This is a genomic window from Opitutus sp. sgz309028 (assembly GCF_059821195.1).
The window spans coordinates 1-57,671 of sequence record NZ_JCAMRR010000008.1 but is presented as its reverse complement, the minus strand read 5'-3'; the positions used below and the strand labels follow the sequence as shown (position 1 = coordinate 57,671).

The 57,671-nt window shown below is 65.5% G+C and carries 43 protein-coding genes and 1 CRISPR repeat array (1 of these 44 running past the window's edge); of the genes, 18 read left to right on the top strand and 25 right to left on the bottom strand.

Annotated features, from left to right (window positions below):
- The 9 genes from AC6RV7_RS20805 to AC6RV7_RS20765 form a co-directional block, all read right to left on the bottom strand.
- Positions 1 to 14: the 5' portion of an MFS transporter gene (locus AC6RV7_RS20805; RefSeq protein ID WP_500096132.1), read on the bottom strand. The gene continues 1,237 nt to the left of window position 1, outside the view; only the first 14 of its 1,251 coding nucleotides appear in the window; the start codon lies at positions 12 to 14; the stop codon falls past the left edge of the window.
- A 110-nt stretch (positions 15 to 124) separates the two neighbouring features.
- Positions 125 to 1,063 carry a dihydrodipicolinate synthase family protein gene (locus tag AC6RV7_RS20800; protein WP_500096131.1) on the bottom strand — a complete coding sequence of 313 codons (939 nt, stop codon included), beginning with the start codon at positions 1,061 to 1,063 and terminating at the stop codon, positions 125 to 127.
- Positions 1,064 to 1,315: 252 nt separating this feature from the next.
- Positions 1,316 to 3,610: a TonB-dependent siderophore receptor gene (locus AC6RV7_RS20795; RefSeq protein WP_500096130.1), complete on the bottom strand. Its 2,295-nt coding sequence runs from the start codon at positions 3,608 to 3,610 to the stop codon at positions 1,316 to 1,318.
- A 167-nt stretch (positions 3,611 to 3,777) separates the two neighbouring features.
- Positions 3,778 to 5,829: an FG-GAP repeat domain-containing protein gene (locus AC6RV7_RS20790; protein ID WP_500096129.1), complete on the bottom strand. Its 2,052-nt coding sequence runs from the start codon at positions 5,827 to 5,829 to the stop codon at positions 3,778 to 3,780.
- Between the two features lie 95 nt (positions 5,830 to 5,924).
- The gene (locus AC6RV7_RS20785; RefSeq protein ID WP_500096128.1) at positions 5,925 to 8,837 is read right to left on the bottom strand and encodes a TonB-dependent receptor; all 2,913 of its coding nucleotides are present in this window, start codon (positions 8,835 to 8,837) and stop codon (positions 5,925 to 5,927) included.
- A gap of 333 nt (positions 8,838 to 9,170) precedes the next feature.
- On the bottom strand, positions 9,171 to 11,201 hold the full coding sequence (locus AC6RV7_RS20780) for a TonB-dependent receptor (protein WP_500096127.1): 2,031 nt from the start codon (positions 11,199 to 11,201) through the stop codon (positions 9,171 to 9,173).
- A 30-nt stretch (positions 11,202 to 11,231) separates the two neighbouring features.
- A complete protein-coding gene (locus AC6RV7_RS20775; RefSeq protein ID WP_500096126.1) occupies positions 11,232 to 12,014 on the bottom strand; it encodes a cytochrome c3 family protein in 783 nt (260 codons plus the stop codon).
- A 321-nt stretch (positions 12,015 to 12,335) separates the two neighbouring features.
- A complete protein-coding gene (locus AC6RV7_RS20770) occupies positions 12,336 to 13,802 on the bottom strand; it encodes a cytochrome c3 family protein (RefSeq protein WP_500096125.1) in 1,467 nt (488 codons plus the stop codon).
- Between the two features lie 110 nt (positions 13,803 to 13,912).
- On the bottom strand, positions 13,913 to 14,251 hold the full coding sequence (locus AC6RV7_RS20765; RefSeq protein WP_500096124.1) for a c-type cytochrome: 339 nt from the start codon (positions 14,249 to 14,251) through the stop codon (positions 13,913 to 13,915).
- Between the two features lie 263 nt (positions 14,252 to 14,514).
- On the opposite strand from AC6RV7_RS20765, the gene AC6RV7_RS20760 reads away from it, so the two are divergent.
- From AC6RV7_RS20760 to AC6RV7_RS20750, 3 genes are read left to right on the top strand one after another with little or no spacing between them, the layout of a single operon-like run.
- Positions 14,515 to 15,087: a hypothetical protein gene (locus AC6RV7_RS20760; protein WP_500096123.1), complete on the top strand. Its 573-nt coding sequence runs from the start codon at positions 14,515 to 14,517 to the stop codon at positions 15,085 to 15,087.
- Between the two features lie 31 nt (positions 15,088 to 15,118).
- The gene (locus tag AC6RV7_RS20755; RefSeq protein WP_500096122.1) at positions 15,119 to 16,348 is read left to right on the top strand and encodes a cytochrome c biogenesis ResB family protein; all 1,230 of its coding nucleotides are present in this window, start codon (positions 15,119 to 15,121) and stop codon (positions 16,346 to 16,348) included.
- 4 nt (positions 16,349 to 16,352) lie between these two features.
- A complete protein-coding gene (locus AC6RV7_RS20750) occupies positions 16,353 to 18,200 on the top strand; it encodes a cytochrome c biogenesis protein (RefSeq protein WP_500096121.1) in 1,848 nt (615 codons plus the stop codon).
- A 22-nt stretch (positions 18,201 to 18,222) separates the two neighbouring features.
- On the opposite strand, the gene AC6RV7_RS20745 is transcribed toward AC6RV7_RS20750, so the two are convergent.
- The 4 genes from AC6RV7_RS20745 to AC6RV7_RS20730 form a co-directional block, all read right to left on the bottom strand.
- Positions 18,223 to 19,473, bottom strand: a complete 1,251-nt coding sequence (locus AC6RV7_RS20745; protein ID WP_500096120.1) for a hypothetical protein — start codon at positions 19,471 to 19,473, stop codon at positions 18,223 to 18,225.
- A gap of 166 nt (positions 19,474 to 19,639) precedes the next feature.
- Positions 19,640 to 21,055, bottom strand: coding sequence for a protoporphyrinogen oxidase (gene hemG / locus AC6RV7_RS20740; protein ID WP_500096119.1), 1,416 nt, complete (start codon positions 21,053 to 21,055; stop codon positions 19,640 to 19,642).
- Positions 21,056 to 21,058: 3 nt separating this feature from the next.
- Positions 21,059 to 21,199, bottom strand: coding sequence for a hypothetical protein (locus tag AC6RV7_RS20735; protein WP_500096118.1), 141 nt, complete (start codon positions 21,197 to 21,199; stop codon positions 21,059 to 21,061).
- Positions 21,200 to 21,299: 100 nt separating this feature from the next.
- Complete coding sequence (locus AC6RV7_RS20730) at positions 21,300 to 21,755, bottom strand: hypothetical protein (RefSeq protein ID WP_500096117.1); 456 nt, start codon at positions 21,753 to 21,755, stop codon at positions 21,300 to 21,302.
- A 217-nt stretch (positions 21,756 to 21,972) separates the two neighbouring features.
- On the opposite strand from AC6RV7_RS20730, the gene AC6RV7_RS20725 reads away from it, so the two are divergent.
- Together AC6RV7_RS20725 and AC6RV7_RS20720 are read left to right on the top strand one after the other, a co-directional pair.
- Positions 21,973 to 24,414 carry a TonB-dependent siderophore receptor gene (locus AC6RV7_RS20725; protein WP_500096116.1) on the top strand — a complete coding sequence of 814 codons (2,442 nt, stop codon included), beginning with the start codon at positions 21,973 to 21,975 and terminating at the stop codon, positions 24,412 to 24,414.
- 93 nt (positions 24,415 to 24,507) lie between these two features.
- Entirely contained in the window at positions 24,508 to 26,520 is a 2,013-nt protein-coding gene (locus AC6RV7_RS20720; protein WP_500096115.1) for an amidase, read from the top strand.
- Positions 26,521 to 26,601: 81 nt separating this feature from the next.
- Here AC6RV7_RS20720 and AC6RV7_RS20715 read toward each other — a convergent pair whose 3' ends face one another.
- Genes AC6RV7_RS20715 through AC6RV7_RS20690 form a run of 6 tightly spaced genes read right to left on the bottom strand, consistent with a single transcriptional unit; the run spans position 26,602 to position 31,934 of the window.
- A complete protein-coding gene (locus tag AC6RV7_RS20715) occupies positions 26,602 to 27,090 on the bottom strand; it encodes a hypothetical protein (protein WP_500096114.1) in 489 nt (162 codons plus the stop codon).
- A gap of 27 nt (positions 27,091 to 27,117) precedes the next feature.
- Positions 27,118 to 27,666 (bottom strand): DUF3299 domain-containing protein, encoded by a 549-nt coding sequence (locus AC6RV7_RS20710; protein ID WP_500096113.1) that lies wholly within the window; start codon positions 27,664 to 27,666, stop codon positions 27,118 to 27,120.
- Between the two features lie 4 nt (positions 27,667 to 27,670).
- Positions 27,671 to 28,882 (bottom strand): ABC transporter permease, encoded by a 1,212-nt coding sequence (locus tag AC6RV7_RS20705; RefSeq protein ID WP_500096112.1) that lies wholly within the window; start codon positions 28,880 to 28,882, stop codon positions 27,671 to 27,673.
- Between the two features lie 3 nt (positions 28,883 to 28,885).
- Positions 28,886 to 29,596, bottom strand: a complete 711-nt coding sequence (locus AC6RV7_RS20700; protein WP_500096111.1) for an ABC transporter ATP-binding protein — start codon at positions 29,594 to 29,596, stop codon at positions 28,886 to 28,888.
- Between the two features lie 8 nt (positions 29,597 to 29,604).
- Positions 29,605 to 30,750 carry an acetamidase/formamidase family protein gene (locus tag AC6RV7_RS20695; protein WP_500096110.1) on the bottom strand — a complete coding sequence of 382 codons (1,146 nt, stop codon included), beginning with the start codon at positions 30,748 to 30,750 and terminating at the stop codon, positions 29,605 to 29,607.
- A gap of 17 nt (positions 30,751 to 30,767) precedes the next feature.
- A complete protein-coding gene (locus tag AC6RV7_RS20690) occupies positions 30,768 to 31,934 on the bottom strand; it encodes an acetamidase/formamidase family protein (protein WP_500096109.1) in 1,167 nt (388 codons plus the stop codon).
- 299 nt (positions 31,935 to 32,233) lie between these two features.
- Here AC6RV7_RS20690 and AC6RV7_RS20685 point away from each other — a divergent pair, with 299 nt between their 5' ends.
- Together AC6RV7_RS20685 and AC6RV7_RS20680 are read left to right on the top strand one after the other, a co-directional pair.
- Positions 32,234 to 32,950, top strand: a complete 717-nt coding sequence (locus tag AC6RV7_RS20685; RefSeq protein ID WP_500096108.1) for a hypothetical protein — start codon at positions 32,234 to 32,236, stop codon at positions 32,948 to 32,950.
- 55 nt (positions 32,951 to 33,005) lie between these two features.
- Complete coding sequence (locus AC6RV7_RS20680; RefSeq protein WP_500096107.1) at positions 33,006 to 33,617, top strand: hypothetical protein; 612 nt, start codon at positions 33,006 to 33,008, stop codon at positions 33,615 to 33,617.
- On the opposite strand, the gene AC6RV7_RS20675 is transcribed toward AC6RV7_RS20680, so the two are convergent.
- Together AC6RV7_RS20675 and AC6RV7_RS20670 are read right to left on the bottom strand one after the other, a co-directional pair.
- Positions 33,580 to 34,575, bottom strand: coding sequence for a LysR family transcriptional regulator (locus AC6RV7_RS20675; protein ID WP_500096106.1), 996 nt, complete (start codon positions 34,573 to 34,575; stop codon positions 33,580 to 33,582). The genes AC6RV7_RS20680 and AC6RV7_RS20675 overlap by 38 nt on opposite strands.
- Positions 34,576 to 34,683: 108 nt before the next feature.
- Entirely contained in the window at positions 34,684 to 36,063 is a 1,380-nt protein-coding gene (locus AC6RV7_RS20670) for a Gfo/Idh/MocA family protein (protein WP_500096105.1), read from the bottom strand.
- Between the two features lie 129 nt (positions 36,064 to 36,192).
- Here AC6RV7_RS20670 and AC6RV7_RS20665 point away from each other — a divergent pair, with 129 nt between their 5' ends.
- The 3 genes from AC6RV7_RS20665 to AC6RV7_RS20655 are packed head-to-tail and all read left to right on the top strand — an operon-like array spanning position 36,193 to position 39,874.
- The gene (locus AC6RV7_RS20665; RefSeq protein ID WP_500096104.1) at positions 36,193 to 37,431 is read left to right on the top strand and encodes an MFS transporter; all 1,239 of its coding nucleotides are present in this window, start codon (positions 36,193 to 36,195) and stop codon (positions 37,429 to 37,431) included.
- A gap of 15 nt (positions 37,432 to 37,446) precedes the next feature.
- Positions 37,447 to 38,526: a Gfo/Idh/MocA family protein gene (locus tag AC6RV7_RS20660; protein WP_500096103.1), complete on the top strand. Its 1,080-nt coding sequence runs from the start codon at positions 37,447 to 37,449 to the stop codon at positions 38,524 to 38,526.
- A gap of 22 nt (positions 38,527 to 38,548) precedes the next feature.
- Entirely contained in the window at positions 38,549 to 39,874 is a 1,326-nt protein-coding gene (locus tag AC6RV7_RS20655) for a 3-keto-disaccharide hydrolase (protein ID WP_500096102.1), read from the top strand.
- Between the two features lie 4 nt (positions 39,875 to 39,878).
- Here AC6RV7_RS20655 and AC6RV7_RS20650 read toward each other — a convergent pair whose 3' ends face one another.
- Positions 39,879 to 40,757 (bottom strand): helix-turn-helix transcriptional regulator, encoded by an 879-nt coding sequence (locus AC6RV7_RS20650; RefSeq protein WP_500096101.1) that lies wholly within the window; start codon positions 40,755 to 40,757, stop codon positions 39,879 to 39,881.
- A gap of 95 nt (positions 40,758 to 40,852) precedes the next feature.
- Here AC6RV7_RS20650 and nagB point away from each other — a divergent pair, with 95 nt between their 5' ends.
- Genes nagB through AC6RV7_RS20620 form a run of 6 tightly spaced genes read left to right on the top strand, consistent with a single transcriptional unit; the run spans position 40,853 to position 50,378 of the window.
- Entirely contained in the window at positions 40,853 to 42,820 is a 1,968-nt protein-coding gene (gene nagB, locus AC6RV7_RS20645) for a glucosamine-6-phosphate deaminase (RefSeq protein ID WP_500096100.1), read from the top strand.
- Between the two features lie 23 nt (positions 42,821 to 42,843).
- Positions 42,844 to 44,943 (top strand): beta-N-acetylhexosaminidase, encoded by a 2,100-nt coding sequence (locus AC6RV7_RS20640; RefSeq protein WP_500096099.1) that lies wholly within the window; start codon positions 42,844 to 42,846, stop codon positions 44,941 to 44,943.
- A 46-nt stretch (positions 44,944 to 44,989) separates the two neighbouring features.
- Entirely contained in the window at positions 44,990 to 46,795 is a 1,806-nt protein-coding gene (locus AC6RV7_RS20635; protein WP_500096098.1) for an MFS transporter, read from the top strand.
- Between the two features lie 29 nt (positions 46,796 to 46,824).
- On the top strand, positions 46,825 to 48,210 hold the full coding sequence (locus tag AC6RV7_RS20630; RefSeq protein WP_500096097.1) for an ROK family protein: 1,386 nt from the start codon (positions 46,825 to 46,827) through the stop codon (positions 48,208 to 48,210).
- 41 nt (positions 48,211 to 48,251) lie between these two features.
- The gene (locus AC6RV7_RS20625; RefSeq protein WP_500096096.1) at positions 48,252 to 49,103 is read left to right on the top strand and encodes a PIG-L deacetylase family protein; all 852 of its coding nucleotides are present in this window, start codon (positions 48,252 to 48,254) and stop codon (positions 49,101 to 49,103) included.
- A gap of 57 nt (positions 49,104 to 49,160) precedes the next feature.
- Positions 49,161 to 50,378 carry an acyltransferase family protein gene (locus AC6RV7_RS20620; RefSeq protein WP_500096095.1) on the top strand — a complete coding sequence of 406 codons (1,218 nt, stop codon included), beginning with the start codon at positions 49,161 to 49,163 and terminating at the stop codon, positions 50,376 to 50,378.
- A gap of 118 nt (positions 50,379 to 50,496) precedes the next feature.
- On the opposite strand, the gene AC6RV7_RS20615 is transcribed toward AC6RV7_RS20620, so the two are convergent.
- The 3 genes from AC6RV7_RS20615 to AC6RV7_RS20605 form a co-directional block, all read right to left on the bottom strand.
- Entirely contained in the window at positions 50,497 to 51,243 is a 747-nt protein-coding gene (locus AC6RV7_RS20615) for an energy transducer TonB (protein WP_500096094.1), read from the bottom strand.
- Between the two features lie 172 nt (positions 51,244 to 51,415).
- On the bottom strand, positions 51,416 to 51,880 hold the full coding sequence (locus tag AC6RV7_RS20610; protein ID WP_500096093.1) for a PA2169 family four-helix-bundle protein: 465 nt from the start codon (positions 51,878 to 51,880) through the stop codon (positions 51,416 to 51,418).
- 248 nt (positions 51,881 to 52,128) lie between these two features.
- Positions 52,129 to 53,253 carry a TonB family protein gene (locus AC6RV7_RS20605; RefSeq protein ID WP_500096092.1) on the bottom strand — a complete coding sequence of 375 codons (1,125 nt, stop codon included), beginning with the start codon at positions 53,251 to 53,253 and terminating at the stop codon, positions 52,129 to 52,131.
- 193 nt (positions 53,254 to 53,446) lie between these two features.
- Between AC6RV7_RS20605 and AC6RV7_RS20600 the strand changes: the two genes are divergently transcribed.
- Complete coding sequence (locus AC6RV7_RS20600) at positions 53,447 to 54,973, top strand: glycine--tRNA ligase (protein WP_500096091.1); 1,527 nt, start codon at positions 53,447 to 53,449, stop codon at positions 54,971 to 54,973.
- A 274-nt stretch (positions 54,974 to 55,247) separates the two neighbouring features.
- A complete protein-coding gene (locus AC6RV7_RS20595) occupies positions 55,248 to 55,472 on the top strand; it encodes a winged helix-turn-helix domain-containing protein (RefSeq protein WP_500096090.1) in 225 nt (74 codons plus the stop codon).
- Positions 55,473 to 55,800: 328 nt separating this feature from the next.
- A CRISPR array of direct repeats spans positions 55,801 to 57,550; the repeat unit is 36 nt; unit sequence GCTGTGGCTTGCAGGGAATCGTCGAAGGGCCACGCT.
- Positions 57,551 to 57,671 lie beyond the last annotated feature (121 nt).

Below are 57,671 nucleotides of genomic sequence, written 5' to 3'. Positions count from 1 at the left end.
GAGGAGGACTCCATGATGGGCAAAAAGGTGGGGACGGGCGGCGGTTTCTACGCGACGCGGAGCCAATGCCATGGCCCCCGCGACGCGAGCCCGCAATAACGCGAACGCCAGGTTCGCGGGTTCGTCACGACGACGCGGCCACCTGGCCCGCCGGTTCGAGCTTCCATTCGGCGAAACGGTCGCGCAGTTCGCGAACGATCTCCGCATACAACGCGCGCGATTCCGGCGAGACCACCGCCTTCGGCGTGCCGGTGGGGAATCCGCGGGCTTCCATGCCGGCGGCGACATTCAGCGGGAACGTCAGCCGGTCGATGATTTTGCCGATCTCGCGCAAGCGCTCGACCGCCGGGCTGACGTCACCCGGCGCGCCGTCGTGGCAAACTCGATACAGATGCAGCATCAATTCCGGAGCGATGTTGACCAGGCCGCCGATGCAGCCATCGGCGCCGAGCGCGAACACCTCCGGCAGGCGCGTGTCGGCGCCGGAGAAGACGGAGAAATTCTTCTCGCGCGCGAGCTGGATGAGCTCGCGGTGATACTCGAACTCGCCGCCGCTTTGCTTGATGCCGGCCATGCGAGCGCGGGCCGAGAAGGCGGCCACCGTTTCGAGATGGATGCGCGTGCCGGTGAGCTCGGGGAAATTGTAGAGAAACGTCGGCAACTGCGAGGCATCCGCGGCGTGGAGAAAATGCGCGAGCGCATCGGCCTGCGTCGACGGGTAGAATCCCGGAGTCATGATCGCGATCGCCGGCAGGCCGAGCTGGCGGGCGAAGCGTCCGAGCTCGGCGACAACCCCCGGCCGGATGTCGCTGACATTGGCGATCACCGGCAGCGGCGCGGCGAGCTCGGCGACGAGCGCGAGCGCGCGCTTGCGCTGCTCGAGATCGAGCTGCGGGAACTCGCCGGTGCTGCCGAGCGCGAGGACGCCGTGGACGCCTTGCCGCTTGAGGAACGCGAGATTCGCGCCCAGTTCGCGGGTCAGCAGATTGCCTTCGGCGTCGGCCGGCAGCCAGAGCGCGGCGAGAATGCCTTTGCGGGGATAAGTTTCAGAGGACGTTGCCATGGAAAAAAGCGCCGGGAGGCGCGAAAAGAAACGGAAAGCGGAAAGGCGGCGGGGAGCGGCGGCGGCTCCGGCGCGATGTGCTGAATTTTAGGATACGCGACGCCGGCCCCCGTCGCGCCGGCGACCGGCGCCGGAAGAAATCCGGCGGGAGGATCGCAGGCGCGGAGGAGAGACATGGGAGCAAGCGAGGCAGGAGAAGAATCCGCCGGGCCGGACCATGATGCCCACCGGCCCGGCGGATGAACTATCCCCCTAGAATTGGGTGGAGGCGCTGAACCGGTAGGTGCGCGGCGGCTGGTCGCGCGTGACGAGGAAGGGATCGTTGCCGATGTTCGTCACCATCAGGTCGAAGTTGTAGTTACGCCAACGATACGAGACGCCGGCGTCATAGCTCTGCTGCGACTCCGGGAGCGCGGTGAGGCCGAGGCCGGTGAGCTGGGTGTAGAGCGGGCCGATCGCGGAGACGCCGGCCTTCACTTCCCAACCCTGCTCGCGGGCGTCGCGGAAGCTGTATTTCGCGAAGACATTCAGGTTCCAGTCCGGCGCGAAGCGCAGCGGGATGCGCGGATTCGCGGCGGCGGTCCAGCCCTGCGCGTTCTGCTGGCCGGTGAAGCCCTGCGACGTGTCCATCTGCGTGTAGTTGGCGATGATGCTCAGGCGGCTGGTGATGCTGCCGTAGGCGCTCAGCTCGAAACCCTTGGATTGCGCGCCCGAGATCTCGGTCTGGGTGCCGTAGGTGACCTGCTGGCCCTGCGAAATGCCGTTGGCGAGGACGTTGATGACGCTGCCGGTCTTGGTCATCTCCCAATACGCGGCTGAGGCCGAGAGGCGGCCGCCGAAGAACTCGCCCTTCAGGCCGAGCTCCTTGAGGTCGGTGATGGGGCTGACGGTGAAGAATTCGTCGAGACGCGGATCGCCGGCGAGCAGGCCGTTGTAGCGGCGGATGTTGCGGGTGGGATCGGTTTGCACGCTCTTGACCGCGTAGGTCGCGAGTTGCGGGGTGAGCTTCACCGTGACGCCGTAGCGATAGGAATTCAGCGTGGTGTTGGCGCTGCCGGAGATGGCGCCGGTTACGAGATTGCGCGTCGACGTGACGTCGTGGTCGGAGCGCAGGCCGCCGGTGACGATCACGCGATCCTCGAGGAAGTTGAGGTCCTGCTGCGCATACATACCGAAGCCGTAGGATTTGGTCCGGCTGTAGGAGGTGCGGGTGAGATTGCTCACGTTCCGGCCGCTGTAGAAATCGCCGCTGTAGCCGGCGGCCTTGATCGCGGCCATGCTGAGGGTGTTGAAGGGCGCGTCCGGAACCCCCGTGTAGTTGGCGGTGCGGCTGTAGGAATCGTCGTAGGAGTAGCCGACCATCGTCGTGCCGCTGAGCCAGGAAAGCGGCCGGTATTTGGCGATGAGGTCACCTTGCGTCGTGGTCGCGCGCCGCCAGCCGTCGCTGCCGGTGTATTGGGAGTTCACGATCGTCTTCGTGTTGTCCTCGCCGGTGAACGCGAACGAGCGGCTGCCGAAGTAGCGGAGATTCGCGACCTGCCGGAAATAGAGCCAGTCGCTGAACTGATGCGTGAAGAAGAGCGTGGCGTTCGCGACCTTCTCCTCGTCGGCGGAGCCGGGGCCCGCGATGTTGAAATCGTAGGGCAGGTTGAGGGCCGTGATCGGATCGGTGGCCTTGTCGAACTGCGGAATGAGCCGGCGCAGCTTCGAGGGATAGAGCGCGAAGCCGTGACCCTCTTCGCGCGACGGCGTGCTGAGGTTCAGCAGTTCGGCGACGAACACGAGATCCGTCTTCGGCGTGATCTGCCACTTGAACGACGGATACAGCGCGAAGTTCCGATTCTTCTGGAACGCGATGTAGTCGTCACCCTCCTCCCAGGAACCGGCGAAACGGGCGCCGAACTTGCCCGGCACGAGCGCGAGATTGGTGTCGAACTCCGCGCGATGGGAGAACGCGTCGTATTCGTTGGCGGCGAAGGCGTATTTCGCGAAGGTGTTGTTCGAATTCAGCTCGGGCTTCTTGAGGATGAAGTTGAGCAGGCCCGTGCCGCCGGCGCGGCCTTGCACGGCGGAAGGCGGCCCCTTCACGACCTCGAGACGCTCGTAGCCGACGAGATCGCGCTTGCTGTTGCCCATGCGCACGCCGTCGACCGCGATCGACCCGTTGGTTTCGAAACCGCGGAGATTGACGCCGTCGCCGGACCCGGCGTGGCGGTTGCGCACGTAGACATTGGCCACGTAGCGGAACGACTGGTCGAAGGTGGTCGCGCCAACGTCGTTCCAGAATTCCTTGGTGACGATGTCGACGGTCTGCGGGATTTCGATGAGCGGCGTGTTGGTGCGCGTCGCCGTGGAGGCGGACGTGACCTTGTAGCCGTTGCTGCTCTCGGCGGTGACGGAGAGCGGCTGAAGTTTCACGACTTCGTCTGCACGATCCGCGGCGGCGGAGTCCGGGCCCGTCGTCTGGGCACCGAGCGGCAGCACCAACGCCGGAAGGATCAAAAGACTCCGGCGAAGGAAGCGAGGGTTATGGGTGTTCGGGGTCATAGGGAACTAGCAGTGTGCTTAACCGATTTACTTAGTTGCAAGTTGCCGGCGGTGCCGGCGGGGTTTCCTCGCTAGGCCACGAGGTTCATCGCGAAATGCTAAATGGATTTAGCAGTGTCAATCGAGAAAGCGGGTCAGCGGGTCCGTGATTTACCTGAACCTTCTCCTCAGCGGGTGCCCGCGCCGGCCGGGTGCGGATTCGGCAGGACATACAGGAAGCCGTCCTCCGCTCCGATGAGCAGTTCACGGCGCCCGTCGCGATCGACGTCGATCATCGTGGGTTTCGTGGCGTGGCCGGCGAGCACGTGGGGGCTGACCGGACCTTCATCGCGAAACACGAACTTGCCGGCGGCGTTGCGGCCGAGCCCGCGGAGGAAATTCACGTTCGGGTTGCTGTTGACCAGCAGGTCGAGCACGCCGTCGCCATCCCAGTCGGCAATGCAGAACGTGCGGCGTCCGCTGCGTCCGGCCTCGCCGTCGTTGAGGCGCAGGAGACCCGCGGCTTTGTTCGTCGGCCGGCCGTTGCTGTCGAAGCTCGAGGCGTTTTCGCTGGCGAAGATCCGCTGCGGCGGCAGCACGAAGCGGGAGCCGTCGGCGGCGCGGCGTCCTTCATAAAGCGCGAGGTAGCCCTCGGAATCGAGCATCACCAAATCCTGGATACCGTCGTCGTTCCAATCGATTGCCTGCGGCGTGGTGCGCCACTGGGTCACAAGTTCGCGGCCCTGGGGATTCCACCAATTCCAGGCGGGTTTCGCGGAGGTCGTGCCGGCGGGCAACTGGACGGGCTGTGCGGCCGCGAGCTTCGGCGCGGTGCGGGTGCCGATGTTTTTATACCAGACGATTTTTCCCCAGATGCCGTTGGTGACGATGTCGAGCAGACCGTCACCATCCCAATCCGCGACGCTCAGGATCGAATAGCCCCACTTCGCTTCCGCCGGGCCCTGGATCGAGCCGTTGGGGCCGGCCTGCTCGCGAATGACCTCGCCATCCGCTTCGAGCAAGACGGGCGCGGCCCAGCGGGTCGGGCTGCCGCCGAGGTTTTTGATGAACGCGATGTGACCGGCCGAGTTGCCGCAGATCAAATCTTCCAGGCCGTCGCCGTCCCAATCCGTCCCATAAGGCGTGACGAGCGCGCCGAACTTCACGTCGGCCGCCTGCTGCTTGAAGTAGCGCGGCGACAGGAACTGCGGCATGCCGTCCTTGATTTTACCGGTGTTCTCGATGAACGCCACGCGGCCATCCTCGTCGCCGCAGACGATGTCGAGATGTCCGTCGCCGTTGAAATCGACCGCGGTCGGCGTGATCATGCACAGCTCCATGCGGAGCGGCTCGCCGGTATCGGCCGCGATGAGCGGGCGGCCTTTGGCGTAAACCGGCGCGGTGCGCGAACCGGTGTTTTCAAAGTAGGTGAAGCTGTCGCGAAACTCGCCGCAGATCAGGTCGAGTTTCCCGGCGCCGCGGAAATCGCCCCACATCGGCGACGGCATGCCGAAGGTGTCGACGGGTGCGCCGCCGGCCATGACTTTCTCCGGCGCGGCGTAGCGGGGCGCGTCGTTCGTGCCCTGGTTGCGAAGCAGGTAAACGTAGCCGTGCAGCGGGCCGCGATGCCAGTTGCCTTGGGCGTCGAAGGCGTTGTCCCAACCGTAATCGCCCCAGAAATCGATGCCGACCGTGACGTCGAGTTTTCCGTCGCCGTCGAAATCGACGAGCTGCCACTGGTTCTGCCGGATGTTGCCCGGCTCGGTGTGAATCGTTTCCGGCACCGGCAGTTTCTTCGGCGCTTCAAACTGGGATTTCAGAAAATCGGGAAACGCGTTGGCGCGAAAACGAAGCACGTCGCCGTTCTTCGTCGACGCGGTGGCGGTCACGACGGGTTTGCCCGTCACATACGAAATCCCGACGGAGGGCGCGGACTTTCCGATGCGAACGGCCGGTTTGAAGATGGGCAGCCGCGTCGCGGCATCGACCTGGCCGCTGTTCTCGAAAAACCAGGTGCCGTTGTAGGGCTTGTCGGTGCAGACCACGACGAGGTCCATGCGGCCGTCGCCGTTGTAGTCCATCGGCAAGGGCCACGCCCAAAGTCCGACGCCCAGGTCGACGACGAGCTCAGGCTGATGATAGGCGAGGCGCTGCATGTCGGCGGCGCCCGCGATCGAGGTGCCGATGGCGAAACTGCTCAACACGCCGGCGAGACGAAGGAAGGTTTGGGGTAATGGCATGGCGATGGGGTTCGTGACGGATGAGTTGGGGGAAACGTGGTTTTCCAAAAAACGCAACCGGGGCGCGTCGCCTGCGCAACGCGCCCCGGAACCGATCAAAAGCGGCCGGTCACGCCGAAGAGCATCGTGGTGCCCGCGGTCGTGATGCGCTCCACCTGACTTTCGCGATAACGATAATACGAGATGGGCTCGTTGAAGGCGTTCTGGAGATCGACGAAGAAGTTGAGCTGCCGGTTGAGGTTGTAGGTGAAGCCGAAGTTCACGATGGAGCGCTCGTAGCGATAGCGCAGGCGGGACGGATCCGCCGAGTAATTCGACAGATAATCGCCGGTGTAGTTGATCGAGCCGCTCAGGCCGAAGCGCCCGTGTTTCCAGCTGAGGCCGGCGTTGCCCGTGCGGGGAACGAAACCGGCAATCTCATTCGTGGAACGCGCGCCGCTTTCGCCGTAATCACCCGACGTGGTCAGATAGGTGTAGTTGGCGAAGACCGTCGTGCCCTTGAGCAATCCGGGCAGCATCGTCAGCGTCTGGCTGAAGTTGAACTCCCAGCCCTCGATCTTCGCTTTGCCGCCGTTGAACGTGCTGTTCAGCGCGTAACCTTCGTAGCGTCCGCCGAAACCGTTGTCCGGGCCGGCGCCGACGACGCCGATCTGGCCGGTCACGATGAAGTCGCTCAGGTCCTTCGTGAAATAGCCGACGGAGAACACGCCGACCGGCTTGAAATAATATTCCAGCGAGAGATCGACGCTTTGGGCATATTGCGGGCCGAGGCCGGCGTTGCCGACGGTGACGACTTCCGTGGCGGTGTTGACGCTCTCGTTGGGGAGCAGGCGGCTGAACGCCGGGCGTCCGATGCTGTTCGACCAGCTCGCCCGCGCCTGGAGATTCTCGAGGATCGAATAGGTGAAGTGAACGCTCGGGAAGAGGTCGTCATACTTGCCGCGATCGGTGCGCGCCACGGCGTCGGCCTCGGCGCTGCCGATCGGATCGGCGGCGCGTTGGGCCGTCGTGCTGAGCACGGGCGCCGGCACGCGACCGTGCGAGGTGATTTCGGTCTGCTCGAAACGCACGCCGGCCAGCATGCTCAGCTTGCCGAAATTCGACTGGCTCTGAACGAAGGCCGCGCTGACTTCCTCGGTGATGTCGCGCGTGCCCGTGAGATTGCCATAAGTCTCGTTGTAGAGATTACGGGTCCAGCTCGACGGGTTGTTCTGGATATCCGCCACCACGAGGGTGCTGTCGACAAACGGCAGCCGCTTGCCGGTGCGCCGCGAGTCGCTCGTTTCCAGGTCGGGTTCAACGAATTTGCCGAGGCTCCCCGCGGGGCCGGCGTAGGTGTGGATCGTTTCGTTCGCCACTTCCTCGACCATCTGGTTGCGGTAGAAGAGTCCGGTCTTGAAGACCGTCGGGTATTCCCAAGCCATTTGATACGAGGCGCTGGCCTTCGCACCGTAGACGCGGGTGTTGCGCTCGCTGTCGCGGATGGTGATCGAGCCGCGCGAGTAGTTCGCAACATCATAGATGCTGGCGCCCGCGGTCTGGGTGAACATCGGGTATTCGCCCGACGCGCCCTTATCGAGCGTCCAGCCGACATTCCGGACGTCCATCGTGAAGATGCCGCCGCCCTGGGTGTCGCCACGTTTGCCGTTGCCGAGATTCGCGAAGCTCTGGTTCCAGAACGCATCGTAGTCGATCTTCAGGCGTCCGTAGTCGTGCTTGGCGCCGGCGTTGAGCTGCCGTTCGCGGGCGAGAAAACTATACATCGTGGAGTTCAACTGGACGATGGAGTTCGCCACGGGATTCACTTTCGTGACCGTGTCCGTGTAGCCTGCGGGAATGCTCGCGGCGTTGCGGCTGGTGTAAGCGCGGCTGGTGAACGAGCGTTGGAACGGTTCGAACGCGTCGTTGTAGATGCCGCTGATGAAGAACTGCGTGTTGTCCGAGAGCTTGTAGTCCACGCGCAGGTTGGTGCTGGCCTGCTTGCGCATGTTATAGGAATCCGCCGTGCGATAATCCCAGACGTAGGCCGGGGAATTGGTGGTGTATTGATAATCCTGGATCACCTGGCCGTTCGAATAGACGTTCTCGCTGTAGAACGCGTTGAGCGAGACGGCGAGGTTGCGCTCGCTGCCGCCCACATCGAAGAGCTCCTGGTAACCCAAGCTGGTCTGCGGATGATAACGATGCTGCTCGCGCATCGGCGTGGTCGGATAAAACTCCGGCGCGACGCGCACCGCGGCGCGGTAGTTGAAGCGCCGCTTTTCCTTCAGCATGAGCGCCGAGCGCGTCTTCATGTTGACCGCGCCGCCGATCGACTCGGCCGGCATGTCGGGGGTGACGCCCTTGACCACTTCAATTTCCTCGAACAGCGCGCCCGAAAGCGTGTTGGTACGGAACTCGCGGCCGAGGCCGCCGATGCTCGACTGCAGGTTGCCGTCGATGCTCACGGTGTTCAGGCCGACGGCGGCGCCGCGGATGATCGCGCCCGTGACTTCGCCGGAATCCTCCGCGCGACCGGCGATGCCCGGCATGCGCATCAACACCTCGCCGACGCTGTCGTTCGGCACATTGCCATAGGCGTCGAGCGCCACGACGTTTTTCACGTTGGAGGCATTGCGCTGGCGCATGATCGAAGCGGCGTTGCCCTCGCGTTCGCTGCTGACGACAAATTTCTCGAGCAGGTAGACGCCGGTGGTGAGATCGAACGAAGCGTTCGCCCGCTGGCCGGCGAGCACGGTCACCGCCTCCGTCGCACTGTCGAGGCCGGCGAAACTCGCGGTCACGCGGTAATCTCCGGCGGGAACGTCGAAGAAACTGTAGCGGCCCTCGAAATCGGTGACGACCTTGCGCCCGAGCGGCTGCAGCTCGATCGTCGCACTCTGGAGGCGATCGCCGGTGCCGGCGTTGTTGACATAGCCCGAAATCGAGCCCGTGGTTTGGGCGTGGAGGGAGGCGGCGGCAAACGCGCACGCCATCGTCCAGCAGCGGAGGATACGTTTTAGGAACATGGGGTCCAGGGTTGCAGGATGTTTGCTCAACCGATTTAGCAAAAGGACAGCATCTCGTTGCCTCTTCTAAAATCTGCGAGCGTGGGTAGGCCCCATCGTTAGCTAAATGGATTTAGCCGGGTCAACTGTTATTTTGTTTTTTACCGGTTTTGAACCTATCGCGCTTTGCGGCCGGTCGAACGCGCGACGGCTTGAGCGGCGCGGCCCCAAGGGAGCGCCAGGCCGGAGCGGACGATCCGCGCGGCGTTTCGCCCTGTTACAACGAAAGACGCCGGCGCCCCAAGAGAGCGCCGGCGTAGCTAAGACACACAATCCGTCCAGATCTTGTCCGTCCTAGAACAGGTATTGCACCTTCGCGTAGATCACGTGGGCGTTGAAGTCGTTCAACCCCGCCCAGGTGACGTCGTCGTTGGTGATGTAGCCGTATTTCACCGTGTAGATCAGCGTCTCCGACTGACGGCGCTTCCACGTGATATAGCCGGCCTGCTGCTTCTGTTCGGCGCCGAACGGCAGCGTAATATAGGAATTGTCGATGAAGTTCGACGAGCGATAGAGGCTGTAATCGACGAACACATCGTCCTTCTGCGACACCACATAACCGGCGCCCAGGGTGGCGTTGATATAGTTGTTGTCGCCGTATTTCACGAATTCGTAGGCGGGCGTCTTGATCTGGTCGTAGGTCAGGTTGACGCTGCCGGTCACGAACAGCCGCGCGGTCGGGCTCCACGTGACGCTCTGGCTAAGGATGTGCGAGGTGAACCGGCCGCTCTCGATGTGGGCGAGGGCCACGACGGCGCTGTCGGTCTTCGACTGCTGATAATCGTAGCGCGTGACGAGGCTCAGCTGCGACATCGGGCGCCAGGAGACGCGGAAGTTGAGGTCGTGCGTCTTGAAATCCTGGTCCGTGATATAGGCGGGGAAGCGGTCGCCACCGGTCGCGGGCGTGTTGTCACGCACCGATTTATAATCGTTGTTGCGAATCTTGTAATAATATTGCGCGGCAAACGTGAGGCCCGGCTTCGCATACCAGTTCGCATTTAACGAATATTTCTGCGTGTTGCGCTCGGTGTCGGTGTCGCGGTCGATCGAGACCACGCCGGCTTCGTCGCGCTCCTTCTCCTCGAGATTGCCGGAGCCCTGCAGCCACTCGGCCGCGCCGGAGAAGGTCCAGTTCGGCAGGCCGGTGTAGCGGACGTCGATCGCTTCGGTGAACTCGTCCCACTTCCGCTGGCTCTCGCCTTCGAGGTCTTCAAGGATCGCGGCAAACTTCGGGCCGGCGCCGATGTTCGTTTCCACGAACTCGCTCATGCCTTCCTGGTGCAGGTTCTCGTAACGCAGGCTCGGCCGGATGCTCCAGTTCTTCCGCGGCACGTAGACGGCGTTCAGGTTCAGCACGGTCTGCTTGATGTCGGCCGAGCCGCTGAGGTCGTAGAAACCCTCGTCGCGCTGCTGGCGGCGCAGGTAGGCGGGATCGAAGACCGGATCGTAGCTTTGGCCGTAGATGCGGCTGCCCGAGATGTTGGTGTCGAGCTTCGAGATCATCGCGCCGCCGGAGAGCGTGAGCTTCTCGGTGACCTGACGCAGGTAGTAGCCGTGCGTGGCGAAGAGATCGTTCGAGGTCGTGTCCTTGCTCGTGATGATGCGATCGGCGGAGGGCTCGAGCGGCCGGCGACGATTGTAGCGCTTGTCGTCGAGGTCAGTCTTCGAATAACGCGCGCCGACAGCCCACTTCTGCGTCTCCTGACTCTCGTTGGCGACGTCGAAGGTCACCAGGTCGGTCGTCTCGTCGAGGTCGTAGAAACCTGGCACGATGTTGCGCGTGCCGTATTTGCCGACGGCGTTGGAGTCGCCCCAGATCGTGGTGCTCTTCGTGCCCTCGCGCGTGGAGCGCTGGTAACGGAGGCGGATCGTGGTGGCATTCTCGAGCGTGACGCCGGCCTCGACCCACAGCTTGCTGCGGTCGAGGTGCAGGTCCTCGTTGAAGATGCTGAAGCTCGTGTTGGTCGGGCGGAAGTAGCCGCCGCTGCCGTCGGACCAGACGCGGAACTGTTCGAAGCCGGCCTCGACGTAATACTTCTCGGTCTTCTCGTAGCGGCCGAAAAGGCGGTAGTCGTCGAGCCCGGGCAGGGCCCGCGCCTCGAACTTGAGGACGTCATCCTTCCCCTCGCGGATCAGGTTGAAGGCCTCGAGGCCGCCGAATTCACCCTTCTTTTGCTGGGCGGCTTCCTGGAAGGCCGCACGATTTCCGTCCTGGAGAACCGTGCCGCCGCCGACGGAGAGAACGCCGCTGACCGTGGTCTGCGCCAGCAGCGCGGCGGGAGAAAGCAGGAGGGCCCAAAGGGCGCAGGAGCGAAAGCTTTGCATGGTGGGCGAGAGTTGAGTTGCTGGTCCGGGTTAGAAGCGCAGCGAGGAGCTCACGTGCGAGCCGTGCACCGCTTCGTGGCAGCCGGCGGTCCAGCAGGTGCCGCGCTGGACAAAGGCCGCGTGGTCGCGACCGCCGATCATCAGCTGACCGCTGGCGGTCTGCTGCTGGGAGTGGCACTGCAGGCAGAGCGTCTGGTTGCGCGCCTTCAGGAGCTTGGCGTTCACCGAGCCGTGCGGGCTGTGGCAGCTGGTGCAGTTTTCGCGGAGCGCCTCGTGTTCGAAGACGAACGGCCCGCGCTGCGCCTCGTGGCACTTGAGGCACGTCGCGTCGACGCTCGCGAGATTCGTGCCGCCGCCCATCACCGCGTCGCCGGAGTGCGGGTCGTGGCAATCGCTGCAGCTCACCTTGCCGGCCATGACCGGGTGCGCGTGCGGGAGATTGAACTCGCCGCGCTTGTCGAGGTGGCACTGGAAGCACGTCTCGGGCGCGCTGCCGGGATTGATGATCGTGCCGGCGCCGCCGCCACTCTTCACGTGCACGCTGCCGGGCCCGTGGCACGCTTCGCAGCCGACGTTGGTGGCGTTGTCGCCTTGGGCGATCAGCTTCGCGTGCGTGGCATCGTGAAAGCTGCTCGTCACGTTTTCATGGCACTCGGAGCATTGCTCGGAGCCGACGAATTTCGCACCGGCGACCACCTGCGGCGGGGCCATGATGGTGCGGTTGACGGTCACGCAACCGATCAACAGCAACCCCCAGACGGCGACACCGCCGAAGAGGAGCGTATTCTTGTTTCTGACAAAGCTTGGGGTCATAGGAAGACGTTAGGTGTCACCCGGGCGTTCGTGAGGAGAGTTCGCGTTGTAGCGTGCCGACTATATCGGATGCGCGCGGTCGGTGACTGCGCATCGCTTGTCGAGCTTCGCGCAGCCGTTGCTGCATATCTTGGGGACAACCTGTGCGCAACCGGCACCGCAAGATCGGCGCAGTGCGGCGGCCGGCCCCCCGTCCGCGCGACCGGCGGCCACAGAAAAAGCCGGGGGCCTGACGCCCCCGGCTTCACCACCAGTTCCAGACTGACCAGACAAATTTTGCGTTTCGGTTTCCGCGGTCCCGCGCGCAGCGGAACCCGACGCTCACTTCTGAATTCCGCCGTTGTGACAGTCGGCGCAGGTGAGCTCCTCGTCGTATTCACCACCTGGATGCTCGAACTCGAGCCCGGCGGCGGATAGCAGCTCCAAGTCTGCGCCCTTGCCTTGCGAAAGAATGGTGTGGCAGGAATTGCAGTCGCTCGACCGCACCGGCTCGCCCTGGTCGGACTTGTGCTTGTCGTCGTGGCAGCGGAAGCAACCCAGCCAGTCCTTGTGGCCGATGTTGTTCGGATACACGCGCCAATCGGCCTTCCGCTCCGGGAAAATGGAGTTGGCATACAGCGACTGCACCTCCGCGATCGCCGCGGGAAGATCGGGATGATCCTTGTATTTCGACGTGAGGAAAGCCGCGATCTTGTCGGCCGCCTCGGCATCGGTCGCCATCTCCTGCTCCATCGCCTTCACCGCCTCGCGTTTGATATTGGGGAGCGCGAGACTCAGGGCGCCGGATGCCATCGCGCGCTCGACGGAATCGTTGGCCGTCGGAAACACGTGCGCGGGACGATTGTGGCAGTCCATGCAGTCCATCACGCGAATCTTGTCGGCCGGCGGCTCGCCGGCGAACGCCTCCGTGCGATAGACGCGCGAGGAGCCGTCGCGCTTGTTCGTCACGCGCATCCACGGGATGTCCTGGCGCTTCTCGTCGGCCGCATAGTATTCGACCTTCTCGTTTTCGTTGACGTGCCAGTGAATGCCGCCCGGCGCGCCGCCGGGTTGCCCGCGGTTCACGCGCATCAGCATCCGCACCGTGTAGGGCGTGTTCTTCTTGTCGGAGAGAAAGTGCGTGTAGTTGACGTCGATGTTGCCGTGAAACTTTTCCGGCCAGTGGCAGCGCTCGCAGATGTCCTGCGCCGGGCGCAGGTTCTTCAGCGGCGTGTCGATCGGCCGCTTGTAGTTGTCCAGTGTATACGCGATCAGCTGGTGTGTGCCGTTGATCTTCGCCTTGAAGAACCATTCCGCGCCCGAGCCGATGTGACACTGCACGCAGTCGACGCGCGCGTGCGAACCGCGCTTGTAGGTGACCAGCTCGGGATTCATCGCGTTGTGGCAGACTTCGCCGCAGAACTGGACCGACTCGGAATAGTGATACGTCTGATAGCTGCCGAACGCGCTCAGCAGCAGAAACGCCAGGGCGCCCGCGCCGAAGAGGACGAGCGTGCGACGCTGCTTCGGATTCGTGAAGTCCAGCCGCCACTTGTCCGGCATCGTCGCCGCATGCTTGATCGCCCAGCGCCGCTGCAGCCAGGCGCCGAGAAACACCAGCGCGAGCCCACCGATGAGAAATCCCGGGGCGACGATGTAGGTGAAGATGCCGAGATACGGATTCTCGTCGCCCTGCGTGAAGTCCATCCACACCAGGAACGCGAACGAGAACAGCGCCCCGACGGCGATCACCGCGCCGATCGCGCTGATCCAGTTGTTGAAGTGTGAGCGGGGTTTGGACGGGTCCATGGCGGAACGGGAGCGGAGAGAGGAGAGTTGAAGCGGCAGGCAGCAGCCCACGGGCGGGCCGGCGGCCCGCCCTCACGAGTCGGAAACGGCGGCGCGCGCCGGCGCGGCGATCAGGCCTTGAACGCGCGGATGAACGCCACGAAGTCCTTGATCTCCTGCTCGGAGAGCTCGTCCTTGTAGCCTTTCATGCGCTCCTTGCCGTTCTTGTCGACGGCGCCGTCGGCGATGATCTTGATGATGTGCTCGTCGGTCATCTCGGCCTGCACCGCCGCGTCCGTGTAATCTTTGACCTGCAGCTTTTTGCCGCTCTTGGTCTGGCCCTTGCCATCGGCGCCGTGGCACTTCTGGCAGTGATTTTCCCAGTTTTCCGCGACGGGCGCGGCGCGTCCGACAACCAGCGGCAGGAGAACCGCCGCGCCCGCCAGGGCAATCTTCGTGGTGAGTTTCATGATACGTGAGGTATTGCGATCCTCCCGGCGAAAGGAACCGGGAGCGTGATGAGCTTGCCGAAATCCGGGCCGGACGGCTGCGCACCTTTTGGCCAGCAGCGCGCAAAGCTTGCGATGCCGCGGCAAAAAAGGCGCACCGCACCCCGCGAGCCGCCCTCCGCATCCGTTGGCCGTCTCTCACAGGAATTGCTCAACAGACCGCAAGAGATGCGCAGCCGGCCCGCGGGCGTTCGGGCATCCTCATGCCGATCCCTTTCCCATTCATGCGCCGCCTTGCCGTCCGCCTCGCCCTCCCCGCCCTGCTCGCTCTCGCCGGCTGCCGCGACTCCTCCGTCGTGACCTATCGGATACCGAAGGAGGCCGACCCTGCCCCAAAGCAGACCGCAGCCGCCGGACACGATCATGCCGATCACGCCGAGGCCGGCCACGCGCACGATCTCACCTGGACCGCGCCGGCGAGCTGGCGGGCGAAATCCGGCAGCGCCATGCGCAAGGGCAGCTACGCCGTCGGACCCGACAACGACTCGGCCGCCGATCTCGCGATCACCGCCTTCCCGGGCGACGTCGGCGGCGAGCTCGCCAACGTCAACCGCTGGCGCGGCCAGATCTCGCTCCCGCCGATTGACGCCGCCGAACTCCCGGCCGTCCTCACTCGCTTCGAGGCCAACGGTCTCGCCATCGCCTACCTCGACATCGCGAACGGACCGCAGCGCATGCTCGCCGCGTTTGTCCCGCACGAGGGAGCCACGTGGTTCGTCAAACTCACCGGTCCCGACACCGTCGTCGCCGCCGAGAAGCCCGCCTTCGTCGATTTCCTCAACACCCTGAAACCCTGACGCGCCTCACCGCCGCGACGACCTTCCTGTCATGCGCACGCTCCTTCGCGAACTCCGCGACCTCCTCGTCTCGCTCAAGCTCACCGTCGTGCTCATCGCACTCTCCATCGTGCTCGTCCTCGCGGCGACGCTCGACCAGGTGAACATCGGCGTCTGGGCCGTGCAGGAGAAATATTTCCACTGCTGGGCGGTCTTCTGGCACGTTGGCGATCTCTCGCTCGCGGTTTTCCCCGGCGGCTACACGCTCGGCGGCCTGCTGCTGCTCAACCTCGTCGCCGCGCACATCTTCCGGTTCAAGTTCACCTGGCGAAAACTCGGCATTCATCTCGCCCACGCCGGCCTGATTCTGCTCCTGCTCGGCGAGCTGTTCTCCGGCCTCATGCAGCGGGAGTTCCACCTGCGGCTCGAGCAGGGTGCGACGCGGAACTACGCCGAGAGCTATCGCGAGATCGAGCTCGCCGTCACCGATGTCACCGACGCGACCAGCGACATCGTCACCGCGATTCCCGAATCCGTGCTGACGAAACGAGGCACCGTCCAGCACGCGTCGCTGCCCTTTCGCGTCGCCATCAAATCGTATCTGCCGAACTCGATCCTCCAGATGCGCCGCGGCGACGACAGCGCCGCGCCATCCGAAGCCACGAAGGGATTCGGCTCGCAGTTGATCGCGACCGCGCAGCCGCTCACCTACAAACAAAACGAACGCAACATGCCGAGCGCCTTCGTCGAGCTCACCGGCGCCGGCGGCACGATCGGCACGTGGCTGGTCTCGACCCTGCTCGCGGAGCCGCAACGCTTCGAGCACGAGGGCCGCTCCTACAAACTGGAGCTGCGGTTCGCGCGGCACTATTATCCATTCTCCGTCACGCTGCTGAAGTTCAGCCACGATCGCTACGCGGGCACGCAGATCCCGAAAAACTTCTCCAGCCGCATCCGCATCGCCACGCCCGACGGGCGCGAGGACCGCGAGGCGCTCATCTACATGAACAACCCGCTGCGCTACGCGGGGCTCACGTTCTACCAAGCCGGCTTCGAAAACAACGACACGACCTCAATCCTCCAGGTCGTGCGCAACCCGAGCTGGCTCGTGCCCTACATCGCCTGTGTCGTGATGACGCTCGGCCTCACCGTCCAGTTCAGCTTCCACCTCCTCGCCTTCGCCTGGAAACGCCGGCCGGCCCGCGCGATCGCCCCCGCGCCCGCCAACGCCGAACCGTCCACCGGCAAGTCCGATCCCTGTCCCGCCGCCTCCCGCGCCTGACCCCATGAAACGCTTTTTCCCTCTGCTCGTCCTTCTCACCGCCGCCGCCGGGCTCCTCGCCTCGCTGCGCGCCCCGGGCAATCGCGGCGACTACGACATCGCTGCCTTCAGCCGGCTGCCGACGCTCGTCAACGGCCGCATCAAACCGTTGGATACCGTTGCCCGCACCTCCCTGCTGGTGATGCAGGGCCGCCAGCGCGTCACCGCCCCCGACGGTCAGTCCGCTGCGCCAGCCGAGTGGCTCCTCGACGTGCTCTTCCGGCCCGACGTCGCCCGCGGTTACCAGGTCTTCGAGATCGTCCATCCCGAGACCCTCGCGCTGCTCAATCTCACGACCGACGCCGGCGCGGGCGGCAAGCGCTTCTCCTACGCGCAACTCTCGCCACGACTCGCCGAACTCGACCGCCAGGCCAAGCTCGCCAGCGACGTCGAGAGCGCGCACCGCAGCGCGTTTCAGCGTTCGGTGGTGAAACTCCGCGATAACGTGATCCTGTATCAGCGCATTCAGCACAGCGTGATCGCCGCCGACGATCCCGCCCGCCACCTCGAGCAGCTCGCCGCGCTGGAACAAACCGTGCCCGCCGCACTCGCCGCCATGAATGCCCGGAAATCCGGCCAGCCCCACGACGCCGCCGCGCTGGAGACCGTCCGTGCCCTTGGCGATCGCGCCGCGACGATCGAGACCTACGGGTATCTGTTGCCGGTCGCGCCGGTAACCGATCGGGCGAACCCGCTCGCCTGGCGCAACGCCGGCGCCTCCGTCCGCGAAAGCCTCGCCAGCGGCACGCTCAACCCGTCGCTCAAGACCTACATCGCGCTCGGCCAGGCCTGGCGCGGTTACCAGCCCGCGGCGTTCAACGACGCCGTGCACGCGTATCGAGCTTCCTTGGACGCCGATGCGCCGGGCGTGATGACCAAGTGCGATGTCGAGGCGCGGTTCAACTCCGCGCAGCCCTTCTACACCGCGGCGCTGCTCTATGTGCTCGCGTTTCTGTTCGCGGTGTTTTCCTGGCTGAAATGGCCGGACGCGCTCGGACGCTCGGCGTTCTGGCTGACCGCACTGGCATTTGTTCTCACCACGGCCGGCATCGCCACCCGCATGTGGCTCGAGAACCGACCGCCCGTCACGAATCTTTACTCGTCGGCGCTTTTCGTCGGCTGGGGCGCCGTCGGACTCTGCCTCGTGCTGGAGATCGCCTACAAGAACGCAATCGGCAGCGTCGCCGCCGGCCTGATCGGTTTTGCCGCACTGGTCATCGCGCACCACTTGTCTCTCGGCGGTGACACGCTCGAGATGATGCGCGCGGTGCTCGACTCGAACTTCTGGCTCGCCACGCACGTCGTCACCATCGCCGTCGGCTACTCCGCAACGTTCCTCGCGGGATTCCTCGCGCTGATCTACGTGGGCCGCGGACTCTTCACTCGCTCGCTCGACCGTCCGACGGCCGACGCGCTCGCGCGGATGGTTTACGGCACGGTCTGTTTCGCGACGCTGTTCAGTTTTCTCGGCACCGTGCTCGGCGGCATCTGGGCCGACCAGTCGTGGGGCCGGTTCTGGGGCTGGGATCCGAAGGAGAACGGCGCGCTGATCATCGTGCTGTGGAACGCCCTCATCCTGCACGCCCGCTGGGGTGGCCTGGTGAAGGCGCGTGGGTTGATGGTGCTCGCGATCTTCGGCAACATCGTGACCGCGTGGAGCTGGTTCGGCGTCAACATGCTCGGCGTCGGGCTGCACAGCTACGGCTTCATGGACGCCGCGTTCTGGTGGTTGCTCGCGTTCGGCGTCAGCCAGATTTTCGCGATGATGCTCGCCGCCACGCCGCTCGCGAAATGGCGCAGCTTCCGCGTTTGAGGCGAAGGCGGCGCCGGGCGAATCACTTTTTCGCGCCGGCGGCCCCGGGCGGGGTCGGCGGCGGCTGCGTGAGCCGCTCGATCCAGTTTCCGCCATACTGCTTGTAGCCTTCGAAACCCTGCGCGCCGAGCAGCGGCACGAGTTTCGTTTTCGCCTCCGCCGCCAGCGCCCGCGCCTGCACCTCGCGTTCCGGAGCCGGCAGACTGCGCAATGCCGCGCTTCGCTGCTGGAGGTCCTGCTGCACCGCATTCACCTGCGGCACCACCGAGAGGGGCAGATCGTAGCGCGCGACAACGCGGTTGAGCATGGCGTTGCGCGGATCGGTTGCCTGCTCGAATTGTTCATAGCGCTCCGGCGCGAGCACGAGCTTGGCCTGTTCGTTCAACGCCGCCTGGCGCTGGCGCCACGCCTCGGATCCCATGACCACGCCGTTGGACGAGCCGAACTTCGCTTCCACCGCCTGCGCCGCCTGGAACAGCGCGCGAAATTCGCTTTCGTTCGGCTGAAACGCGACGAGCTGCGACCGCAGCTGATGCGCGACCGGGCTCGAGCGCAGCTGGTAAGCCTGCAGCTCTTCCGGCGAAAGGATTTCGGCAAAATCGCGCTCCAGCTCTTTTTGCAAATACGACAGTTTCTCGCGGTCTTCCGGCATCAGCAGCCCGTTGGCGCGCGTGTGAATTTCGCTCTGCAGCTCCGCATAGTCGCTCGCGACCGCCTGCAGCCGCTCCGCCTTTTCCGGCGAGAGCTCGCCGAACTGGCGCTCACGATAGTAGCGGCTGAACTCGTCTTCGTAGACGGCATCCGCACCCAGGATTTCCTTCAACCGCTTCTGCTCTTCCCGATACAGGGTGCGCTGCGTCATCGAAACCTTGATTTGCGAGAACATCAGACCCGGTTCCCAGAATCCCGGCACTTGCAGGTCCGCGACCGCCGCCTTTCGCCGCTCCGCAAACTCCTCGTGGATCTGCGCCGCCACGACCGCCCGCACCACCGCCGGCGGAAATCCCGCGCCGCGCAACCGCGTGGCAAGCTCGGCCGCGCCGCCGGCACTCAACGCCGGCCAGCTCGCCCGGGTTTCCGCCTCGGCACCACCGCGCTGCGCGGACGGCGTCGTATCCAACATCTGCTTACCGCTGGGGGTTCCCGTCATCGTCACGCCCGCCGCGGACGCCGCCGGACCTGTCTCAGCCCGCCTGGGCGATCGCATCACGGCGGCAACCAGCGCCAGATTCGCGATCACCGACACACTCAGGACCACAGGAAGAGGTTTCATGAGAAAGCAGGACTATTGCAAAACACTGCAGGCAGCGCCTGCCGTGGCAATTCCTCTCCTTCTCCTACGCGCAGCCCTCGCCTTTCTTAGTGGCCGTTCGGCTCGTCCGGAGAACCGCGCGGCCGGGACCAGATCGGACTTCCGTGTTTTCGTCCGTTTCGTAGTCTCAACGCCGGGCGGCCTGCAGCACCGCCGCCGCCAGCCGCCGGCCCGAACCGATACAGTTCGCGAGCGAGATGCCGTCGCGGCCGTTGCCCCCGATGAACAGCCCGGGTGCTTCGCGTTCCGCCGCCGCGCACAGGTCGAGATTGCGGCCGTAGCCAAGCGTGTATTGCGGAATCGCGCGCGACCAGCGGCGGATGTGCACAAAGACGGGTTCGTCACTCACGCCGAGCAGCCGCTCCAGCTCCTCCTGGACGAGGGATTCCAGCTCCGCGTCGTCGCGTTCGAGCAGCTCCGGCTGGCGCATGCCGCCGACGAAGCTCGTCAGCCCGACATGCCCGTCCGGCGCGCGACCGGAGAACAACGAGCTGGAGAACAGCGTTCCCAAAATCCGCCCCCGCTCCACCTCCGGCACCAGCACCCCGAATCCGTCGAGCGGATGCGCCACGGCGGCGCGCTTGTATCCGGTAAACACCGACGCGACCGGGGCAAATTCGATCCGCCCTAGCTCGCGCAACGCCGCGCCCGCGGTCCCGCAGTCGAAAGGAATCGCCGCCAGCGCATCCGGCGGCAGCGCGCACACGACCGCGGCGAAGGTTTCGCGCGTCACCCGGCCGGAGGTCTCATACTCGACCTCCCAGCCCGTTCCGCTCCGGCGCACGCCGCGCACCGCGTGCTGCCGCCGCACCGCGCCGGCCAGCAGATGCTCCATCGTCGAAGGCAACACCTGCAGCCCGCCGGCAAACGAGAACATCCGCCCTTTCGGTCCGCCGCTGGGGTTGCGCCGCTTGATCGCGCCGCGAATGAGCGAGCCGTGCTCCTGCTCCAGCGCCCAAAGTTTCGGGAAACCGAACTTCACCGACAGCTTCCGCGGATCGCCCGCATACACGCCGCCGACAAACGGATTCACCGCATAATCGAGAAACTCGCTGCCGAGCCGGCGCGTGACGAACTCCGCCACGCTCTCCTCGGCCGCCGCCGGCGCACGCCCCCGGAAGGGTTCACCGAGCAGATTCGCCTTGGCTTGCCACGAGAAGAGCTGAGTGCCCAGGAAACTGAACGGCGACGCCGGCATCGCGACCGGCCCGCCTTCGCGCACAATGTAGCGTTTCGACGCTTCCGGCGCGGCGTAGAGCACCTGCCGATCGAGCCCCAGCTCCGCGATGAGGGTCCGCACATCGGCCGACGACTCCAACATCGAGTTCGGACCGAGCTCGTGCATCCAGCCATCGCTCGTGAACGTGTTGATCGCGCCGCCCACACGCGGGCCGGCCTCGAGGACCGCGACATTCACCCCGGCCTGGCGCAGCGTCCACGCCGCGGTGAGGCCGGTGATGCCGCCCCCGAGCACCGCCACGGGACGACCGAGCGCCCCGGGCAGCGACTCCCGCAGCGGGCAGAGCGAATCGACCGCCGGCATCGCTCAGCGGGTCCGATCGAGCGAACGCGTCTCGACGCGGATTTTTTCTACCGGCCGCTTGTGCAGCAACGAGAGCTCCAGGCGAACCCAGAGCCCGAACACGGCCGCGAGCGCCAGCAGCGTGAGAACAGTGATCGTTGTCATGGTGGGAAAGGATCTGCGTTGATCCTAATCCCTCCCCGCCCGACCGGCTGCGCCGGTCTTGCGTTGTGCTGCGCATTTTATGCGCCCGCCGCCGGACGCGTCAGCCCCGTCCGCCGCGGAGCAGCACCAGATGCTCGACGCCGAACTCCTCGAATTCGCGCCAATACGCATCCTCGAGCTCGCCGAGTTTCTCCTCGTGCTCCGGCGCGAGGTCTTCGGCGTCCGCCGCCGCCGCGCCCACCTCGTGCCGCAAATCCCGCACGCCGAGCTGCGCCACGAGCTCGCTCCAAAACACATCCTCGGTGAACGCGTTCAGCTTCTCGCGCGTGACGCCTTCGGTCAGCGCCTCGTTGGGAAACAGCTCGCCGTTCACATCCGCCTCGACGAGTTCCGCGCAGCCGAACAGCTCCGCCATCCGGAAGACCTTCTGCGCGATCTCCGCGTAACGCTCCGGCATGGTCGCCGGATCGTCGGCATGCGCTCCGGACACCGTGAGGCCAAGGTGCACGAGCTCGAGCAAGCGGGTGTATTCCTTCGTCGTGAACGACACTTTCATGCGCGCAATGGACGCCGCCTCGCCACCCGGCGCAAGGTCGGACTGAACGCCGCAACCGCGCCCCACCGCGCCGCGCGACGCCTCCCCGCCGGAAAAGCGCCAAAAAGTTTTCATGAGTTAAACCGGCGCGCCCGCCCGCCCGGGCACCTGCCGTGCTCCCCGGCGGCGCGCTCAGCGCAACACCAGAAACCGCAACATCCACACACAACACCGGACCATGAGAAAACTCGCGCGTCTCGTGGCTGCGACAGGCTTCGCCTGCTCCAGCCTGCTCGCCTTCGCTCAAACCGAAGCGCCGACGAAATCTCCGTCCACCCCAACGGAACCGATCGTGCTGCTCGAACGCTTCGTCGTCGGAGGAGGCGAAGATCCCACCGCGCTGATCCCCAACCAGCCGGTCAGCGTCCTCGGACTCAACCAGAAGATCGTGGAGACGCCCCGCTCAATCAGCGTCGTTTCCGGCGACACGATCGAGCGTTTCAACATCACCGAGCTCGCCGATCTCTCCCGCTTCTCGCCCAGCACCTACACCGCCTTTTCCTTCGGCGTGCAGGGCGGGCTGCAGATTCGTGGTGACACCGCGGATACGTATTTCGGCGACATGAAGAAGCTGAACAACGCGTCCAACCTGAAGACGATCATCGGCGCCAGCGACGGCGTGACAATCGTGCGCGGACCGCCGTCCGCCGTCCTTGGCGCCGGCTCCGTGGGCGGCTTCATGAACTATTTGCCCAAATCCGCCCGCGCCCTGACCGGCAAATACCTCGAAGGCCTCACCGGCAAGGCGAGCGCCACCTTCGACGAATGGGGCCGGCGCGTGGGCACGGCGGAAGTCGGAGGACCGCTGAGCCTGTTCGGCCGGCGCGCCGGTTTTTACGTCTACACCCAGATGGAGGATTCGAAAACGTTCTACGTCGGCCAGCGCGTGAAGGACATCATTGCCCAGGCGACCATGACGGTCGACCTCACGGACTCGCTGCGGCTCGATATTGGCGGCAACTACCAGCATCACGAAGGCACCGGCATCGCCGGCTGGAACCGCGTCACCCAGGATCTCGTCGATCACGGCACCTACCAGACCGGCTCGCCTGATTTCAGCCTCATCGACACCGACCACAATGGCGTCGCCAGCCGCGCCGAGCTCTACAACGCGGGCCTGACGAACAACTATAACTTCCAGGCGCCCGGCGTGCCGGTCGCGAACCAGGTCAAGCCCGGCACGACCGCCTACACCGCCCCCGGCGGACCGCTGGCCTTCGTCACCGACCTCGGCACCGCCTCGCTCAGTCGCCGCAATGTGCTGCTCGAACGCGTCAACTGGGGCGTGGATTACATCGCGTTCGTGCGGCTCATCAACGACGCCAACCCGAACCTCGTCTTCAAGAACCACCTTTTTTTCGAATACCAGGACTACTACAAACTCTCCGACATCGCCTATTTTCGCGCCGGCGACACGTCGCTGTTCGAGGAGCGCTTCACCGTCGAGTGGAAGCCTGAAAACCTGCCGGACTGGTTGACAATCACCAACGTGACGGCGCTGAACGCGCGTTATCTCGACGCGACCAATTCCACGACGAACAGCTTCCAGATTTTCAACTACTGGGATCTGACCGTGTATACAGATGGTCACTACAAGTTTCAGAACGGTTGGGACAACCCGGTCGAAGCCGGCGTCGATTCGACCGCCCGCAGCCAGCACTGGGAGGGAGGCATTGGAAACATTCTGGACATCAGCGCGTTTAAGAAGCTCACGCTTACCGTTGGCGCCCGCTACGACTGGGTGGACGGCGAGATGCACAACTACGCCGGCCTCCGCAACTCCGGAAACTCGCTCGCTCCCACCACGCCTTCGTTCGCCCGCGGTTCGCAGCACGCCGGCTCGCTGACGTCGGCGAGTCTCTCCTACAAGGTCCTTCCGAACATCATTCCCTATGTCACCTACGCCACGCCCAAGACGATCGTGCCCGGCAGCACCGGCGGACTGAGCAGCGGTCAGATCAACGACCAGATCCTCACCGGCACCAGGCTGAAGGAGGCCGGCGTGAAGGGCGAGTTCCTCCAGGGCAAGCTCTTCGCCTCCTACTCGATCTACGAGCAATACCGCACCGCCTTCGTCCAGAGCCTCAACGGCGGCAACGGCGATTTCCAGCAGACGCGCAGCCGCGGTCACGAGGTCGAGGTGCGCTGGGTCCCCACGCGCCGCTTCAACCTGGCCGTCGCGATGGACTGGTTGCGGCGCGACAACGACCCGCTGGCGCCCGGCTACACGCCCGCACCGGTCGAGACCGTGGGCCTCGATCCGATCCAGTTCGGCGGCGGGCGGTATCAGCTGGCGTATGACACCGCCAATACCCGCGTCTCCCGGCCCGACAAGGTGTTCAGCATCTTCGGCAACTACATCTTCGGCAAAAGCGGCTTCGATCTCGCCGTCGGCGCCAACTACACCGCCGGCTACGATGCCGCATCCTTCGGCGACATCGTGCTTCCCTCCGCCACGACCTTCTCGGTCGATCTCGGCTATCGCAGCGAGCATTGGGAATACCGGCTCTCGGTGAAGAACCTCACCGACGAATGGTTCTTCACCTCGACCAGCGGCAGCGCCGCGCTGATTCCGCAGCCGGGGCGCACCTTCACCGGCAAGATCACCTATAAATTCTGAGCCGGCCCGGGACGTCCGCAGCCAAGGCGCAGCTTCGGCTGCGCCTTTTTTCCGCCAACCCGCCGCCACCTCCACCATCATCGCCTTATCCCTATGTTTTGTATCCGTTTCTTCGATTCGAGACCGCACCGTTTTGGCCCGCGCTTTCTCGCCAGCCTCGTCGCGCTCGGTCTCCACGCCGCGACCGGTGCCTTCGCCTTCGAGGTGCAGGAAGCCACCATCGCCGACATCCAGTCCGCCATTCTCGCCCGACAGACCACCGCGACAGAAGTCGTTCACCGCTATCTCGACCGCATCAAGGCCTACAACGGACCGGGCGTGGAAGAGCCCGAAGGCATTCTCGGACCCATCAAGCCCGTGGCACACGCCCGCGGCGTGAACGCCATCATCACGCTCAATCTCCGGCCCGCCGCACGACGCGCCCTCGGCTTCGACGAACGCAAGGCGCGCAGCCTCACCGATCCGGTCGACGCGGATCCCGCCATGCCCGATGCGCTCGAAACTGCGGCCGCTCTGGACGCCGCGTTCGCCGCGACGGGTCAGCTCGTCGGTCCGCTGCACGGCGTCGTCATCGTCGTGAAGGACCAGTACGACACGTTCGACCAGCGCACGACGTCGGGCGCCGACGCCCACTACGCGAACGACCGTCCGCCGGACGACGCCACCTTCGTGGCGCGCCTGCGCGCGGCTGGCGCCATCATCCTCGGCAAAACCAACATGGGCGAATACGCCTCCGGCATCCGCAGCGCGTTCGGCGGCACCACCGTCAACGCCTACGACACCACGCGCGTGCCCGGCGGCTCGAGCGGCGGTTCCGGCGTCGCCACCGCCATGAGTTTCGCGACCGTCTCCATCGGCGAAGAATCCGGACCGTCGATCCGCGCGCCCGCGACCTATGCGAGCGCCGTCGGCCTCTCTCCCACCCAGGAACTCGTCAGCCGCGACGGCCTGATGAACATCGGCCTGCACACCCGCACCGGCCCGATCGCCCGCACCGTCGAGGATGCCGCGCGCGTGCTGACCGTGATCGCCGGCTACGATCCCAAGGACGAGATGACCGCCTTCGCGGTCGGCCGCACTCCGGCCGAGCCATATGAAAGCTTCACCCTCGCCCGCCGCCTCGACGGCGTGCGCATCGGCGTCGTGCGCGAGTTCATGGACCGGCGCGTCTTCGCCGATCCCGTTTTTCAGCCTAGCCTCGACTGCATCGAGCAGGCGATCGACGACCTGCGCCAACTCGGCGCCACCATTGTGGAAGGCGAACCGGACGGCCTCTTCACCTCCTACATCCGCCGCTTCGGCCCGATGCTGCTCAACCGCGAGTGGACGAAGCTCCATCCGGCAGAGTTCCCCGTCGACGCCAGCGGCCAGCCAATGGGCGATCACCTGGCCACGCTGGTCGAAATGACGTTCGACCCCTCGAAGGTGCCTGGCGAACTCACGTTGCGCGACCTGGGCGAGGCCAGCGGCAACTCCGTCGGCGAAAATCGATTCGGCTTCAATCTCTACCTGCGGCAGCGCGGCGACGCCCGGATCAAGTCCCTCGACGACCTGATCGATGCCGCCAATTTTTTTGTCGACGACTCCGAAGGCGACAAACGCGTCACGCTGCGCAACCACAACAAGCCGCAAACCTACGAAACCGCGCTGCGCCTCCAACGACGCTTCGCCGTGCAACAGATCATCCTCGCCGCGATGGCCGAGCTGAAACTCGACGCGGTGGTTTATCCCACGAGCAATCTTCCGCCGCGCAAGATCGGGATGCCGCGCGATCCGACGTTCAACGGCATCGGCAACTACGGGATGTGGACCTTCGTCGGCGCGCAGGGTTTTCCCGCCATCACCGTGCCCGCCGGCTACTCGCAGGTGGTCTACGATCGCGTGCCGGATGAGTCCGCCCCGCCCGCCGGAACATCGACCGGCGGCGAACGCGAACTCCGCCTGAGGACACTCGCTCCGGTCGCGGCGAGGCTCCCGATCGGCGTCGATTTTCTCGGGCGACCGTTCAGCGAGCCGACGCTGCTCAGAATCGCCGCCGCCTACGAGCAGGCGACCCGGCACCGCGTGCCGCCGCCCGACTTCGGTCCGGTCGCCCGCCGCGAATAGCGCGCCGCTGTTCGCGTATCCGCCAGATGCTCACAACGACCGGCCGCAGCTCGATCGAGCCGGCCGGTCCCACGCGAACGGTCAGTGCTCGTGTCCGTCCGGGAAACGAACGGCAACGTCCCGAAACGTCGCGCCGCGGATCGTCAGCAGCGGGATCGATGCGTCGAACTCCCGCGCCTGCTTCAACCACTCGCCGGTCGCCGCGAAAAGCGAGGTATCTCCCACCGTCTCGCCAGTGGCCTCATCCGCCACCGGGGCGAAGATCAAGCGGTGCGTCTGGCCGCCGGACGTCGCATTCATCTCGAACGACGGCATCGCGCAGCGCACGAAGTTCTCCATTTCACCATCCAGCACAAACGCCCGCAGTTCCCCGCTCGCGGCGTCGAGCACGAGTTCGAGATGAAACGCTTCGTCGCCGAGCGCGACCGCCGTGCCGCCGTGCGGCGCATGATGCTCGTGCTGGTGATGCCCGATCATCGCAGGGTCGCCGGGAGCTTTATCCGCTCGTTCGCAACCGGCTAAAAGCGCGACCGACACGACGCTGCAAAACAATCGGTTGGCAAAGCGCATGTTCATGAAGGTTTGCAGCCCCAGCGACTATTTCTTCGGTCCGAGAAACTTTTCGCCGTCCATGCGGAAAAGCGAAACGACGTAGCCGTCCTCGTAGCGATGATCGATATGGAAGATGCCGACGAGCTCGACCGGCACGTCCTGGATCGCCTCCACGCCGGCGTCCGTCATCGTGACCACGAGATAGTCGTTCATCCGCGGCACCGCCCCGTAACAGCACGTGTTCACGTCGCGCATCATCACGAATTTCTTCGTGCGGCCGTTCTGCACCTGCAGCGGCATCAGATAGCCGGTCAGCCGCACCCGCTGCTTGTCGTAGGTTCTGATCCATGGCGGGACGGGATCCTTCTTCAGATTCGCTTCGATTTCCTCCGGGGTCGCACCCGTGCCCGCATCCATCAGGGTGTAATCGAACGCGGACAATTTATCGAACCCGAGCGCGAACATCTCCACGCCGTCGACCACCGTGCGGCGCGGCGTCAGATCCACCGTGACCTCTTGGGCCCGAACGCCGACGACGAACACCCCCAAGGCCGCTGCCAACCGCAACACCGTCAACGATCGTAATGTATTCATAATATCAAGACGTTGGCGCGATCCCGCCAGCGACGTCCGTGCGATACGCCTTGATCGCCGGGAAAACCCCGCACAGCGCCGCGAGCGCCACGATCCCCGTGGGCGCGATCAGCATCACCGGATGCAGGGCGAAAGGATCGATCACCACGCCCGTCTGCGCCCGAATGATCTCCGAGGCCGCGCCGACGACGGCGGCATAGATTGCAAAAGCCATCGCCATCCCAAGGGCGGCGATCGCGGCGGACTCGACCACGATCGCGCCGAAGACCGTGAGCCGCCCGGCGCCCAGCGCGCGCAAGATCGCGATCTCGCGCCGGCGTTCGTTCATGGAATTGTAGATGCTCGCCAGGATCGACGCGGACGCCACGACGACCACGAGATAGGAAACGAACGCGAGGATCCGGTCGAACCACGCGATCTTGTCGAAAAGCTTGCCCAGGATCGCGCCCAGCGGCCAAGCGAAGGTGAATTTGTTGCCCCGTTTGTTATAGAGCATGTCGAGCTGAAATCCGGCCATCGGATTGCTCTGCTTCAATTTGATCAGCACCGCGCTCACGTCGGTCGCCGCCCGCGCGTCGTGGCCGCTCATCCGCTGCAATCCCTCGAGCGGAATCCAGATCACGCGGTCGGCCGGCGTGCCGGTCGGTTCGAGGACGCCCGTGACGACAAATGTCTCCGCGTGCTGTTTGGTTTCGTCGTAGATCAAACCGTGAAACGGATGAAACGTCCCGCCCGGCGCGAGCCCGAGCTGCTGCGCGGCGAAGCTGCCTGCCACCGCTTCCTTTTCGCCCATCGCAAACGGCCGCCCCGGCTCCGCCACGCGGTAACGGCGGCCGGGTGCAAACTCCACGCGCTCGAACAGCTCCGTCGTCGTGCCGACCAGTCGATAACCTTGGTAATTGTCTCCCACCGCGATGGGCAGTCCGAACTCGATGTTGGGATTTTTCAGGACGGTCTCCACATCCGCGGCGGAAATGTTTCCGGGGCTGTCCTCGAGATGAAAGATCGCATTGAGCACGAGCTGCAGCTTCGAACTCCGCGCGCCGAGCACCGCGTCGAATCCGCCGCTGACGCTCGTGAAGGTGCGGCTCGCCTCCTGCCGCATCACCCACACCGACATCAACAGCCCGCCCGCCAGCGCGATCGCGGCGGCGGACACCAGCGTCGATACCAGATGCTGGCGAAGGCTTTTGTAGACGACCAAAGGTATGACCATGACTCAGGCGGCCGTGACCAACGGCGTGTTGAGATCGCTGAACTCCTCGGTGCGGCCGAACTGGGCGAGGATGTTGCGGTCGTGACTGACCAGCAGCAGCGCCGCTCCCTGCTCGCGGCAAGTCTCCCGCAGGAGCGCCAGGGTTTCGGCGGCGTTGATCGCGTCGAGATTGCCAGTCGGTTCGTCGGCCAGCACCAGCCTCGGCCGGTTCGCCAGCGCTCGCGCCACCGCCACGCGCTGCTGCTGCCCGACCGACAGCTGGCGCGGATAATAATCGAGCCGGTGTCCCAACCCGACCCGCTGCAGCAGCGAGGCCGCCCACGCGCGATCGCGGCCGGCGCCGAAGGCCATCGCAAGCAGCACGTTCTCCAGACATGTGTAGCCCTGGAGCAGGTTGAAGCTTTGGTAAACGCAGCCCAGCGTCGTCGCGCGCAGCCGGTCGCGCCGTGCCTCGCTCAGCGCGCTCACCTCGGCGCCGGCGACGACGATCGAGCCTGCATCCGGTTTCAGGATACCCGCAACGAGGTTGAGGAAGGTCGTCTTGCCGCTGCCGCTCGACCCCTTGAGCCCGACCTGCGCGCCGGCGGCGAGCTCGAACGATTCCACGTGCACGACCAGCTTCAGTTCACCCTCGGGCGTGCGATAGCTTTTGCGCAGTCCGCTCACCGCCAGCACCGGCGGGACAGCGGCCATCGTTTCGGGCAGCGAGAGCATGGCGCGCCTCAGTTTTCCCGCGTCCGATACCAGTAGCGGTCGGGATCCGTGATAAAGAGCTTCTTCGGGATCATGGCGTGGATCCCGAGCGTCTTGTCCACCACTTGGGTCACGCGAAAATTCACCGCGATGCTCGAGAGCGCATAGGCGTGAAGAAAATCGTAACCCTGCTTCTCTTTCAGAAACTCGACCGTCTCCACCATCGCCATCCGCATCGCCCCATCGAGATCCGGATCGAGGCCGAACGTGAGATAGTGCGTCGGCGTTTCCGCGCGCGGCGCGGTCAGCGTCTTCCCTTTGTGCAGGATGAACTGCAGCGTGCAGGTGTTGGCGGTCTCGATCGCGTTGACCGTGATCTCGCCGTCGCCCTGCGCCGCATGCGAATCGCCGGTGTAGAACAATGCGCCTTTTTGAAAGATTGGCAGATAAAGCGTGCTGCCGGCGACGAGCTCCTTGCAATCGAGGTTGCCGCCGAAAACACCCGGCGGACCCGAGCGGCGGTTCGGCCCCTCCGAATCCGGCGGGCAGGTGCCCATCACGCCCATGAACGGCCCGAGCGGAACCTCGACCTGGTCGTCGAACACTCCGGCGTTTCGCTTCAGATCGAGATGCACCACTTTCGTGAACGGCCGCGGCACCAGATCCGGCAGCGCGCCTCCGCCCGGATTCGCGCTGACGGTTCCGTAGGGAATGCGCGGCGTCACGCTCAGGATCCGCACCTCGAGCATGTCCCCCGGCTCCGCGCCTTCGACGAAGATGGGGCCGTTGATCATGTGACCGCCGGGACGCGCGCCCGGTGGACTGCCCGGCGGCGGCGGGAGCCGATTCGGCGTCTCGTTCAACACCCGGATCGATTCCGCCAGCGCGGGGCATTGTTCGATCGTGGTCGGAATACCGTTTTCCTTCAGCCACGCGTTCGGATCGCCATCGCGCCAGCGCACGCCGCCACCGACGTCGATCCGCACCACGGCGCCGGACCTGACCGTCGCCACCGGCGTCTTGGTCGAGGAAAAGTGGCCGAGAATGGCATTCTCCGGCGTGAAGGGAACGTGGACGTCATACGGCACCTCCATCGCGCGACTCGCACCCGCGGCGGCGAGCAGTGTCACGAAAATCAGGATACGACGCCGGAGGGGGGTCGAGCGGGCAATCATGGCGGCGGCTCCGGCGTTCAGGGGCGATACCAGTAGGACGAGGCGGTATCGTGCACGAAGAGCTTCTTCGGAATCATGCCGTGCACGCCGAGCGTCTTGTCGACGATCTGCGTCACCCGGAAGTCGATCGCGGCGCTCGCGAGCGAATAGGCCGGAAGGAAATCGAGACCTTCCTTTTCCTTCAGGAAATCGAGAGCTTCGATCAGCGCCAGGCGCATCGCCTGATCCAGATCCGGATCGAGCCCGTAGGTGATGTAGTGCGTCGCGTTCTCCGCGCGCGGGCCTTTCAGCGTCTTCCCCTTGTGCAGGATGAATTGGTAAACGACGGTGTTGGCCGTGCCGATCGCATCGCCGGCCACCTCGCCGTCACCCTGCGCGGCGTGACAATCTCCGGTATAGAACAGCGCGCCTTTCTGAAAAATCGGGATGTAGAGCGTGCTGCCGGCCACCAGGTCCTTGCTGTCGAGATTGCCGGCGAACAGCCCCGGCGCGCTCGAGCGGCGATTCGGGCCTTCGGAATCGGGCGGGCACGTGCCGTTGACGCCGTTGAACGGCGCGAGCGGGATCTCGATGTTCTCGTTGAAGACGGCCGCGTTGCGCTTGAGGTCGATTTTATAAACGTGTCCGTAGGGTCGCGGCACCAGATCCGGGAGACCGCCGCCACCGGGCCGCGCACCGTTGGCCCCGTAGGGCAGGCGCGGCGTCACATCGAGGATGCGCACCTCGAGCGAATCGCCGGGTTCCGCATCCTCGATATAGATCGGACCGATCAGGAAATGTCCCCCGATGCGGGTTCCCGCCGGACTGCCCGGAGGTGCCGGCAGTCGGTGCGGCGACTCCTTCAACGCGGTCACGATTTCCCTCAGCGCCTCGTTGCTTTCGACCGTGAGCGGGACGCCGTTCTCCTTGAGCCACGCGTCCGGGTCGGCGTCCTCACCCCACTTGTTGCCGCCGCCGCCGTCGATCCGCACCACCGCGCCGGACTTGATCGTGAGCACCGGCTTCTTCGTCGCGGAGAAGTATCCAAAGATTGAATTCTCGGGTGTGCAACGCACATGGAAATCGTAGGGAATCTCCACGGCCGGAAGGACCGTGCTGGCGCTCGCGAGCGCAACACAGACGGCGGCGGACAGGAGGCGAGGGAGACGCGGCGTGGGCGGGCGATGGCTTGCGGTGATGTTCATGATATCGTCGCCCCCGGGCAGCCCAGCTCGTGCCAAAGCGCGCGCCTCGCGCCGCTGGCGCGCCCGCATGGAAATAATTCATCGGCCGGTCGTCGCCGCGACGGCGACCGCGAGGTGTTATGATAAATTTTTGGACGCGGGCCGGCGCTGCCGACAGTTCGCACGCCGCGCCCGGTCGTCGGAGAAATCACATGAATTCATTTCATCGGTCGCTCCCTTTACTCGCCCTCGTGGCGACGTAGTTTTTTCGTCGTGCCCGCCCCGGGCGAGTCATCCCAAAAATCAAACTCCTCCCCGCCATGCGTCTCATCCGTCTTCTGCCCTGCAGCGGCCTCGTCGCCGGTCTGCTCGCTTTCGCCAGCGGAGCCCATGCCGCCACGCAACCGAGCGCCGAAGCCTGGCTCGCGCACTATTATCAACAACCGGCGCCCGACCGCGTCGCGCCCGCCATCTTCGAGCTCAGCCGCTCCGGCTATTTCGAACAGCCGGGCCATGTGTCGCTCGCGATCGGCTTCCTCGCGTCAATCTTCGCGCAGCATCCCGAGCGCGTGAATGAGTGGATGTCCGTCAGTCGCGTGCTGCCCGTTGCGCACCAGCGCCTGCTCGCCTCCGCCCTCTGGTATTCCGGCCATCCGCGCGGCGCCACCGAGCTGCGCGCGCTCGCCCGCTCCGCCGCTCCGGAGGTGCGCCGCGAACTCGACGCGATGCTCCGCAGCGCCGCGCCGTCGCTCGCCCAGGCCGATGTCCGCTCCGAACAGTCGCTCAATCTCCAGTGGGGCGCGTTCCTCGCGACCGGCGAACAGGCGCCCGTGCGGCACATCCTCGCCGCGCTCGGCTCCACCGACAATTCCCAGCTTTCGCAAAACGTCCGCTGGTCGCTCGCGCAGAACGCCGCGAAACACGAGCGCGTGCTCGCGATCTGCCGCGACGAACTCGCGCGCCAGCCCAACGCCGTCCGTGAAACGCTCCGCGCCGTGATCAACGAAACGGAAGCGCGTCACGCCCCCTCCATCTGATCCGACAGCAAACGAACGCTCCTCGCCGGCCCGTCAGCACGGGCCGGCGTTTTTTTTGGCTTCCCGTCGCCTCCGCCGCGAACCACGAAAACTCTTCATCAATCACGCCGCCCGCTCCCGCCCGCGTGGCACCTCGCTTGCTCCGCTCGCTGGCATGCGGGTTTTCCTTTTCCGTTTCATGCTCTGGTGCGGCGCGCTCGCGCCGGTCGCGGTGGCCGCGCCGCCGGTCGCCGTCATTGAGGATGCGCCGTGGTCGCCCGACGACGCCGCGCGCGATGGCGCCGCGGAGCTCGGCGTGCTCCTGCAACTCGCGCAGCTGCAGCGTGACCACGAACGCGTCGGGCTCGTCGGCATCGGCGATCGTCGCGGAATTTTTCAAGAAGGCATGCAACGCGCGCTCGAGTTCGCCGCGCGCCAGGGCGTGCCGGTCGTCCGTCTCGCGCGAACCCCAACCCGGGTCGCGCCCGCGGAACCGGATCTGTTCATCGCCGGCGGCGACCTCCCGCCCGCCGCGGCCGCCGCCCTGCTGGTCCGCTGCCTCGCACGTTACGGCGCGCTGCCGAAGCTCGCCGCGAGCGCGGACGAGTCCCGCGCGTTTCGCGAAAAGCTCCGGCTTTACCAGGCCGAATTCACAGCCAGTCAGCCAGCAACGGTAGCAATGCGCTGAGCGCCTGGCCGAGCGCGGCGGGCGGCCGCAACCAGCGTTTCGACGGCGTGTCCGCGGTCGCCTCGTCCGTGTCCTGCCGGAAGTAGCGGATCATCTTCTCCTCCGCCGGCCCGACGCCGCGCTCCCGCAGATAAACCGCATGCCACTGCCGGCCGAGGGGCCGGCGGCCAAGCGGACGCACCACGAGCTCGCCGCGCTCGACCTCCGCCTGCACCGGCCAGTCCGCCGTGATGCCGACGCCGAGCCCGTTCTTCACCAGCTCCTTGATCGACTCGATGCTGCCGAGCTCGATGCAGCGCTCGACCGCCACGCGCGCCGCGCGAAAATATCCCATCACCAGCTGGTGCGTGCGCGTGCTTTTGTTCGGCACGATCAGCGGCATCGTGCGCACGTCCTCCGGCGGGATCTCCGCGAGCTCCGCCCACGGATGCGACGGTGGCATCACGAAACACATCTCGTCGCGAAACAGCGGCTCGAACACCAGGTCCGGCCGCCGGTCCGGCTCGACCATGATCGCGAGATCGATGCGGCCCGAGAGGAGTTGCGCGAGCAACTGCGGGTTGTCCCCGGTTTCCACCCGCAGTCCGAAATCGGGGAAATCCGCCTGCACCCGCCGCAGCACGCGCGGCAACAGGTGCTGGCAGATTGTCATGGGCGCGCCAATACGCAGCCCCGGCCGCGCGATTTCCTGCAGGCGGCTCAGCTCCATGCGCGCATCCTGCATCTTGTGCAGGATCTCCTCGCAATATTGCAGCAGGCGCTCGCCCGCCGGCGTCAGCACCGCGCGCCGGCCGACCCGCTGAAACAGCCGCACGCCGACGTCCTCCTCGAGCGATTTGATCGCATGGCTGACGGCGGACTGTGTGAGAAACACGTCCTTCGCCCCCAGTGTGAAATTACCCCGACGCGCGACGGCGACGAACGCGCGTATCTGCCGGCTTTCGATTAGTTCCCTCATGGCCATTCAGCGCCCAGCGCGCTGTTGTGTGTGCGGCACGCGTGTCGCAGCAAGCGTGCCAGCCGAAGCCGCGCGGCCTGACGCGGCATCTTTGCATCCGCTGCGGCCCTACAGCGTGCCCACGCGCCAGCCGTCGCGATACGAGCGGCGCAGAAACGCGTTCGCCGCCGGCTCGTTGTCGAAGCGCAGCGCGGCCGCGTTCCACGCCAATGTCGTCTGCGGAAAACGCACGGCCACGCTGCCCAGCAGCACCGCCTCGGTCAGCGGTCCCGCATAGTCGAACGACGCCAGCGGGCGCGCCGCGCCGCCCACGCACGCTTCCGCCCAATCCGACCAGTGATGCGTGCCCGCGATGTCCGGCAGCGGATAACCTTCGAACTCCGCGCGCGGAAACAGCCGCGGCGTGTCGACGTGCGGAATGTGCAGCACGCCTTTCGTGCCGATGAGAATCGAACCTTGTGCCAGCAGTTGCTGTTCGCGTTTCGCCAGCGCCGGCGATTGCGCCGCGCGTGCGGAATCGTCGACGAGCGCCAGAATTTCCGCCGGCGGACGCCGCGTGCCATCATACCACGTAACCGGCACCGTCGGCTCCGCCGTGTAGGGCGTGCCGGGAAACACGTAGCGGATACACGCGTCGATCGACCAGTTCCATTCGTCCGGCGCGGGCCCTTCGGAGCGCACGGTCAGCGGCGCGCCGAGCGCCAGCGCTCCGTAGACCGGATCGAAGATGTGGCAGCCCATGTCGCCAAACGTGCCCGTGCCGAAATCGAGCCGCTTGCGCCAGTTCTCCGGATGATAGTAGGCGTTGCCCACGAACGGCCGCGATGCCGCGACGCCGAGCCAGCGGTCCCAATCGAAACCGTCCGGCACCGCATCGTTCGTCGCCGGCGGCGCACCGGTGTCGCCCCAGGCTTTGTTGCTCCACGCGTGCACTTCCTTGATTTTGCCAATCGCGCCGCTTTGCACGAGCGCGACGGCCTGCCGGTAGGGTTTCGTGGCGCGCACCTGGATGCCCATCTGCGTGACGAGCGGCCGGCCACGCGCGAACTCCGTCAACGTCCGCACTTCGTGCAGGTCGTGCGCGAGCGGTTTCTGACAATACACGTGCTTGCCGCGCTCCATCGCCGCGAGCGCCATCACGGCATGCATGTGATCGGGCGTGGAGACATTCACCGAATCGATGTTGCCGTCCTCGCGATCGAGCAGTTCGCGCCAGTCCTGGTAAACGCGCACGTCGGGAAACGCCGCGCGCAAGGGCGCGAGCCGGTTCAAATCCACTTCGGCCACCGCGACGAGTTGCACGAACGGATTGCTGCAGATCGCCTGGATGTCCGCCCACGCCATGCCCGCGGCGCCAAAGCTCGCGTGCCGCAACACGCGATCGGTCGGGGCGGACCACAGGCGTCGCGCGAGTAGCGGCGCGGCGAGCGCGCCGGCGCCAAGGGTTTTCACGAAGTCGCGGCGGCTCGGGGTCGGAGGGAACGACATGCCTGTTCCTGTGCGCCGCTCGCACGCCGCTGGCAAGATCGTTCAAGCTGTACCGCATGAGCAGACGAACGGGTTGACGAAATTTGCGCGCCGGTCTCACCTCGCGCCCGACTCGCTTCCGCCCACCCCATGAGTTCCCCCGCTTCCTACAAAGGCCGCCTGTTCGTGATGATGGTCCTCGAAATCGCGATCTGGGGCGCCTGGCAGATCAAAATTTTCCCCTACATGGGCATGCTCGGCTTCAGCGCCGCGCAACAGGGCTGGGTCGGCAGCATCTTCGGCATCGCGTCCGTGATCGGCATCTTCTTCAGCAACCAGTTCGCCGACCGGAATTTTTCCGCGGAGCGCTTCCTCGCCTTCAGCCATTTCGTCGGCGGGCTCGCGCTGATCGGTTCGGCGTTCGCGACGACGTTCCCGGCGTTTTTCGCGATCTTCCTGCTCTACGGCTTGCTCTATGTGCCGACGCTCGCCGTCGCGAACTCGCTCGCGTTTGCCCACCTGAAGGATCCCGCAGCGGAGTTCGGTTTCGTGCGCATGGGCGGCACGGTCGGCTGGGTCGTGGTGAGCTGGCCGTTCATCTTTCTGCTCGGCGACCAAGCCGACGCCGCGCAAACGCGCTGGGTGTTCATCGTGGCGGGGTTGATCTCGCTCACGCTCGCCGCCTACAGCCTGACGCTGCCGCACACGCCGCCGCGGCGCGATGCCGTCGGTCTCGATCGTCTCGCCTGGCTGCGCGCCGCGCGGTTGCTTGCCGTGCCGCACGTGGCCGTGTTGTTCACCGTCATCCTGATCGATGCCGTGATCCACAACGGCTACTTCGTCGTCATCGACGGTTTCCTCACCCAGGTCGGCATCTCCGCGCGGATGACGATGGCAGTGAGCAGCCTCGGGCAGGTCGCAGAGATCGTCACGATGGTGGTGCTCGGTCTCGTGCTGAAACGGCTCGGCTGGAAATGGACCATGATCCTCGGCGTGCTCGGCCACGCCGCGCGCTACAGCGTGTTCGCCTTCTTCGGCACGCCGGAACACCAGTGGCTCATCGTCGCGATCCAGGTGATGCACGGCATCTGCTACGCGTTCTTCTTCGCCACGGTCTACATCTACGTCGACGCCGTGTTTCCACCCGACGTTCGCGCCAGCGCGCAGGGCGCCGCCAATCTGCTCATCCTCGGCGCCGGCATGATGATCGCGAGCCAGCTCTTCCCGCAGCTCGCCGCGCATTTCACGGTTGTCCAGCCCGACGGCGCCGCGTTGGTCGACTACCGCCAGCTCTTCCTTGTGCCCACCGCGATGGCGATCGCCGGCATCGCGCTGCTGGCGTTCTTCTTCCATCCGCCGAGCCGCCGGCCCGGCGAAACCTCTGCCTGAGCGCAGCAATTTTTCATGAGCTCTCGTTTGCGCGTTCTCGTCGTCGGTTGCGGTCACATGGGCGGTTCGCACGCCCGCGCGTATCGGGCCATGCCCGGCGATTTCGAAATCGTCGGCCTCGTTTCCCGCGGTCCTGCCTCGCGTCAAAAGCTCAACGCCGAGCTCGGCGGCGGACTCGCGGAGTTTTCCGATTTTTCCGACGCGCTCGCGCGCACCCGGCCCGACGCGGTCTGCATCAGCACGTATCCGGAAACGCACGCCGTCTACGCGCTCGCCGCGATGGAAGCCGGCGCCCACGTGTTTCTGGAAAAACCGGTCGCCGACAATCTGGCCGACGCCGAGCGGGTCATCGCCGCCGCGCGCCGGCTGCAGCGCCAGCTCGTCGTCGGCTACATCCTGCACGTGCATCCGTCGTGGCAGAAGTTCACCGAGCTCGCCCGCACGCTGGGCAAGCCGCTCGTCATGCGGATGAACCTCAACCAGCAGAGCTCGGGCGCGAACTGGGAAACCCACAAGCAGCTCCTGCGCACGACCTCGCCGATCGTCGATTGCGGCGTGCATTACGTCGACGTCATGTGCCGGATGACCGGCTCGCGTCCCGTGAGCGTGAACGGCATCGGCGCACGGCTCACCGACGAGATTGCGTCACCACAAATCAACTACGGGCACCTGCAGGTGACGTTCGCCGACGGCTCCGTCGGCTGGTATGAGGCCGGCTGGGGTCCGATGATGAGCGAAACCGCTTTCTTCGTGAAGGACGTCATCGGACCGAAGGGTTGTGTGAGCATCGTCGCGAAACGCGCCACCGGCGCGGGACGCTCCTCCGACATCGACGCGCACACGCAGACCGAGGCGCTGCGGCTTCATCACGCCGAGCGCCGCCCCGACGGCACCTTCGCGCGACCCGACGAGATGATCGATGTCACCGACGAGCCGACGCACGACGAGCTCTGCCGCCGCGAGCAGGAGGTGTTTCTCCGCGCCATCTGCCACAATACCGACCTGACCGAACACTGGCAGAGCGCACTCGACAGCCTCCGCATTGTCCTCGCCGCCGACCAATCCTTCCGCGAAGGCCGCACGATCAAACTCTGAAACGCCCCACCCAATTCCGCCCATGAACTCGTCGCTTTTCCATCGCTCGCTGGCCGTTCTCGTTCTGCTCTGTGCTCCGCTCGCCGCCGCCGTTTCCGCTCCACCGGGCTTCACCGCGCTCTACAACGGCCGCGACCTTTCAGGCTGGCGCGGCGGCGACACCTACGATCACCGGAAATGGCTCGCGTTGCCCGAAGCGGAACGTCGCGCGCGCGACGCGGAATGGACCGCGGATTTCCGCGCGCACTGGCGCGCCGACGGCGACGAACTCGTGAACGACGGTCACGGCAAATACGCCACCACCGTAGAAGACTACGGAGATTTCGAACTGCTCGCCGACTACAAGACCGTGCCGCTCGCCGACTCAGGCATCTACCTCCGCGGCTGCCCGCAGGTGCAGATCTGGGACTACACGGAACAGAAGAAATTCGCCCTCGGCGCTGACCGCGGCTCGGGCGGACTCTGGAACAATTCCCCCGGCGCCCCCGGCAAGGATCCGCTCGTGAAGGCCGACCGCCCGTTCGGTGAATGGAATCGCCTGCGCATCCTCATGGTCGGCGCGCGCGTCAGCGTCTGGCTCAACGACCAGCTCGTCGTCGATCACGCGCGGATGGAAAACTACTTCGATCGCAGCCAGCCCGTGCCGCGCCGCGGCCCGATCCAGCTGCAGACGCACGGCGGCGAGATTCGCTGGCGCAATCTCTTCCTCCGCGAGATCGCACCGACGGAAGCCAATCGCATCCTCGCGAGCCACGGCGAGAGCGCCGGTTTTAAACCGGTCTTCAACGGTCGCGACTTCACCGGTTGGGCGGGACCGACGGACAATTACCAGATCGTCGACGGCGCGATCGTCTGCCGCCGGAGCAAAGGCGGCACGATCTACACGCAGGAGGAGTTCGCGGATTTCGCCGTGCGGCTCGAATTCAAGGTCCCGCCCGGCGGCAACAACGGGCTCGCCATTCGGTATCCGGGCTCCGGTGACACCGCCTACGTCGGGATGACGGAAATCCAGATCCTCGACGATCGCTACGACGAGGTCACCGGCCGGCGGCTCGATCCGCGCCAGTATCACGGCTCCGCCTACGGGATGATCGCCGCCGCGCGCGGCTATCAGCACCCCGCGGGCGAATGGAATTTTCAGGAGGTGACCGTCCGCGGCTCGCGCGTCACCGTCGAGCTCAACGGCACCGTGATCCTCGACGGCGATCTCGCGACCGTGACGTCGTTCCTCGACCACAAGTCGCATCCGGGCAAGGACCGCCGGAGCGGGCATTTCGGTTTCGCCGGACACAACGACCCGGTCGCTTTCCGCGCGATCCGCATCAATTCGCTGGATACGGATCGCTGACGCGTCACGCACGCGGCCGCTTTCGGCGGCGCGGCCGCGCGTGCCGATACTCCATCGGCGAAATCCCATAGGCCGCGCGAAACGCGCGGCTGAAGTGATAGATCGAGCCGAAGCCGCACTGCTCGGCGATCTCCGTCACCCGCTGCGTCGACAGCCGCAGCAGTCCGCACGCTTTCTCGAGCCGCAGCCGGCGCAGATGCCGGCCGATGCTCACGCCGCATGACGCGCGGAACCGGGCCCGCAGGTGGCTCGGACTGATCCCGAGCGAACGCGCCATCTCCGCCACCCCGCGCCGCTCGCCCGCCTGTTGCGCGAGCTGGTTCACCTGCATCACGAGCTCCGGCGATTCCCCGGCCGGCGCGCGTCGCCGTGACCGTTCCGCCCGCCGCAGCCGCGCCAACAGCACCGCCAGCTGCAACACCGGCAGATCGCTGTCGCCGCCTTCCTGTTGATACGCGGTCACCAGATTTGTCGCCAACCCGCGCAGCTCCGGCGTGAGCACAAACGGTCGGAACCGCAGCGCTTCGAGCTTCGCCGGATCCGGATAATCGAAGGTCACGAACAGCCACAGCAACTCCTCCGCCTCCGCGTTCAGATAGTGGTGAAACTGAAACGGCAGCACCAGCAGCCCCTCACCGGCATCGAGTCGCAGCGCCCGATCGTCCACGCCCACCGTCGCCGCCGTGCGCAGCGCCAGGATCAGCACGCAGCGATGATGCAACGCCCGGCCGCGCCGCGGGCGATTGAGTTCGGAGGCCGCACGACGCTGGAAGCACACGACATTATCGGGCAGCGCGAGCTGGCCCGGACGCCGCCCCATCAACGCATGCGTCGGCTGCGGCAGACGGCCTACCAGGGTTTCGAGCGTGGCATCGGAAATCATTTTTGTTAAAAACATCGTCGATTTCGCCATTTTTTACCCTCAGCGCCAGCGATATGATACGCGACGTCCGCTGCTCCTCCGTTGTCGAAGCCCCCATGCCCACGCTCGTTCCTCTCCCCCGCTACGGCTGCGAACACGCGCCGATCTCCGTTTTCCCGAGCAGCCGCGAAGCCTCCCGCGCGGTCGCCGCCGAGGTGGCCGCGCTGATCCGCGCCCGCCAGCAGGAGCGGCGCACCGTGGTGCTCGGGCTCGCCACCGGATCGACGCCCGTGGCGTTTTACGCCGAGCTCGTCCGGCTGCACCGCGAGGAAGGGCTGAGTTTCGCGAACGTCGTCACGTTCAACCTCGACGAATATTGCCCGCTCCCGGCTGCCGATCCGCAAAGTTATCATCATTTCATGCGGGTGCATTTGTTCGATCACATCGACATCCGGCCGGAGAACACCCACCTCCCCGACGGCACGGTGCCCGCCGCGGAGGTCGATGCGCACTGTCGCCGTTATGAGGAAATGATCCGTGCGGCCGGCGGGATCGATTTCCAGATCCTCGGTATCGGCCGCACCGGCCATATCGGTTTCAACGAACCTGGCAGTCCGCGACGCTCCCGCACGCGCCTGGTGACGCTCGATCCGCTCACGCGCCGCGATGCTTCGGGCGATTTCGGCGGCGAGGAACACACGCCACGCTACGCGTTGAGCATGGGCGTCGCTTCCATCATGGAAGCGCGGCGGATCGTCCTCATGGCGTGGGGCCAGCACAAATCGGCGATCGTGCGCGCCGCGATCGAGGGCGAGGTGACGACGCAGATCACGGCGTCGTTCCTGCAGGAGCACGACCACGCGATGTTCGTGCTCGACGAAGCCGCCGCCGGCGGACTCACGCGCCGGCGCACGCCATGGCTCGTCGGCGCGCTCGAGGATCAGGGTCTCGCCTGGGACGAGCGCATGCAGCGCCGCGCGATCCTCTGGCTTTCGCAGCAGCGCCACAAAGCCATCCTCAAGCTGACCGACGACGATTACAACGACGCCGGCCTGCAGGACCTGCTGCGCGTGCGCGGCTCCGCTTACGAGACGAACCGCGCCGGTTTCTACCAGATGCAGCACACGATCACCGGCTGGCCCGGCGGGCGCGACCCGCTGCGCACGCAGCCGGGAGACGCTCTCGTGCGACCGCTGCGCGCGAAATCGGCCGATGTGTTTCCCAAGCGCGTGCTCGTGCTCTCGCCGCATCCGGACGACGATGTCATCGCGATGGGCGGCACGCTCTGCCGCCTCGTGGAGCAGGGCCACACGGTGGACGTCGCGTATCAGGTTTCCGGAGCCGCCGCCGTGTCCGATGAGGCGATCTGGCGCCAGCTGTATTTCTCGCTCCAGACCGGACAACTCCTTCCCCCCGCCGCACAGCGCGCGCGCGAAGCGTGCGAGGCGTTCGAGCGCGACGGTGCCCTGCCGCCGTCCGCCGAGCTGCGGCGGTGGAAAGGCCTCGTGCGCCGCCACGAAGCCGTCGCGGCCGCGCGCATCTGCGGCGTGCGCACCGACCACCTCCATTTCCTCGATCTGCCTTTTTACGAAAGTGACACGCCGCGCCGGCGCAGTCTGGCCGAGATGGACGTCACGATCATGCGCGATCTGCTGAACGAGCTGCGCCCGCACCTGATCTACGCCGCCGGCGATCTCGACGATCCGCATGGGACGCACCGGCTGTGCCTCCGCGCGTTGCGCGAAGCGCTCGCTGGCTGCGTCCGCGAGCCGTGGTTGGACGAAGCGGAACTGTGGCTCTATCGCGGCGAGTGGGCCGAATGGGAGCTCGACGAAATCGACCTCGCCGTGCCGCTCAGCCCGCAGGAAGTGCTGCGCCGCCGCCGCGCGATTTTCCGGCACGAAACCCAGAAGGACCAGGCGCTTTTTACGGGCGACGACCGACGCGAATTTTGGCAGCGCACCGAGGATCGCAGCCGCCGGCTGGCCGACGCCTACAACGCGCTCGGCCTCGCGGAATACGAGGCGATCGAAGCGTTCAAACGCGCCTCGCCCGACGAGTTTTTGCGTCAGACCGACGTCTAGCTTTGCCCCACGCTTTCTTTCGCATGACCCCAAAATCGCCCCGCTCGTCCGTCCGTCTCGTCCGCCGCACCCTCGCCCTTGCGCTGCTCGGCGTCACGCCCCTCACCTTCGCTGCCATGTCCCACGATCTGATGCCCGCGCCCGCGCAGCTGCGTTTGGCCGATGGCCGGCTGCCGGTTACGTCTGAGTTTTCCGTCGCGTTGCGCGGCCACGACGACGCCCGGTTGCGCCAGGCGATCGCGCGCGCGCTGCGCCGCTGGGAGGAGCGCACCGGCTTCACGTTTAGCCGCACGGCCGAAGCGGCGTATGTCTTCGCCACCGACGTCCGCAGCGCCTCGCTCGTGATCGACTGCGCCGCGGCGTCCCGCGACCTGCCGGCGCTCGGCGAGGACGAATCTTACACGCTCGAGATCCGGGATGCGCAGGCCGTCCTGCGCGCGCCGACCACGCTCGGTGTCCTGCGGGGACTCGAAACGCTGCTGCAGCTGCTGCAAACCGACGCCCAAGGCTGGTTCGTGCCGGCCGCGCGGGTCGAGGATCGGCCACGTTTCCCGTGGCGCGGCCTCATGATCGATGTTTGCCGTCACTGGCAGCCGATGGAGGTCATCAAGCGCAACCTCGACGGGATGGCGCTCGTGAAGCTCAACGTCCTCCACCTCCATCTCAGCGAGGACCAGGGTTTCCGCATCGAGAGCAAAACGCATCCCGAGTTGCACGAGCGCGGCTCGGATGGGCTCTATTTCACGCAGGACGAGATCCGCGAAATCATTGCCTACGCGGCCGACCGCGGGATCCGCGTCGTCCCGGAATTCGACATTCCGGGGCACGCCACGAGCTGGGTCGTCTCGCATCCCGAGCTCGCCAGCGCGCCCGGTCCCTACGAGATCGAACGCCGCTGGGGCATCTTCGATCCGGTGCTCGATCCCACCAACGAGCAGGTTTACGCGCTGCTCGCGGACGTCCTCGGCGAGATGGCGGCGCTGTTCCCCGATCCGTATTTCCACATCGGTGGGGACGAAAACAACGGCAAGCAGTGGAATGCCAATCCCCGGATCCAGGCCTTCATCCGCGACCGCGGCCTGAAGGACAACGAGGGCCTGCACGCGTGGTTCAACCAACGTATCCGCGATATCATGACAAAGCACGGCAAGAAGCTCGTCGGGTGGGACGAGATCCTGCACCCCGATCTGCCGAAGGACGCGATCGTCCATTCCTGGCGCGGCCCGAAGGGCCTCGCCGCCGCCGCGAACCAGGGCCACGCCGCGATCCTGTCCAACGGTTACTACATCGACCTCTGCTTCCCGGCGTCGCAGCACTACGCCAACGATCCGCTGCCCGCCGACACGCCGCTCACGGCCGCGCAACAGGCGATGATCCTCGGCGGCGAAGCCACGATGTGGAGCGAATGGGTCACGCCCGAAACGATCGATTCGCGGATCTGGCCGCGCACCGCCGCGATCGCGGAACGGCTCTGGTCGCCGCGCGAGGTGAACGACGTCGACGACATGTATCGCCGCCTCGCGATCGTCGGTCGCCGCCTCGAAGAGGCCGGGCTGAACCACCAGCGCAACCGGCCCGCCATGCTCCGCCGGCTCGCCGGTCCGGCGGCTTCGCCGGACGACGTCGTCACGCTGACGGCATTCGTCGACGTGATCGAGCCGGTGAAGGAGTATCAGCGTGGACAATACCATCAGAACTTCACGCAGTTCACGCCGCTCGTGACGCTCGCCGACTGCGCGCGGCCCGAAAGCGACGCCGCCCGCGAGTTTTCGCGCGCCGTCGACGCTCTGCTCGCCGCTGACGGCAAAGCGCGCCAAACGCTCGCCGACGCGGTGCGCGCGCAGTTGCAGGATTGGGAGTTGCTCGGTCGCGACGTCGCCGAACTGCTGGCAGCGCGGGCGCAGATCGGACGCGCGGGCTTGCCGGTCGCACAGTCGCTCGCCGACGCGAGCGCGGTCGGTCTTGCCGCAATGGAAGCGTTGACCGGCAACGATCGAAAATCCGCGGATTGGCGCGAGGCGCAGCTGGCCGCGCTGGAGCGCGCCGCCGCGCCGCACGATGCGATCCAGTTGCCAGCCATCGAGGCGATCCGAAAGCTCGTCCGCGCCGCGGCGGTGAAATAAACTCGGAGTCGCCGCCCTTTCTTCAGCTCAACCCCGACATCACCCCATGTCCCCGTCCACCCCTGACGCTTCCCTCGCCGCTCCGCCGAAGAACGGCTATAATCGCTTTCTCCTGATTGTCGCCGGCCTCGGCGGGTTGCTCTACGGCGTCGATGTCGGCATCATCGCCAGCGCGCTGCCCTATCTGGAGGCGACCTCCGGCCTGAACGCCGGCCAGCTGTCATTCATCGTCGCCGCCGTGCTGCTGGGGAGCGTGATTTCCACGCTGTTCGCGGGCCTGCTGGCGGACTGGTTCGGACGCAAGGCGCTCATGATCTGCAGCGGCGTGCTGTTCGTCGCCAGCATCCCGCTCATCGCGCTGGCCGACGGCTACGGTCCACTCGTATTCGGACGGCTGTTACAAGGTGTCAGCGCGGGGCTGATCGGCGTCGTCGTGCCGCTCTATCTGGCCGAGTGCCTCGGTGCGGCCAGCCGCGGTCAGGGCACCGCGATTTTTCAGTGGATGCTTACGCTGGGAATCGTCGCCGCGGCCGCGATCGGCATCTACTTCAGCATCCGCGTCGAGGAGGTGGCAAAGCTCGGCTCGCCGGAGGAGCTGCAGGCATTCAAGGACACCGCGTGGCGCAGCATCTTCTGGGTGTCGCTGCCGCCGGGGATCATCTTCGTCCTCGGCGGGTTCTTCGTCGCCGAATCGCCGCGGTGGCTGCACCGCCGGGGTCGCGAGGCAGCCGCGCGGGCGGCGCTCCTGCGTTCGCGCAGCGAGGAACAAACGCAGGTCGAGCTGCAGGAGATGGCGACCGCGCTCGCCGCCGAACGAGCGGCGGCTTCACAGACCGGCACCCGCGCCCGCGAATCGCTCCTGCGGCGCAAATACGTGATCCCGTTCGTCCTCGCGTGCATCATCCTCGCCTGCAACCAGGCGACCGGCGTCAACTCCATCATCGGCTACAACACCACCATTCTCCTGCAAAGCGGGCTTTCCGACGTGCAGGCGCACTGGGGTTATCTGATTCTCACGATCGTCAACTTCCTCGTGACCATTGGCGCGGTCGTGCTGGTGGACCGGAAGGGCCGCAAGTTTCTCCTCTCGCTCGGCAGCGCGGGCATCGTCGTGTCGCTGCTCTTCGTCGGCGGCATGTTCCGCAGCACCGAGGCGCAACGCGTCGACGTGCGCGACGCGGTCCAGGCGGAGGTTTCCGCCGACCAGAGCGCGACAGTTTCATTCAACTCCGAAAGTCTCCCGCGGCTGCTCGCCGCGGCCGGCCGCGCCGCCGACGCGCGGGCATCGACGCTCGTCGTGATTTACTCGTATGGCGATTTCCGCACGTCGACCAACGCCGTGCGCTCCGACGACCCCGCGGCCAAGCCGCTGCAGCTCACGCGCGAGAGCTGCGTGCCGCCGAATCGCGTCGTGGCGTTCTTCACCAATCCGTTTGCCGACCTCGAAGCGGCGCGCACGGCCCCGCTCAAGATCGAAAACGCCCTCGTCACGCCGGTGCCGAGCGAGCGCCACGGCTGGATCACCGCGATCGGCGTCTTCGTCTTCATGGCGTTCTTCGCCGTCGGCCCGGGCGTGTGTGTGTGGCTCGCACTTTCCGAGCTCATGCCGACGCGAATCCGCTCCAACGGCATGAGCATCGCGCTGCTGATCAACCAAGCAGTATCGACCACGATTGCCGCGATCTTCCTCCCCACGGTCGGCAAATACGGCTACTCGACGATGTTCTTCGCCTTCGCCGGCTGCACGGTCGTTTACTTCATCACCGCCACCTTCCTCCTGCCGGAAACGAAGGGCAAAACGCTGGAGGAAATCGAAGCTCATTTCAGCCGCCGCCCGCCGCGCGCGAGCTGAGCTGCCCCGACCGTCGCTCCTCTTTCGCCATGCTGAAAACCACGCCAACGCTGCGACCTCCGCTCGATCCCGAGTTCATTCCGGCGGCGCTGTGGAACCGCGGTTATCGCGAACGCGTGGCCCACGATCCCGGCGCGCGACCGTTCGCACTCGTGCTGCAACGCCCCGACGGCGGCACGTCGGTGCACGAAAGCCGTGTGCTCGCCGACGACCACCCGGCCTCCGCCTTCACGCTCCGCTACGCCGAACGGCTGCTGAAATTCCTCCTCTGGCAAAAAGGCGGGTCGCGCGTCCGCATCGTCGGCGCGCCGGAGATCGCCGACCAACTCGGGCGCATCTACAGCCCGACTGGCGAACGCGCCTTCGATTACGCGTTCATGGGCGAGAAGGTTTACCGGGAGCCGTTCAGGCTCGAAGCGGCGACGGAGTTCGAGCCCCACGCCGAAACCGCTGGCGCCTCAGTCGGCCGTCATCTCGAGGGTTGCCGCATCGGCTTCGATCTCGGCGGCAGCGATCGCAAAGCCGCCGCGCTCATCGACGGCCGCGTCGTTTATTCGGAGGAGATTCCGTGGGATCCGTATTTTCAGAAGGATCCCGCGTATCACCTCGAAGGCGTGCACGACTCGCTGCGCCGCGCCGCCGCGCATCTGCCGCGCGTCGACGCGATCGGTGGCAGCGCCGCGGGCGTTTACGTGAACAACGAAGTGCGGGTCGCCTCGCTTTTCCGCGGCGTTTCACCGGAGCTGTTCGACCGCCACATCCGGCGGATGTTTTTCACGCTCCAGGAGCGCTGGGGCGGCGTGCCGTTCACCGTGGTCAACGACGGCGAGGTGACCGCGCTCGCCGGCTCGATGGCGCTGCGCGACAACGGCGTCCTCGGCGTCTCGATGGGCACGAGCATGGCCGGCGGCTACGTGACGCCCGCCGGCGATCTCACGCCGTGGCTCAACGAGCTCGCCTTCGCTCCCGTCGACTATCGCGGGGATGCCCCGCGCGACGAGTGGTCCGGCGACCTCGGCTGCGGCGTGCAGTATTTTTCGCAACAGGGGGTCGCGCGGCTCGCGCAAAAGGCGGGCTTCGATTTCCCGCCGACCCAACCGCTGGCCGAACAGCTCGTCGCGGTGCAGGAGGCGATGCACGCCGGCGATCCGGCGGCGCTTGCGATCTACGAATCGATCGGCCGGTGCTTCGGGTATTCGGTCGCACACTACGCGGATTTCTACGAGCTGCGCCACGTCTTGGTGCTCGGGCGCGTGACGACCGGCGCGGGTGGCGACGTCATTCTCGCGCAGGCGCGCGAAGTCCTCGCGCGCGAGTTTCCGGCGCTCGCCGAGAAAATCCGGCTCAGTTTGCCCGACGAAAAGGACAAACGGCACGGCCAAGCCATCGCGGCGGCCAGCCTGCCGGCGATTTAGCCGCGTCGCGCGCCATCGCGGCCATTCATTCGTTTTCGCTTATGAAATTCACCCATCCGAAAGCCGACATCTTCGTCCCGGTCGCCAACGAAAGCGCCGAGTCTGCCCTCGCGCGCGTCTCGCATCTCTGCGTGGCCGCCCACCAGGACGACATTGAAATCATGGCCTACGCCGGCGTCACCGCCTGCCTCGACACGCCCGGCAAGGCGTTCGGCGGCGTGGTCGTCACCAACGGTGCCGGGTCGCCCCGCACCGGCGTCTACGCGCAGATGACCGACGAGCAGATGCAGGACGTGCGCCGCGAGGAACAGCGCCAGGCCGCGCGGCTCGGGCGTTATGCCATCCAGCTCCAGCTCGCGCATCCGAGCTCGGACGTGAAGCAGCGCCGGCATCCGGCGGTCTTGAGCGACCTGATACAGATTTTCTCCGGCTGCCGGCCCGAGGTGGTTTATCTGCACCAGCCGGCCGACAAGCACGACACGCACGTCGCCGTGATGGCACGCGCGATCGAGGCGCTGCGGGCGCTGCCGGCAACGCAGCGGCCGGCGCGCGTCATCGGTTGCGAAGTGTGGCGCGATCTCGACTGGCTCGTCGACAGCGACAAGGTGGAGCTCGATGCCGGCGGGCATCCGGAGCTCGCGGGCGAACTGCTGAAGGTTTTCGATTCCCAGGTGACCGGCGGAAAACGCTACGATCTCGCCACGCTCGGCCGGCGCGCCGCGCACGCGACGTTTCACACCTCGCACGCGACCGACAAGATGAGCGGCATCACGTGGGGTATCAACCTCACGCCGCTGATCCAGGACGATTCGCTCTCGATCGAGGCGTTCACCGTCGCGCATATCGAGCGGCTCCGCGCCGACATCGTGCAACGGCTTCGCGCATTCGCCTGATCCTCCGGGCGAAGACCGCCGCGTCTCGCCCGGGCGCTTGCTTTACCCCGCCAGCTCATGATGACCCCAACTCCCTCCCCTTCGCCGCGGCTCGTGTCACTCGACGCGCTCCGCGGCTTCGACATGTTCTGGATCGTCGGTGCCGATTCGCTCGTGCGCGCGCTCGACGCGCTCAGCCCCACCGCGCCGGTGCGTTTCCTGGCCGCGCAACTCGAGCACAAGGACTGGGCCGGGTTTGCGTTCTACGATCTGATCTTTCCGCTGTTCGTCTTCATCGTCGGCGTGTCGCTCGTGTTCTCGTTGACGGGCCGGCTCGAACGTGAAGGCCGGCCGGCGGTGGTGAAGAAGATCCTGCGCCGCGCGACCGTGCTTTTCCTGCTCGGCATTTTCTACAACGGCGGCCTCTCCCAACCGTGGCCCGAAGTCCGGCTCGTCGGGGTGCTGCAGCGGATCGCGCTCGCCTACGCCGCCGCCGGAATTCTCTTCTGCTATTTCCGCCCGCGCCGGCTGGTCATCATCGGCGCGGCGCTGCTGCTCGGCTATTGGGCGGCGCTTAGCTTCGTGCCGATTCGCGACATCCAACTCGATAATGCCGCGCTCGCCGCGAGGCTCGGCGTCGAGAAGCCAACGCTCGCGCAGGCGCACGCCGCCTTTGATGCCACGACCGCACGGGTGAGCGGACGTTTCGACCCCGGGCTCAATCTGACCAACCATCTCGATTTCCAATATCTGCCGGGGCGGAACTACGATAAATATTACGATCCGGAAGGATTGCTCAGCACGATTCCAGCGGTGGTGACATGTCTGATCGGCGTATTCGCCGGATTGTTACTCAAGCGGGTCGATCTCGACGCGCGCCAGAAGCTGCTGCGGCTGATGATCGGCGGGCTGCTGGCGATCGCCGCGGGCTGGCTGTGGCACCTCGATTTTCCGGTGATCAAGAAACTGTGGACGTCGTCCTACGTGCTCGTCGCCGGCGGCTACAGCCTGCTCCTGCTCGGGGCGTTTTACTATGTGATCGATGTTCGCGAATGGCGGCGCTGGTGCCAGCCGTTCGTGTGGATCGGCACGAACCCAATCACGATCTATCTTTCGTTCGGTATCATCGGCTACGATACGATCGCCCGCCGGCTCGCGGGCGGTAGCGTGGCGGCGTGGCTCGACGTGCACGTCGCACGCGGATTGGGGACGGTCACGCTCGTCGCGCTCAGCCTCGGCGCGGTGTTCGCGCTTGCACGTTTCCTGTATCGCCGCGGGATATTTCTGCGCGTTTGAAAGGGCCCAAAGTAGGGCGCGTCTTTGCCCCGCCTTTTCGGATTTCCAGTGGTCGATTGGGCGGGTCCAAGACCCGGCCCTACCCGGGAGTGTCGTGCCGGAACTACGCTGAGTCCGTTTACTTCTTGTCCGCCGCGGCAGGAGCCGGTGCGGGCTGGCTGTCCGGCGCATTTTCCGTCACGGGCGTGGTGTCGAAGAGCACCTGCAGCGTGCCGAGGCTCGGGCGCGGCGCGACGCGCCATTGCAGCTCGGCCAGATCCTGGTCGGTTTCGAACACCACCGCGATGTTCCAGCGGCAGGCGACGGGTTGGCCGTCTTTTTCCGCGGGGTTGAATTCCCAGCGGCTGATGACTTCGCGCGAGGCGGCTTCGAATTCCGAATGCGAGGCGCGCAGCGTGGTGAGCTTCGTGAGCTTGCCGTGTTCGTCGACTTGCAGCTCGAGAATCGCGCCACCCACGACGCCTTTTTCCTTCAACTCCGGCGGGTAGGCCGGAATGCCGCCGTTGCGCTTCACGCTGGGTTTGGGCGCCGCGTTGGCGTCCGGGCCTTCGTCGTCTTCGATCGGGAAAAAGAACGGGATGCGCGCCGTGTATTTCGCCGGTTTGCCGTTCTTCTCGCGCGGCGCGAGCGGCGTTTTCAACGCCATCGCGGCGGCGAGTTTGTCGATGAAATGGTCGGGCGTGGGATCGTCGGAGGAGATGATCGACAGGCTCTCTTTTTCGCCCGTCTCGGAGACTTTCGCCTCCAGCGTGACGGTGTAGCCGTGTCGGTTTTGCGCGGCCGGCGCCGGGGTTTGGGCGCGGGCGGCGAAGAGCGAGAGCACGAACAGGATTGCGACGCGGGGCAGGACAGCGACGGCTTTCATCGTGAGCGGGGACGTTGATCCGGGAGCCGATGGGTGACGATGGAAAACTGCAAAAGCCATTCAACGGCGAAAGCGATCGGCCGTCTGAAAAGACAAAGCGCCGCGCCCGGAGTCGGGCGCGGCGCTTTGGTGTTTACGTGGGAGTCGCGGCGTCCTGGAGCCGGCACGCAGTTTATTTCCGTGCGTAGGCGACGCTGTCCCGAAGTTGTTTGATGCGGTCGTGGGCTTCCTTCACGCCGGCAAACTGACGCTGCACGAGCGCGCGCGACTCGGTGTCGAGCTCAGCTTCGTTCAACGCCTCACGGTAATTTTTTACGGCCGCGTCCTCGCCGCGCTCGCATTCCGCGAGCACCGCGTGCGGCTCGTTCTTGCTCATGGCGGCCTTCAGGTCGATCCAGCCGCGGTGCAGCGAACCGCTGACGGAGCCGGACTTCTCCGGATCGCCGCCGAGGGCGCGGACAGCCTGCTGCAACTCGCGCAGGTAGTTGCTGCGCTGGGTCGCGTATTGATTGAAAACCCGCGCCAGCTCCGGGTCCTTCGCCTCCTTCGCGGCCGTGGAGTAGCCGTGTTCGCCGTCGCGGCAGGTTTCGATGAGGTCGTTGAGGACGTGGATATTCTTTTCGTTGGAGAGTCTCATGTTCGCAAATGCAGGTTGAGGGTAGCGGGGCCGGACGCGTTCGGTAGTGCCTATCGCGTGCCACCCAACCAGGCCGGCGCTAAGTCCCTCACGGATCGCGCTTCGGAATAAAACCGCGCCCGCGGCCTCCGGTGCGCGATGCAACTTTTCCGCCGTCCGGCCGCGCATGTTGCACGAGCGGGCACGCGGCGACGCGGCCTCGGATGAAGGGAAGCGACGCGCGGAACGCCTGCCCGTGGCGCGGCCGGTCAGGAGCCTTCGTCGGGCGAGCGACTTTCCGGCAGGGGCAACGATTTCGGCGCGTGCTCCGGGTTGAAGACGACGGGGATGCGCGCTTTCACGTCGACAGGTTTCCCGTCTTTCTGCGGCGGCGTGAATTGCCAGCGCGCGATCGCGGTCGCCGCGGCCCAGCCGAAATCCTCGCGCGATGCGGACGCGACGTGCGCTAGCTGGGCTCGTCCGGAGCGATCGATGATGAAATCGATCTCGGCGGTTTCGGCCGTGGGAGCCTGGCGCATCGCCTCGGGCAAGGCTGGCGCGGCGCGGTAGCGCGGCTTGGGAACTTCATCGAGCTCCTTGAAATTGCTCAGCACGGCCTCCGGCTTCTTCTTCAACAGCCCCAACAATCGCACCGTGGACGCGTTGACGGGAGAATCGCGGTCGCTGCGGTTGAACTTCTGGCGAATCCCCAACATCGCCCAGCTCGGCTGACCGTTTTTCTGCGCGGGTTCGAATTCCCACGCGGCGATCATCGCGGCGGTCGCCGCCCCGAACTCCGGGTGCGTGGCTTCGTCAACGACGACGTTCCGCGTGTGCCCGGTCGGGTCGATGAGGAACACCACGTGCGCCGAGCCCTTCACGTTCTTTTCCAACAGCTCGCGCGGATACACCGGCGCGCTGGTCAGGATCGGCCGCGGCGGTTTGTCGTAGCGAAACGGCTCCGGCAGATTTTTCGGCGCTTGAGCGGGGACCTTGAACGCCTCCACCCCGCCGCGGCCGGGTCCCACGCGGAACGGGCCGTTATCCTCCAACTCAAACCAGATCGGCTGCTGCATCAGCGTCGCCACCGGCCGGCCATCTTTCACTCCGGGTTTGAATTTCCATTTCAGCAACGCCTCCACCGCAGGACCTTCGAATTCGGGATGCGTGGATTTCACCACCTGCGGCGACCGCACTTCTCCCTCCGGATCGACGACGAACTGCAGCAGCACCTCGCCGCGGTTTCCCGTCATCCGCAGCGCCAGCGGATACTCGGGCGGCTCGCGATGCACAGGCTGCGGCGGCGTGTCGATCGGGCCGGCGACCGGCGCCTTCGCGCGCACGGATCCGGCAGATAGCAACCCGAGCACGATCGCGACAAGGAGCGTTTTCATGGCTCACGTTTCAATCGGATCTGCTCGCGGACGAAAATCCTCAACTGTCAAAAAATGACATTACGCCCGGCCTTCGTCGCGGACGTTCGCCCTGAAACGCATTCCACCACTCGCGAAACCCGCGCCGCCGGCGAGTCGCCCCGGCCATCCGCGCATTGACCCTCGCCGGATCGCCCGCCATCTCTGCCTCCCTATGTCCGATCAAGCCGCCTCTCCCGAAGTCTCCATGGACAACCTCGTCGCGCTCGCGAAGCGCCGCGGGTTCGTGTTTCAATCCTCCGAGATCTATGGCGGATTCAACGGCTTCTTCGATTACGGTCCGCTCGGCGTCGAGTTGAAGAAAAACATCCGCGACTGCTGGTGGAACGACATGGTCCGCCGCCGCGACGACGTCGTTGGCATTGAGACGTCGATCATCATGCACCCGAAGGTCTGGGAGGCGTCGGGGCACGTCGCCGGCTTCACCGATCCGCTCGTCGACTGCAAGGTGTCGAAGCAGCGCTTCCGCGCCGACCAGCTCTTTTTCTCGCCCGTGGTCGTGGACGGCAAAACCGTCGGCTACGTGTCCGCGCTCGAGTCGGAAAACACCGCCGGCGAACTCCAGGCCGCCGCGGAAAACTTCAAGCGCAAGAAGGCCATCCAGGGCGTGCTCGCGCCGGTGCAACCGCGCGACATGACCGAGGCGAAGCCCGAAGAGATCGAGCTCATCCCCTCGCCCGCCACCGGCGAGGCCGGCAGCCTCACGCCGCCGCGCGCGTTCAACATGATGTTCGAGACCTACGTCGGCGCACTGCGCGACGCCTCGGCCGTCGCCTATCTGCGGCCCGAGACGGCGCAGGGCATGTTCGTCGATTTCAAGAACGTCGTCGATACTGGCCGCGTGAAGCTGCCGTTCGGCATCGCGCAAGTCGGGAAGTCGTTCCGCAACGAAATCACGCCGCGCAACTTCATCTTCCGTTCGCGCGAGTTCGAGCAGATGGAGATGGAATATTTCATCCACGAGGACGCCGACTGGTCCCAGTGCCACCAGGAGTGGATCGAATGGTGCCGGCAGTGGCTGCTGTCCATCGGCCTCCCCGAGTCGCACCTCTCGCTCTACGCGCACCCGAAGGAGAAGCTCTCGTTCTATTCGAAGGGCACGGTGGACATCATGTTCAAGTATCCTTTCGGCGTGCAGGAGCTTTGGGGCATCGCCGCCCGCGGCAACTACGACCTTACCCAGCACGCGCAGGCCTCGGGCAAGCCGCACGAGATCTTCGACGAAGCGACGAAGAAGAAGTTCGTCCCGCATGTAATCGAGCCCGCCGTGGGCACCGACCGCATCTTCCTCGCGGTGCTCTGCGCCGGTTATGCGGAAGAGGACGTGAAGGACGAGAAGGGCAACGTCGAGAAACGCACGGTGCTCCGGCTTTCGCCCCGCATCGCGCCGGTGAAGGTCGCGGTGCTGCCGCTCCTGAAGAACAAGGAGCAGCTCGTCGGCCGCGCGAAGGAGCTCTACGCGAAGTTGAAACGCAAATACGCGGTCTTCTACGACGAAGCCGGCGCGATCGGCCGCCGCTACCGCCGCCAGGACGAGATCGGCACGCCGTGGTGCGTGACGATCGACTTCGAGACGGTGGAGAAGGACGGCACGTTCACGCTCCGCGACCGCGATTCGATGGAGCAGAAGCGCATCACCGAAGCCGAGCTCTTCGCACTGCTCGACGAGAAGGTGTATTGAGCCGGCCGTAGCCCCCGTAGCGGAACACGGCGTCCCCGCCGGGTTCGTCTTCGGCCACGCAGATCGCCGCGGCGGTCGGCCGCTCCGGAAGAACAGGCAGCGATCTCAGCCACCCCTTTCCAAGCCCGCTCCGCTTAATTATGGAAATCCATAATTAAGCGGAATGCCTTTCGCTTAAATAAGGGTTCCCATAGTTAAACGAACAACGGCGGCGCGCCTGCTACGACTTTTCCAAAGCGATCGGCAGAAACTGCACGCTCTCGGCCGCAAGGGCATGTCGGCGCTCAAACTGCACGATATCCTGCAGCGGAAACCGGTGATCACCACGCCTCGCTTGGTTTCTCACCACGGCTTCAGCGCGCCCACTGCGAACGCGGCGCTGCAGCGGATGATAGACGAGGGTATCGTCCGGGAGATCACCGGCTATGCGCGCAACCGTGTCTTTGCCTACGATGAATATCTCCGCACCCTGAACGAAGGCGCCGAGCTCAGCCCTTGACTCGCGCCATCGACGCCGCCTGCGCCCCGTTTCGCGCCGCAAGCACGCGTCGCCATCGCCGAAAGCTTGCGACAACCGTCGGCGTCCCCAGCATTTCGCGCCGAGCGAATGAACCTGTCCGGCTTCTTCGACGGCGTCTCTGACTGGAACGACTGTTGCGCTGCGCTCGCCGCGCGCACCGAGCTCGAACGCGGCACCGCGTTCGAACACATCGTCCGCCATTATCTCCAGACGGACCCCGCTTATCGCGCGAAACTCGCGGATATCTGGTTTCAGGGAATCGTCGAAGGGCCACGCTGCTCGATCAAGCCTTGGAGCGACGTGGCGAGCTGTGGCTTGCAGGGAATCGTCGAAGGGCCACGCTATTTGAGGTTCCGTCCCCGGCGGCGGTGCTGCTGTGGCTTGCAGGGAATCGTCGAAGGGCCACGCTCCGCCCCAGCCGAGTTATACGTGGATGCAAGCTGTGGCTTGCAGGGAATCGTCGAAGGGCCACGCTCGCCGCATCAGCGACGGTCGCGCTCAGTTCGCTGTGGCTTGCAGGGAATCGTCGAAGGGCCACGCTGCGCATATGCGCGATGCCCTCTGCCCAATGGCTGTGGCTTGCAGGGAATCGTCGAAGGGCCACGCTCGATGAGCTCGAATTCATCCGGTGCTCGCCGCTGTGGCTTGCAGGGAATCGTCGAAGGGCCACGCTCAGCCGAACCCCGAGAATCCGCGCACCGATGCTGTGGCTTGCAGGGAATCGTCGAAGGGCCACGCTGCCGTCTACGATCGCAGCCGCTTCATCCTTGCTGTGGCTTGCAGGGAATCGTCGAAGGGCCACGCTAGTGCCGCTCGCGGACTTCGTCGCGGTCGAGCTGTGGCTTGCAGGGAATCGTCGAAGGGCCACGCTTCGGCTCGGACATCGGCTGGGCTTACGGGCGCTGTGGCTTGCAGGGAATCGTCGAAGGGCCACGCTTCCAGGTCGAGGTGTCCAGCTGGACGGTGCGCTGTGGCTTGCAGGGAATCGTCGAAGGGCCACGCTCCGGGCTCCCATACCATCATCTGCAGCTCGGCTGTGGCTTGCAGGGAATCGTCGAAGGGCCACGCTAGTGCACGCCGTCGGAGTGTTTCCGCGTCCGCTGTGGCTTGCAGGGAATCGTCGAAGGGCCACGCTCGCCTGACACACGATCGCATCGGCACCTTCGCTGTGGCTTGCAGGGAATCGTCGAAGGGCCACGCTATCTGCGCCGGTCTCATGGGTGTAAATGTTGCTGTGGCTTGCAGGGAATCGTCGAAGGGCCACGCTAGCCCGTAAGCGCGCCCTCAAGGAGCACGCGCTGTGGCTTGCAGGGAATCGTCGAAGGGCCACGCTAGCCGGCGACGGCGAAGGGTTACAAGCTGCGCTGTGGCTTGCAGGGAATCGTCGAAGGGCCACGCTGACTTCGGTCGCGAGCGACTCGATCGACGAGCTGTGGCTTGCAGGGAATCGTCGAAGGGCCACGCTCATTTTGGAGGAATGGCGATCAACTCGGGAGCTGTGGCTTGCAGGGAATCGTCGAAGGGCCACGCTGACTTCGGTCGCGAGCGACTCGATCGACGAGCTGTGGCTTGCAGGGAATCGTCGAAGGGCCACGCTCATTTTGGAGGAATGGCGATCAACTCGGGAGCTGTGGCTTGCAGGGAATCGTCGAAGGGCCACGCTGCGTAGCGATAGAACCGCCCGTCACCGAAGGCTGTGGCTTGCAGGGAATCGTCGAAGGGCCACGCTGCGACGCGCCAGTGGATGTCCTTGACCGGGCTGTGGCTTGCAGGGAATCGTCGAAGGGCCACGCTTAGCGCCAAGCTGCGCAACTAGCAGATTCGGCTGTGGCTTGCAGGGAATCGTCGAAGGGCCACGCTTTGTCGCCCGCCGGTATCGGTATTCGGTCCGCTGTGGCTTGCAGGGAATCGTCGAAGGGCCACGCTGAACGACTATATTCGAGATTGTGTTTCCAGCTGTGGCTTGCAGGGAATCGTCGAAGGGCCACGCTATCGCGCTCGAAAAGGGCGTGATCTTTCGTGCTGTGGCTTGCAGGGAATCGTCGAAGGGCCACGCTCGCAGAGCGTGTCAGAAAGTTTGTGTGTGGATCACTGAAATGAAAGGACAAGACAGTGACCACGAAAGAGAAGCAGCTGCCGTATGGCGGCTTGGATGTGAAGTTATTGGATGAGCTGATC

Excerpts from the sequence above, each read along its gene's own strand:
- AC6RV7_RS20800 (WP_500096131.1), bottom strand. The coding sequence starts at position 1,063 with ATGGCAACGTCCTCTGAAACTTATCCCCGCAAAGGCATTCTCGCCGCG.
- AC6RV7_RS20795 (WP_500096130.1), bottom strand. The coding sequence starts at position 3,610 with ATGACCCCGAACACCCATAACCCTCGCTTCCTTCGCCGGAGTCTTTTG.
- AC6RV7_RS20790 (WP_500096129.1), bottom strand. The coding sequence starts at position 5,829 with ATGCCATTACCCCAAACCTTCCTTCGTCTCGCCGGCGTGTTGAGCAGT.
- AC6RV7_RS20785 (WP_500096128.1), bottom strand. The coding sequence starts at position 8,837 with ATGTTCCTAAAACGTATCCTCCGCTGCTGGACGATGGCGTGCGCGTTT.
- AC6RV7_RS20780 (WP_500096127.1), bottom strand. The coding sequence starts at position 11,201 with ATGCAAAGCTTTCGCTCCTGCGCCCTTTGGGCCCTCCTGCTTTCTCCC.
- AC6RV7_RS20775 (WP_500096126.1), bottom strand. The coding sequence starts at position 12,014 with ATGACCCCAAGCTTTGTCAGAAACAAGAATACGCTCCTCTTCGGCGGT.
- AC6RV7_RS20770 (WP_500096125.1), bottom strand. The coding sequence starts at position 13,802 with ATGGACCCGTCCAAACCCCGCTCACACTTCAACAACTGGATCAGCGCG.
- AC6RV7_RS20765 (WP_500096124.1), bottom strand. The coding sequence starts at position 14,251 with ATGAAACTCACCACGAAGATTGCCCTGGCGGGCGCGGCGGTTCTCCTG.
- AC6RV7_RS20760 (WP_500096123.1), top strand. The coding sequence starts at position 14,515 with ATGCGCCGCCTTGCCGTCCGCCTCGCCCTCCCCGCCCTGCTCGCTCTC.
- AC6RV7_RS20755 (WP_500096122.1), top strand. The coding sequence starts at position 15,119 with ATGCGCACGCTCCTTCGCGAACTCCGCGACCTCCTCGTCTCGCTCAAG.
- AC6RV7_RS20750 (WP_500096121.1), top strand. The coding sequence starts at position 16,353 with ATGAAACGCTTTTTCCCTCTGCTCGTCCTTCTCACCGCCGCCGCCGGG.
- AC6RV7_RS20745 (WP_500096120.1), bottom strand. The coding sequence starts at position 19,473 with ATGAAACCTCTTCCTGTGGTCCTGAGTGTGTCGGTGATCGCGAATCTG.
- hemG (WP_500096119.1), bottom strand. The coding sequence starts at position 21,055 with ATGCCGGCGGTCGATTCGCTCTGCCCGCTGCGGGAGTCGCTGCCCGGG.
- AC6RV7_RS20735 (WP_500096118.1), bottom strand. The coding sequence starts at position 21,199 with ATGACAACGATCACTGTTCTCACGCTGCTGGCGCTCGCGGCCGTGTTC.
- AC6RV7_RS20730 (WP_500096117.1), bottom strand. The coding sequence starts at position 21,755 with ATGAAAGTGTCGTTCACGACGAAGGAATACACCCGCTTGCTCGAGCTC.
- AC6RV7_RS20725 (WP_500096116.1), top strand. The coding sequence starts at position 21,973 with ATGAGAAAACTCGCGCGTCTCGTGGCTGCGACAGGCTTCGCCTGCTCC.
- AC6RV7_RS20720 (WP_500096115.1), top strand. The coding sequence starts at position 24,508 with ATGTTTTGTATCCGTTTCTTCGATTCGAGACCGCACCGTTTTGGCCCG.
- AC6RV7_RS20715 (WP_500096114.1), bottom strand. The coding sequence starts at position 27,090 with ATGCGCTTTGCCAACCGATTGTTTTGCAGCGTCGTGTCGGTCGCGCTT.
- AC6RV7_RS20710 (WP_500096113.1), bottom strand. The coding sequence starts at position 27,666 with ATGAATACATTACGATCGTTGACGGTGTTGCGGTTGGCAGCGGCCTTG.
- AC6RV7_RS20705 (WP_500096112.1), bottom strand. The coding sequence starts at position 28,882 with ATGGTCATACCTTTGGTCGTCTACAAAAGCCTTCGCCAGCATCTGGTA.
- AC6RV7_RS20700 (WP_500096111.1), bottom strand. The coding sequence starts at position 29,596 with ATGCTCTCGCTGCCCGAAACGATGGCCGCTGTCCCGCCGGTGCTGGCG.
- AC6RV7_RS20695 (WP_500096110.1), bottom strand. The coding sequence starts at position 30,750 with ATGATTGCCCGCTCGACCCCCCTCCGGCGTCGTATCCTGATTTTCGTG.
- AC6RV7_RS20690 (WP_500096109.1), bottom strand. The coding sequence starts at position 31,934 with ATGAACATCACCGCAAGCCATCGCCCGCCCACGCCGCGTCTCCCTCGC.
- AC6RV7_RS20685 (WP_500096108.1), top strand. The coding sequence starts at position 32,234 with ATGCGTCTCATCCGTCTTCTGCCCTGCAGCGGCCTCGTCGCCGGTCTG.
- AC6RV7_RS20675 (WP_500096106.1), bottom strand. The coding sequence starts at position 34,575 with ATGAGGGAACTAATCGAAAGCCGGCAGATACGCGCGTTCGTCGCCGTC.
- AC6RV7_RS20670 (WP_500096105.1), bottom strand. The coding sequence starts at position 36,063 with ATGTCGTTCCCTCCGACCCCGAGCCGCCGCGACTTCGTGAAAACCCTT.
- AC6RV7_RS20665 (WP_500096104.1), top strand. The coding sequence starts at position 36,193 with ATGAGTTCCCCCGCTTCCTACAAAGGCCGCCTGTTCGTGATGATGGTC.
- AC6RV7_RS20660 (WP_500096103.1), top strand. The coding sequence starts at position 37,447 with ATGAGCTCTCGTTTGCGCGTTCTCGTCGTCGGTTGCGGTCACATGGGC.
- AC6RV7_RS20655 (WP_500096102.1), top strand. The coding sequence starts at position 38,549 with ATGAACTCGTCGCTTTTCCATCGCTCGCTGGCCGTTCTCGTTCTGCTC.
- AC6RV7_RS20650 (WP_500096101.1), bottom strand. The coding sequence starts at position 40,757 with ATGATTTCCGATGCCACGCTCGAAACCCTGGTAGGCCGTCTGCCGCAG.
- nagB (WP_500096100.1), top strand. The coding sequence starts at position 40,853 with ATGCCCACGCTCGTTCCTCTCCCCCGCTACGGCTGCGAACACGCGCCG.
- AC6RV7_RS20640 (WP_500096099.1), top strand. The coding sequence starts at position 42,844 with ATGACCCCAAAATCGCCCCGCTCGTCCGTCCGTCTCGTCCGCCGCACC.
- AC6RV7_RS20635 (WP_500096098.1), top strand. The coding sequence starts at position 44,990 with ATGTCCCCGTCCACCCCTGACGCTTCCCTCGCCGCTCCGCCGAAGAAC.
- AC6RV7_RS20630 (WP_500096097.1), top strand. The coding sequence starts at position 46,825 with ATGCTGAAAACCACGCCAACGCTGCGACCTCCGCTCGATCCCGAGTTC.
- AC6RV7_RS20625 (WP_500096096.1), top strand. The coding sequence starts at position 48,252 with ATGAAATTCACCCATCCGAAAGCCGACATCTTCGTCCCGGTCGCCAAC.
- AC6RV7_RS20620 (WP_500096095.1), top strand. The coding sequence starts at position 49,161 with ATGATGACCCCAACTCCCTCCCCTTCGCCGCGGCTCGTGTCACTCGAC.
- AC6RV7_RS20615 (WP_500096094.1), bottom strand. The coding sequence starts at position 51,243 with ATGAAAGCCGTCGCTGTCCTGCCCCGCGTCGCAATCCTGTTCGTGCTC.
- AC6RV7_RS20610 (WP_500096093.1), bottom strand. The coding sequence starts at position 51,880 with ATGAGACTCTCCAACGAAAAGAATATCCACGTCCTCAACGACCTCATC.
- AC6RV7_RS20605 (WP_500096092.1), bottom strand. The coding sequence starts at position 53,253 with ATGAAAACGCTCCTTGTCGCGATCGTGCTCGGGTTGCTATCTGCCGGA.
- AC6RV7_RS20600 (WP_500096091.1), top strand. The coding sequence starts at position 53,447 with ATGTCCGATCAAGCCGCCTCTCCCGAAGTCTCCATGGACAACCTCGTC.
- AC6RV7_RS20595 (WP_500096090.1), top strand. The coding sequence starts at position 55,248 with ATGTCGGCGCTCAAACTGCACGATATCCTGCAGCGGAAACCGGTGATC.